Genomic DNA, 43,720 nt, shown 5'->3' with positions numbered 1-43,720 from the left:
CGGCTGCTGTCGCAGCTGCGCGGGACTGCGTCCCGATCTCGCCCAAGTGGGCCCACCACTTGGGCTCGTCGCGCCTTGCACTCGACGCAAAGTCCTCGGTGATCATCCGCGCCCCCTCATGAAGTATCCGGGCTAGCAAGCAACTGAACACGCCGTCCGCAAAATCAGGCTGCTGACATGCTGATTTCAGCAGCCTGATAGGGAATCTCTGAACAAGCTCAGAGATTGCAGCGCAATCTGCCAGAATCGCGCCATGAACTCTGTATCGTCTGCGCCCCCCGCGGGCCGCCGCAAACATGTGCCGCCCACCTCTCCGGCGGCATTGCTCAATGCCTTCGGCTATGCCTTCGGTGGCGCTGCCGTCGCCGCCATCCTGACCATCACCTTGATGCGTCTGTTCGGCTACATCATTCCCCTGGTCGGCGTGATCATCGAATTCGTAGCCTGGGCAGCGATCATCAAGTACGCCCTGGAGGTGCTGCACGCCAGCGGGCTTGGCAAGGACCATGCCCCCGATGTGCTGTCGCATGTCGATGCCGGCGTCCATACCCGACACGTGCTGGTGCAGATCCTGGTGCTGCTGGCCATCGTGGTAGCGATCATCCTATTTCCCTCTGCGGTGCACGGGGTCATTATCGGCGCAGCGCTGATTCTGCCCGGCCTGGTCTTCTCGTTGACCGTGGCGCAGAATCTGATCGCGGCCCTCAATCCGCTCAACTGGGGCGTGATCGTGGCCCGCCTTGGGCTCGGTTATCCGATGTTGGCCATCGGCTGGGGCGCCCTGCTCTATTACCAACTGCTGGGCTTTGACCTGTTCGAGGCCCTGCCGCGCTGGCTGGCACTGAGCGGCTTCTATCTGCTCAACCACTACCTGCTTATCGTGCTGTTCCGCTGGCAGGGAATGTTCCTCGCCTACCACGCCGACCAGTTGGGTTTCGATCAAACGCAGGCAGAACGGCCGGTACTGCAGCGCCAGCGTGAACAGAGCGCTATCGCCAGCGAAATTCGCGAGGCCAATGAGCTGGGCGATCCGCGTCTGCGCGCCGATCGCCTGCACGAAGCGATCCGCCGCGGTGCATCAATCGAAGTCAATCTGGCCTATCGCAAGGCACTTCGGGAGTGCGGCGACCGAGAGGCCCTGCTGAAGCACGCCCAGGTTCACGCCAGTGAACTGATTGAACTCGAACACGTTCGTCCCGCCATCGCCCTGGTGCAAGAGGCAATGCAGGACGACGCTCGATTCTGCCTGCCCGATGCACGGCAACTTAACCGGTTGCTCGATGTGCTGGAACGACAGGCTCAATGGCGCAGCGCCGCCAGCCTGGCTCTCAACTATCGCCACACCTATCCGAAACGCATCGATGGCCTGGCCCTGGCTGAACGTGCGGCCGGCATTCTGGCCGAGCGGCTCGGTGACCCCGAGACCGCGCGCGAGTTGATCGCCGCAGCCTTGCCGCAGGCAGCCGGCTTTCCGATTGAAGAGGCTCTGCGCAAGCGCTGGAATGACCTGGGCGGCAGGTGATGGACTGAGTCTCCCAAGCAACGCGAGTGTTGACGGCGGGCGACTAGACTATCTGTTAACTGGTTCGGCAATCTTTGTAGGCAGCAGATTCTTCAATCCGATCAACAGGTAGATCAAGGCCTTGTGCCAGCGCGAGCGGGCCAGCACGATGTGAACATGGGGTTTCGCCACCCGGGCCAGCATGCGGCCGTTGTAGATCAGGGTAAAGCCATCTGCCCGGCCGTTGACCTGCAAGGCCAATCGCTCGGCCTGCTGTCGCGCGGCTTTCAGCAGCCCACGATCGCTCGCTCGACCCGACTCATCGAACAACACATAATGCACCACCGGAAATCGACGTCGACAGACCAACTGCATGCTCAGTCCCCCCTTTCGAGTTGTCGCAGTTCCATCGCCAGGTTGGCTCTTGCCTTGGCTTCGTAGCGCAGGCGAAATCCCCTGCTGCGAAAGATCGACTGGCGAGCCAGCATTCCTCGCAAGAATGCCTTGCGTCCGTGGCGATAGATGCTCACTGGCAAGCACCGGTATTCCTCAGCCAGTTGTGTTCTGTAGGTAGCATAGGCATCGGTCGTCGAACCGAGCACGGAGAGATCGGCGTCGAGCAACAGATCGGCATCGACGCCGGCTGAGCAATGGCCTGTGGTGGACAACACTGCCGCAGCGATGCGCTCGATGCCAGACTCGGGGAGGCCGGCGCCGCTCAAACGGCGGCGCGCCAAGGCTGCGCTGCGACGCTCGTTCCACGGCTGTCCGGGTCGATAGACCGCGTCGTGAAACCAAGCAGCCAGCTGAAGCCAGTCGGGCCCCTGCGCCCAGCGCAGCCCCCGTAGCACCTGCTGCAAGTGCGTCAGGCGATGAAAGACGCGCTGCGGCTCCTGATAGCGACGCAGCAGCTCATCCAGCAACTCCTCCGAGTGCCGCAGAGCAAGGCGGCCGGCCATTCCACGCCACTGTTCAACCAACTCGCGCATATGACCTCCATAGTTTGGTCGTACGACCAGTTTAAAATCTACGCCACCGACCTGATAGATTCAATATACTTTGGTCATACACCCAACTAACCCGGCTACTTCAGGAGGGGGCGCGGATGATCACCGAGGACTTTGCGCCGAGTTCAAGGCCCACTTCGACGAGATCGGGACGCAGTCCGGCGTAGCTGTGACAGCAGCCGAACAACGCCGCAATCAGTGCAAAGGACCTCGGGGCGAATGCCCCGCGTAGCCGCGCAGCAGCCGTTGCCGCGCAGCGGCCGACCGAGCGTAGCGCACGCGGGAAGGGCCATGGATGGCCCTGCTCTGGGAGCGAGGAAGGCGCAGGCTGCGCAGCAGCCGTTGCCGCGCAGCGGCCGACCGAGCGTAGGGCACGCGGAAAGGGCCATGGATGGCCCTGGCTCTGGGAGCGAGGAAGGCGCAGGCTGCGCAGCAGCCGTTGCCGCGCAGCGGCCGACCGAGCGTAGGGAAGGCGCAGGCTGCGCAGCAGCCGTTGCCGCGCAGCGGCCGACCGAGCGTAGGGAAGGCGCAGGCTGCGCAGCAGCCGTTGCCGCGCAGCGGCCGAATGAGGGCCGTGCCCGTGACGAAAGACCGCGAACACGTCGTCATCCAGTGAGAACTGCCCGAGAACTTTGCTGTGCCAGGGCTGGCGGTGTGTTTCGCCGCGACCTCATGGAATATCCGGGCTAACATTCAGGCATGGGACGTCGACCCAATACCGAACACCGTCGCGAACAGATCATTCAGGCCTTGGCCGGAGAGCTGGCGAGCGTTGGCTACGAGCGCTGCAGCATCAAGTCAATCGCTGAGCGTGCCGCACTGGCACCGGGTCTGGTGCACTACCATTTCAAGAGCAAGGCCGAAATCCTCGAGTCCTTGGTGGCCCAGCTGATCGAGCGCGCCGAGCAACGCGCAGGCCCCATCTGGACGTCCGATCAACCGGCCAGACAGCGGCTCGCCGAGTTCATCGGCGCCCGGGTCGGCCTCTCTGGCCATCAGGCACAGACCGAAGTGCGCCTTTGGACCAGCCTGATGGGAGAAGCTGTCGGCTTACCCAAGGTGCGAACGCAGATCAACCGTTGGCTGACACTGGAACAGCGCCGCCTGAGCATGCTGTTTGAGCAGGCCGGCGCGGACAACCCAGACCAGCACGCCGCCACCTTACTGGCCAGCATACTTGGCGCATTTCAGCTTTCGGCGCTGAAAGTGGCTGGCGTTCCGAGGGGATATGCCGAACCTCAGCTGTTGCGCTGGCTGGACTCGGTGTTGGGGAATCTCTGAACAAGAGCTGATTCCTGCGGTGCCCGGATGCACCGCAGGAATCAGCAAAGCTAAGGAGTTGATCGGTTTACGGAGAGCGACCTTATTCAACCCTTACTCTATCCGCAATCCCCGTGCTCGATGCTCGATCGTGGCCAGTCGACTCTGATCATTCAGTTCCAGCGCACGGACTTCAAATGGCGCATGTACACCCGCTTCACTTAGCATAGACTTTGCAATATCGAGCGCAAGCTGACCTTCACCTGCTTCGAGCCAGGCAGCACTGTGGGCCTGAGCGAACGGAACCAGCTTGCCGTCACGGGTGCCATATAGAGTGCCACGCAACTCGTAGCGACCGGCGCTGGCGGCCTGCAGGTCAAAGCGCAGTTGAATGCCCTCGCCTTTGGCATGGCTCACGGTACCGGCGAAACGAGCCGAAGCGGCAGCGACCGCGAAACTGGTCTTGGCATCGCGCAAATACACAGCATCGACATCTTGACCGTGCAGGGCCACAAAGCCATGCAATTCCCATTGCTCGGGCCCGGCCTGCGCAGCCTTCGGCAGCTGTACCGAAGCGAGATAGCCATCGGCATCCGGCTTGAAGCTCACCTCGAAGGATTCGCCGCTGGGCGCGGTCAACAGGCCACCGATTCGCGTCGCCGACAGCGACTGTTGTCCTTCGAGCAGCTTGGCCCGCACATTGAGACGTCCACCGGCCGAAGCGGTACCGGCCTCGGCCTGCAATTGCAGGTGCAAATCGCTCTGCGGTTCGTTGACGTGTACCAGCACGCCGCCTTGGGCTTTGGGCGCTCTCAGCACAAAGCGGCCGGCTGGCAGCTGATCATCCAGCTTGAACACGCGGGTGTCACTGGCAAACTCAACTCCGGCAGCCTTCAGCGCCTGGCGATCGGCCACTGCGCTGAAACCATCACCGTCGCTGAGTAAACGGCCGCCGTGTTCAATCTCCAGTGCTGGCAACGTTGCCGACTTGCTGGTCGTGCCGCTCACACTGACCCGGATCAAGGCACCGGGAGCGCTGGTGTAGAACGCGTAGCCACCGGCCAGCGCCTTGGCATCGAGTTCCGCCCAGAACTCGCGACTGTCCGCTTGGTAGGGGCTTGGTTGCTGCAACTCGATGTCATGCTCAAGTGCCCAGACGAACTGCGCAGCATCACGCTCCAGCGAACCGACGGCCGCGGCTTTGCTGGCTACCAGACGATGCACCTGCAGGTCACCTTGAGCAGGCGGCAACAGGCTGAGGGTTTCGGCATTGAGCGATGCTGAGAGCAACATGCTTCCGATCAGAACATAGGATTTCATCGTGGCCTCCTCAGACGTCGTTGCGCAGGATGACGTCGAGATTGAAGCACTGACGTCGACTCTGGTTGTGGCTCAGCGGCTCGCGCCCGGCGGTGTGCGAGGTGTCGTAGAACCACACACGACCGGCCGCAGCCTGGCTGCTGCATTCGAGGAAGCCGTCGGAACAGCTTGCTAACCAGGCCTGGGTAATCTCCAGGCCCAGATTGAGGTGATATCCGCCGCAGTAGCTGTCGCCATCCCAGAACGCGGTCTCAACGTCGGAGCCGACCACGGACCAGAAGCCTTTGGGCAAGGCCGGTCGACCGCTGGTGCCGTACAGGTTATTGGCGTTGTAATGCGCCATCCAGCTGGTCTGCTGCATGCGCACAGCGTCGGATTTGTAGCCGAGCAGCCAACCCAACGACTGCTCGAACACATTGCCAGCCATTACCGCGTTGGCCAGTGGGGTGCCTGCAGACGAAGGCGCCAGGGCGTTGACCCAGCGAATCCTGTTGATGATGTTCGGATAGCGCGAATCGTAAGTGGGGTTGGACAGAATCCAACGCATGACGTTGCCGCCATTGGAATGGGTGATCACCACCAGATCGGTGATGCCCTTGGCATTGATGAAGCTGCTGAGTTGACCGGCCAGACACCCCGCAGCCTGGCTGTCCCACATGTACTGACCGAAATCACAGTTGATCACGGTGTAGTTGGCTTGATTGGGCAGCCCCTGCCGCACCGAATTGACGAAGCCCGATTGCCAGTAATCGTTCAGGGCATCGGTCTGTTTGCCAGTGCCATGAACAAACGCGACACCGGTGTTGGCTGACACAAGACTTGCCGCACTCAGCAGTACAGCACCTAGCACAGTTCTAAACACGGTTACCTCCCCAGGCTCACCGTTGGACGCCGCGTACGAGATCCCTCCCATCGGGCTTCCGGACATTGGCTGGCGTCCTCCCTACGCCAGCGTATGTACGGGGTGAATACTAACTGAACAAAACTCGATGTCAAACACTCGTTTCATGCGATTGTTTGATTTAGCACCGATTGGCAGCAAACGCGTGGACATGCCGCGTTTCCACGCGTAAGTCGGGCCCCGGCTCGACATTCAGGCGCTTCAATCGCGTAGGTCGGGCCCTGGCCCGACATTGAGGCGCGCGGCCCCGGCCCCGACATTCAGGCACTTCAACCCACCACAGCGTCCCGCCGGAAACCACAACGTCAACCCGACAACGCGGCGCTTCACCACCCCAGCGTTGCCCGGCCCAGGCCAGGGCCCGACCTACGTCGACACAAGGCCCGACCCGCACCGCTCTGCTGTAGGGTGGGCGTGATTCTCGTCACTCAGTCCAGCCATGAATCAGCCACATCAGAACCCCATCGTCGGCGTCATCGGCAGTGCCGGCGGGTACGGCCGTTGGCTGTGCCAGTTCTTTGCCGAACGGATGGGCCTTCAGGTGATCGGCCATGACCCGTCCGACTCCAGCAGTGTCGCCCCCGAAGCCCTGGCCGCACGCGCTGACGTGCTGCTGTTCAGCGTGCCAATCTCGGTCACTCAGCAGGCCATTGAACACTTCGCTCAACTGAACCCGGCGCGCGCCGAGCAGCAGCTATGGCTCGATATCACCTCGGTCAAACAGATGCCGGTCGAAGCCATGCTGCGCTCGCCGGCTGAAGTTGTCGGTCTGCATCCGATGGCCGCACCACCCAAGACACCCACCTTGAGCGGGCGACCTTTGGTGGTGTGCGAGGGCCGACTGCAACAATGGCGGCCTTGGCTCGACGCCTTTCTGACCGCCAGCGAAGCGGCCTGTGTGCACTGCACACCGGAGGAACACGACCAGCGCATGGCGGCCATTCAGAATGTGGTGCACGGCCTGCATCTGGCGCAGTTCCTTTCCCTGGCACGCAGCTCGGGAAGCCTTTCTTCGCCAGCTGACTATCTGCCCTTTCGCACCACGGGATTCGAAGCTGACCTGGCGACCACGGCCCGCATGCTGCAGGCCGACCATCGTCTGTACACCGACATTCTGCTGCACAATCCGAATGCTCTGACCGCCCTGCAAGGCGTGCAGGCCACGCTGAGCGAGATCATCGATGCCCTGGCGCGACGCGATCGCCAGGCCCTGTTGGCAGGACCGTTCGCCGAGGTCAGCGCATGGTTCGGCGAAACCATGCGCGGTGAAGGCCACCGTACGTTTGAACGCATTGGCTACCTGTTGGCCGATCTCGCGGTGGAACCTCATGTGTTCATTCACCTCGAGCGCGATCAACCGGGCAGTCTGCGCCAGCTGCTGGAAGCCTTCGAAAGCGCGGCAATCAATATCGATTCCCTGCACTCTTCCCGCTCAGCGCAGGGTGAGGTGCATTTCCGCATTGGCGTGGCGCGAGATACCTCGGCCGCCGCCTTGCGCACGGTCGTGCAGCAAATTGAGCGCAGCGGTCTGGGGCGACAGGTCAACGGATAGCGCCGTGCGCCTGGGCGCACCGAGGCGCCTCAACCACCGGTCAAGCTCATGCGGCCACCTTGGCATTCAAGGCCTCTTTAACTACCAGCTCCGCCAGGTCCTTGAGCAGGGCGGTCTGCTTGTCATCAAGCAATCGCGGTCGCACATCCACCACGCATAGCGTTCCCACGCAGTGGCCACTGGGCAGCACCAGTGGTTGCCCGGCGTAAAAGCGCACCCTGGGCTCACCGCACACCACCGGGTTGTCGGCAAAACGCGAGTCGAGCAGTGTGTCGGGCACGACGAACAGTTCGCGCTGCAGGATGGCATGGGCACAGAAGCTGATCTCGCGTGAGGTCTCCTCGATATCGAAACCGAAGCATGACTTGAACCACTGGCGATCATCGTCGACCAGACTGATCAGGGCCACCGGGGTATCGGTCACCCCCGCGGCCAGGCGCGTGTAACGATCAAATCGCTCCTCGCGCGGCGTATCGAGCAGGCGCAGCGCGTGCAGAGCAGCCAATCGATCGCTCTCGTCATCAGCGCGACGCGGCAGACTCCAGTCACAGCTCGATCTTAGCAACCAGGCGCGCACGCGACTGCGCAGATACTCGTCGGAGAATGGATCCTCCAAGCGGCCATCAAGACCGTGCGAGGGCGTCTTGCTACGTGTTCGCGCCGCCCAGCCGACCCGGCGAAAAGCCAGCTCATTGGGCTCGAGCTGGCGTGCCAGATTTTCGATCACCGCGCTGGCCGGATCGCCTTGAAACGGGTCATCGCAGATCAGCAGGCCTACCGCGGTCTGCTGCAGGTGCTTCAATGCCTGTTCGCGGCTGCTGGCCACCCGCACTTCGAGCTGATCGGCCTGTGCGGCCTGGCGCAGCCGCTTGCCACGCTCTTCCTCCGCAGTCAGGGCGAGCAATACCCGGCTTTCCAGCACCTCGGCATCCTCGCGGATCGCCGCGTGCCGATCGTCGTCCGCTCGCGGCTGGCGCCGGCGCTCGGTGCGCAACTGCAGCTCCATGCCCTCGGCGGCGGCGAAGATCTCCAGCCCATTGCGCGCCTGTTCCGGATAGCGCAGCAACAGCTTGCTAAGCATGCTGTCCACCGCATCGTCGACGCGCAGCGGATCGTGATGCGTCAGGGCCAGACGCTTGACGCCGACGTGACGACAGGCCTCCACCGCATATTCCACCGTGCTGTGTCCCCAGCCTGCCTTGCTGGCGTATTCCTCGGCCGTGTACTGGGCGTCGTGGATCACCAGGTCGGCATCGCGCAGGAATTCAGCGTGCACCTGATCTTCGCCGGTCAACGGGGCGTCGCCGTGCGCGCATTCGCGATGATGCGGCTCGTGGTCACAGGCATACACCACAGCGGCACCGTCGGCTTCGATGCGAAAGCCGAGGGTCAGCGCCGGATGATTCAGATAGTGGGTGTAGACCGAGATGTCATCGATCTCGATCCGGCCTTCACGCAGGTGGTGATATTTCAGCTCGGCCTGGAAGGCATCCAGGGTGACCGGAAAATAGGTGTATTCCATCTGACCGGCCAGCACTTCACGCAAGGATTCGCCGAAGCCCTTGGCAGCGTAGAAGTCCCAGCGCGCACCGGCAGTGAACAGCGGAGCGAAGAACGGAATGCCTTGAATGTGATCCCAGTGGGTGTGGCTGATCAGGATATGTCCGCGTTGATGCTGCTGTTCGCGGACCAGTTTCTGACCCAGGGCATGTGCGCCGGTGCCGCAATCGAGCAACAGACGCGTGCCCCTGTCGCTCACCACCTCGACGCAGGAGGTATTGCCGCCGTAGCGCACCGTATCGGGTCCCGGCTTGGCAATGGAGCCTCGCGTGCCCCAGAAGCGAATCTTCATGACAGGACGTCTCCTCAACTCGGATGGCTGATGGCGGCAAGCCCGGCCGACCATTTGCCCCACCTCGACAGGGTATTGCCGCAGGGCGAAAAAGTCTCGCTGGAACACCTGTTTGTCCAACGACAGCGGTACACCGCAGCCGTTCAGAAGCCTCCTGGAGGTGATTTCGGTCGAGCGCGTCTGATCTCACCCTTGCGGGCCCTTGGTGCCGGCCTCATGATTACCCCATACGCATACGTATGGTTTCATGCAATGACCGCCAAAGGGTTGAAGCGCCTGTTGAATTTCTGGCCTCCGTTCCTGTTCTCCGGCATTCGGGTCGAACACATCAGCGATGACTGGCGCCACGCGCGGGTGCGACTGAAGCTGCGCTGGTACAACCGCAACTACGTCGGTACGCAGTACGGCGGCAACCTGTTTTCCATGACCGACCCATTCTGGATGATCCTGGTTTTGGAGCGTCTGGGTCGCGACTACATTGTCTGGGATCGGGCCGCTGAGATCCGCTTTGTCGCCCCGGGTCGCGGCGATGTGATCGCCGAGTTCGACATCAGTGATGCCCTGCTCAACACGCTGCGAACCGGCGTCGCGGAGCACGGCAAGGTACTGCACTGGTGCGAAACGCCAATCGTCGATGCCCGCAGCGGCGACACCATCGCCGTGGTGCGCAAGCAGCTCTACGTCAAGCTGAAGCCCTCGCGCAGCGTCCGCTCAGATCTGGCTACCGCTGAGCTCGCCGAACACCAGTAGGTCTCGAATCGCGCGCACGGCGTAGTCGGTCATTTCGCCCAACGAACGCCGGCCATCCACCACCACACAGCCCACGCCCGGCGGCTCGAAGCGGCTGGCCACCGCATCCACCAGCTCCGGCGTTCGGTCCTTGGCCGGGTGACTGGGCTGATCATTGATGCGCTGCTTGGCGACCTCAACCGGGCAGTCGAGGTAGACCGCGTGAACCACCGCGCCCCAGCCACGCACCTTTTGTTCGACTTCGATACGCTCGGCCAGACGAGAAAAGGTTCGGCCGTCGAGCACGCTGTTGCGGCCCATGGCGCAATTCACTTCCAGGGCACGCATGGCTGCGTTATTGGCGGCCCGCTTTTCCGCTGGACAGTTCTCGCAGCGCGGAAACATCGCATGGCGAATGCTGTCGCGACAGATGCGATGCATGTCGAGCTCGCGCTCCAGCGCTTCAGCAATCTGGCTCTTGCCCGCACCGGGTAGCCCGATCAACACGATCACTGCCGGCGGGCGCGCGGCACCGTTTCGACCGCCTATGCCGAGACTGGCTTGTTCGGCACTCATCGCACCCCCTTTCGATCATCTGCCAGCGAACTGTAACCGCTCAGGCCAGCAATGCAATGCCTTTCACCACACAGCGTTCAGCGCCTGCCACTACAATGGCCGGATGAATCGAGAACTGCACTTTCAGCGCTACCTGATCACCGGTCTTCTGACCGTATTCCCGCTTTGGCTTACCTACATCGTGTTCGAGTTCGTACTCACCCAGCTTTCCAAGCTCGGTGCGCCGGTGGTCGATGGCATCGGCAACCTGCTGCACGCGCTCAGCCCCTCTGCCGGCGATCTCCTGAGTGCCGATTGGCTACGCTTTCTGCTGGCCGTCGTGCTGACCGTCACCTCGCTGTACGGACTTGGCTGGACCGCCAACCGGGTGCTGGGCAAGCGCTTTCTCGGCGCCATCGACACCTTGATCGAGCGCATCCCCCTGGTCCAGACGATTTATGGCGGCACCAAGAAGCTGCTTTCCGTGTTGCAAACCAAGCCCGAAGGCTCGCAACGTGTGGTGCTGATCGAATTTCCGCAGCCGGGCATGAAGACCATCGGACTGGTCACCCGAGTGATGCGTGAAGCCACGACCGGACAGGAGCTCGCGGCGGTCTACGTACCGACCACGCCCAACCCGACCTCGGGCTACCTGGAAATCGTTCCGGTGGAACGGCTGGTTCCAACCGAATGGACGGTGGATCAGGCCATGGCCTTCATCATTTCCGGCGGCGCCGTGGCGCCGGAGAAGATTCCCTATCAGCGGGTGCCGGGCGGCCTGCACGGCGAGCCGGCGACGACCGAAAGCGACGCAGTCGCGCAGCCTGCTGCAGTGGAAAAGCCACCGACGTCCTGATCGACCGAGCGTTTGACTGGCTGGCCGCCACGCCGCTCTTAACAGGCTGCTGAGACCTCCATCATGGAGGTTTTCAGCGCAAGCGTTCGACAGGCGCGATATCAGACTGCTGAAACAAGTCTCAGCAGCCTGCTAACGCCTGGATGCGGCGTTCGACAGGCGTGCCTGGGGCAGCTTGATGCCCGACTTGTGCTCGTAGTCGTCGATGAAGTCGAGAATCACCCGCTCAGTGAGCTCATGAATGAACACCTCTTCGATCGCCGCCACTTTTCTCAGTTGCTCGCGCAGGCGACGACGTACTTTCAGATTGACATAGCCATCGTCGGTCGGATCGGGCGCGGTCTGCGGGATGAAGTCGCGCGATTTCTTGGCGGCGCTGCGCTTGCTGGGCGCTTTGGCGGTGGCTGTTTTTTTCATCGGGGAGTCACTGTGTTTCAGGTGAGCTGTCAGGCAACGGCAGCAAGGGATCCTGCACTGTAGTGCCGAAGCATGAGCTGTCCAGTCGAGGCGATGCAAAGCGTGAACCGCTCAACAGTTCCTCATAGCCTGCGGTTCAGCCTGGCGACACATTCATACGGATTCACGAAAGTCTCACCCTGTGACCGCCCGCCCGGCCAAGCGCCAGTTTTCCTTCCCATGCCTTTTGGCCCATGCCGCAGACAGGCCGGCAACACTAACGTGGGCGATTAGCCTTTGAGATGCCAGCCATGCGCAAGATCCTGCTTTCCCTCGCCATCGCCGCCGCCCTCAGCGCCTGCGGCGCCAACACCGGCACAGCGCCGCAGTCCGAATCGCCCCCGGCTACGAGCCAGCCGACCAAGCAAGTGGCCACGGCGACCCAGCTCGATGCCCTGTATGCCGAGTTCTGGGAGGCGTCGCTGAAATTGAACCCGGTGCAGGCCACCTTTACCGGTGACAATCGTTACAACGATCAGCTGCCCAATTTCTTTAGCGCCGAGTTCCGCCAGCAAACCAAGGCCTTCGCCGAGCAGTGGTTGGCCAAGGTGGAAGCCCTCGACCCGTCGGGCCTCGATAGCAGTGCCCGCATTTCCTACGACATCTTTGTCAACGACCTGAAGCAGCAGCTGGAAGGCGAGCGCTACCCGCGCTGGATGCTGCCGATCAATCAGTTCGGCAGTGTGTTCAGCTTTCTTCCGCAGCTCGGATCGGGCGCCGGAGCCCAGCCCTTCGCCACCGTGGAGGATTACGACAACTGGCTCAAGCGCGCCCATCTGGCCGTCGCCCTGTTCGACAGCGCCATCGACAACATGCGCCAGGGCATCAAGGCGGGCGTGGTGCAACCGCGTGTGTTGATGGAAAAGGTACTTCCGCAATTGCAGGCGGTGGTCTCCGAATCGGCCGACACGAGCATGTTCTGGGGGCCGATCAGCCGCATGCCGGAATCCTTCCCGGCTGCAGACAAGCAGCGTCTGACCGAGGAGTTCAGCAAGCTGATCAATGATGGCCTCAATCCGGGCTATCAGCGCCTGCACGACTTCATTCGCGACGAGTACCTGCCGGCCACTCGCGATACCGTGGCGTTCTCCGCCCTGCCAGACGGCCAGGCCTGGTACGCCTTCAATGTGCGCAACCAAACCACCACGGACCTGACGCCGGCCGAGATCCACGACATCGGCCTGGCCGAAGTGGCGCGCATCCAGGGCGAAATGCGTCGTGTCATGGAGCAGGTCGAGTTCAAAGGAGAGCTGTCCGATTTCTTCAAGTTCGTCACCGAGGACGCACAGTTCACCTTTGCCAGCGAACAGGCCTTGCTGGATGGCTACAACGGCCTGCGCGAGAAAATCGACGCCAAGGTACCCGAGCTGTTCTCGCTGATTCCGAAATCGCCGTTCGAGATTCGTCCGGTCGAGGCTTTCCGTGCCAAGTCAGCTGCCGGCGGCCAGTACTTCCCGCCCAGCGCCGACGGCAGCCGCCCGGGCATCTTCTATGTCAACACGTACGACCTGCCCTCGCGCAAAGTCTGGGATATGGAAAGCCTGTACCTGCACGAAGCGATTCCGGGACATCACTTCCAGATCGCACTGCAGCAGGAACTCACAGACCTGCCGGCCTTCCGCCGCTTCGGTGGTGAAACCGCGTTCGCCGAAGGCTGGGGCCTGTACGCTGAATCGCTGGGCAAGGATCTTGGTGTGTATACCGATCCCTACCAGTACTTTGGCCGACTGCAGGCCGAACTGTGGCGCTCGATTCGTCTGGTGGTCGACACCGGCCTGCACTCCAAGAACTGGAGCCGCGAACAGGTCATCCAATACATGCTGGAAAATTCGGCGACTACCGAGACCGAGGCGGTCGCCGAAGCCGAGCGTTATATCGCCATTCCCGGCCAGGCCCTGGCTTACAAGATCGGCGAGCTGAAGATTCTCGAACTGCGCAAGAAAGCCGAGCAGGCCTTGGGCGACAAGTTCGACATCCGCGACTTCCATGCCGAAGTGCTGCGCGATGGCGCGGTGCCGCTGTCAGTGCTGTCAGCGAAGATCGATCGCTGGATTGCCAGCAGGCAGGGCAGCTGATCGAAGCCCCCCCTCCGCTCTGCACGGGGCGGAGGGGGTCGACCAAGGCCCGCTGGCCGAGATATGGGTTTGGCCACGGATGACGCTTGAAATCAAAGCGTTCAAACTCCAAGTTGCAGAGGCAACCGCGCTCAACAGCGATGACCCATGCGACTTGACCATATCACTCTGCTTGTCTCATCGATCGAACACAGCATGCCCTACTACCAGGCTTTGCTGCCTTTACTCGGCTTTGAGCAACGTCGACCACACATATGGACCGACAATCAGGGATTCTTCTTTCAGTTTCTTGAGGCGCGTCCCGACACTCGACCCTACGAGCGCTACGGCTCCGGCATGAATCATCTGGGCTTTGCCGCCACGTCGGTGGAACAGGTGGAGAGGATTCGTGACAGCATGCGCGCCGCCGGATTCGAGGCGCCCGACATTCAGCAACTGAAGGGCGCAACGGCATTGTTCATGAAGGACCCGGACGGTATCCGCTTTGAAATCACCGCCTACCCGCCGGGCACTGATCCAGTCGATTGAGGCCCGTCTCCGGTCCCGGCCCGTTGTCACTGCGCCTGCGGCGCAGATGGCGCCTCCCTCGCGGCCAATTCCGGATCATCGAAGTACTCAAGATACAAAGACAGCGTGTGATCGATCATGCGCAAGCCCGTGTCGTCGTTGTGATCGCGCGCCAGCTTGGCCGAGGCCTGACCCAGCCGACCAATCAACACGTGCAGACTGGCATCAGCCTTGGGCACCAGTCGACAATCGCGAATGATCTGGCCGATCACGGCATCGATGCTGGCAGGTAGGGCCTTGCGCGCTTCGCTGCCTGAAGCGCTGCTGGCCGCCGCGGCGTAGGCCTCACTGATCCGCATCATCCCGCTTCGCAGCGGCGCATCGGTGGCCCAGCGTTGACCGTGGTTGAGACTCAGCCCCGCGTCGCTACCATGGTGGTGGTGATCGGCAGTTGCAGCATGGCCCTGCTGATGCCCGTCGCCGGCGTGCAGAGCCTGCGCAGACGGGAGCAGTATCGCGCTGATCAGAAAGACGAAGGCAAATCTGGTCATCGGTGGCGCCCATGCATTGATAGAACCTGGAGTTTAGTGCTAGCGCAGCACGCGCACAAAACTCCAGATTCCACCGAGCAGCAACACAGCGCTGAGCACCACCAGCAAGCCGCCCCACACCCAATAGGGCAGCCACCAGGCGGCCGCGATCTGGCCCACATCCGACAGCATCACGCCCTGCCCGGTTCGAGCGCTCTCGACGAACAGGTAATCGGCACGGCTGAAACTGGCCAGCCCCAACTGCACGGCCATGAACACGGTGATGACCTGACACAGCCGCGCATTGCTGAAAAAGGCCGCCAACAACAGCAAGGCAGCCAGCACCGCGCAGAACACCACGGTCAGCAGGTTCCCGGCCCAGAGCACGGCCACCAGGGCGAGCAGCACCCCCAGCACTCCAAGGCCGATATGACTGCTGCGCGAATTGCGCCCGCTGAGGAACAGAAAGAAGCTGGCCAAGGGTGGGCCGAGCAACCCAGCCGCCGCTACCAGAGCGATTTCGGAGCGACCGAAGGCCGCGCGATAGGCCGCGACGCCGGAGCCATCGGCGTAGAGATCCAACGACTCAAAGCGCCCGCCCAGCAGCAGGGCGCTAAGCCCATGACCCAGCTCGTGAGCCAGGGTTGAACCCAGAAGCAGCGGCCAGCCGAGCAGTGCCAATTGCGGAATCCATTGCAGGGCCACGGTGACTGCCAGAGCGACCAGCACCGCCTGCCAGGCCTGGCGTCTAGCCAGCAGGCGACTCATGGGGCCGCTCCGTCACAGCCGGCCATCCGCTGCGTCGGGACGGTCGTGCAAGGCAGATTCTGGGCCTGCCTGGCAACAGCCGCCCAGGTCGACGGCGCACAAGGCATGGCACCTCGCGGCCGCACTGCGTAAAGTGTCGTCGGCTGCCGAGGTTTCGGTTCGGTGGGCGCGGTAAACGAGCAGCTTCGCTCGCCCGCGACCGGCTGATCTGGGCCCGGCCTGTCGCCGATAACTGCGCCCGCCATGGATTGTGCCGGGCCATTGTTTACATTGATTGCAAGGGGAGGCTTCATGTTCAGTCGCATCGCAAACCTGTTCCGCGGATTCCTGTCTCTGTTCATCAAGGGACTGGAGAAGCGTAACCCGGAAGCGCTCCTCGAATTGGAGCAGGAAAACCTGCGCAAGCAGATTGCCAGCTACAACCAGGGTCTGGCCAATCATGCCGGACTGGCGGAGCGTTTGATCGGCCAGGTGCGCAAGCTGGAAACCGAAGAAAAGGAACTGCGTGCCCGCACCACGGCCCATCTGCGCGCCGGCAACAAGCAGGCGGCCGCTCAATACGCCTTGCGCCTGCAGACCATCACCCGCGAGCTGGCGGAGAACCGCAGCCAGATGGAATCTGCCGAGGAAACCTACAAGGATCTGGTGCGCGCACGCGACGTCGCTGTCAATGCCGCCCGGGCCAAGATCGAGAGCCTGAAGGGCGCGATCAACGATATGCGCATGAAGACCGCCATGGCTGAGATGAACGAGATGGCGGCCGGCATGGTGGGCAGCATCGGTGGCTCGGGTGACACCCTTAGTCGGCTTCATGAAATGGTCGAGGAAGAGCGCTCCAAGGCCTCGGGCCGCGCCCGTGTCGCTCGCGACTCGATCGACATGAACGACATCAATGTTAAGGAGGCCGAGATGACTGCGCTGGCCGACCAGGCGCTGGCCGATTTCGCCGCTGCCGAGGGGCTGACCCTCGACGGCGACGCTGCTCCAGCGCCAGCTCAGCGCAGCATGGGCAGCAGCCAACCGGGCAGCGAAAGCGAATCGGCCTGAGCCATGCCGCTCGCCGCCGACGCCCCCGGCTGGGCCAAGGAACTGGCGCTGGGCTTTGAGTCCGGCGCTCATGGTCAGTTCGTGCTGCATGGCAATGTGGCCGACCGCTTCCTGTTGCAGGGGCGCCGGGTCAGCCTGGTTCGCTGCCTCGATGCCCTGCTGCTCGGCGGCTTCCAGCTGGTGTTCTCCTACGATCTTGGCAACGGGCTTGCCATCGTGCGCGGCGGCGAACGCCTGACCGAATGGCCGCCGATGAAAGAGGTGCCCAATCTGCCACGCGACCCGCGCGGCGCGATCGAACTGATCACCCGTTACATGCGGTTCCGCGCCAACCTCTCGGCCATGGGCCGCGGTGAAGTGGAACAGGTGGCAGTGATCGTGCGCGGCGCCGATCAGGTGCTGCCTGCCTCGCGCAGCGGCGACATCGAGATCGCCAGCCTGGCCAGTCTGGTGCGCGACTGGGCCAGCGAACCGCCGTTTGCCGAACTGCCCTTTGCCAGCTTTCTGATTGCCGACAACCTGGCCGACCTGCACCCTCTGGTGGCCAATCACCCGCGTGTCGACAAGGTGCGCATCCCGCTGCCCGATGCCGCCGAGCTCGCTCAGGCCCTGGCGCAACTGCGTGTTGAGCATGCCGCTGCCTTCGATCCGGCCTCCGGTGACGAGCAGGCAGCCGCCGCCCTGACCGGCGTCACCTTGTCCAGCCTGCAAAGCCTGGTGCGGATTCGGGCGCACCAGCAAAAGCGCCTTGGGCCGTCCGATTGGGCCGAGGTCAAGAAACAGCTAATCGAAGACGAGGCCGAAGGCTTGATCGAGTTCATCGAGTCCAAACGCAGTCTCGATGACTACCACGCGCAGGACGCGCTGAAGACCTGGCTAAGACAGGATATCGCCCTGTGGCACGGCGGTGACCTGCTGGCCCTGCCAATGGGCTACATCTTCTGTGGCCCAGTCGGCACCGGCAAGACCTACCTGGTTGAGTGCCTGGCCGGCGAGGCGCATGTACCGGTGGTTAAGCTGAAGAACTTCCGCGATCGCTGGGTCGGCTCGTCGGAGGGCAATCTGGAGAAGATCTTCCGCCTGATCCGCGCCCTGGGCCGCTGCATGGTGTTCATCGACGAGGCCGACCAGACCCTGGGCAAGCGCGATGCCGGCAGCGGCGACAGCGGCCTGTCCGGCCGCCTCTATTCGATGATCGCGCAAGAGATGTCGAACAGCGCCAACCGCGGCCGCGTGATGTGGGTGTTGGCCTCATCCCGCCCCGATCTGATCGAGGTCGATCTGAAACGCCCCGGCCGGGTCGACGTCAAGGTGCCCTTGTTGCCCACCACCACGGTGGAAGAGAGCGCCGGACTGCTGCGCGCGCTGTTGAAGCGTTTTGATATCAAGCTGGAAGTGGCTGAGCTGGCCGCCCTGCCCCTGCCCACCTTGCTGACCCCAGGCGCAGCGGAGGCGCTGGCGGTGAAGGTCTATCGCCACAGTCGCACACAACAATCCGATCCACTGAAGGCACTGAGCGCCGCCCTTGAGGGCTATCAGGCCCCGGTGCCACGTGACGTATTGGAATATCAAATGCGTATCGCCATTCGCGAGGCCACCGACATGGCCTTCGTGCCTCCGTCTTTGCGTGCCCTGGGTGACAAAGCGCTGCCATGAAATACCTGTGGAAAGCCTTTGTCGCACGACCATTCGGCATGCCCATCCCGCCCAACTTCTTTGCCCTGGCGGCGTTTGGCCTGCTCGGCGTCTTTCTGAGCCCGGGCTTCTGGCTGCTCGGAGCGGGCGCTGAAGTGGCTTATCTTGCTGCGCTCAGCACCAACAAGCGCTTTCGCAACACCGTCGATGCCGAGGAAGATCGCGCCGACCCGGTGGACCAGCGCTACCACCAGAGCCTGATGAAGCTGACGCCCGATCAGCAGCAACGCCAGCGTGAGGTCGAGCAGCGCGCGCGAGAAATCTTCGCCCAGCTCGGCGATTCACCGATGTTCCGCACCCATATGGAGTCGCTGGAACAGCTGGTCTGGATCAATATGAAACTGCTGTTGGCGCGGCAGGCCATCCTCGGCGTTGTGCATACGGCGCGCAGCGAAGCCGACCGGCTCGACGCTCAGGAAGCCGATATCGAACAGCGTCTTCTGCGCGACGACCTTAGCCCCGAGTTGCGCCGTTCGCTGGAGCAGCAGAAGGCGGTGATCGACCAGCGCCAGGAGGCCCATCAGTCGGCCGGCCGTCGGCTTGAACATGTCGAAGCCGAGTTGGCCCGGATCGAACAACAGATCGCGCTGATTCGCGAGCAAGCCCTGCTCTCGACCAATGAAGAACAGGTGGGCGCCTCGCTCGATTCGCTGACCGCCAGCTTCAATGAAGCCAATCGCTGGCTATCCGGCCAGCGCGATCTACTTGACTCGTTTGACGCGCTGGGCAACACGCCGTTACCGAAGTCAGTGCTGCGCCAGCGCACGTCACCTGGCGGCCGCCAGCGCGTCAGTCAGTGACATGAACCGCCAAGTTTCGATCTGGCCCGATCAAATCGCCCCGATATCGGCGGGTGATGCGTCTGACTTACCAGCGGGCGAGGCGCCTGCAGTGTGGGCTTGCGGCCGGGTGCGACTTTCACCGCAGCGCTCCGTAGATGCTCGCTTCGAGGAGCTCAGCGAGCGCTCGATGTTCACCCAAGCGGCGCTGAACCATGACCTCGCACTTGAACAGCGCACCCTGAGCCCGTCGAAGGGCGGTGCCCTGAGCCCGTCGAAGGGTGCCAAGCCGGGCCAAGACATCAACACGCACCGGGCACCTGCAACCGGCTTCGTCGATGCTCGCTTTGACAGCTCAGCGAGCGCGAGCCCTTGTCCGCCCACTTCCCTAACTCATCAATTCGCCGAAGGAGCACAGGCATGAATCAGGTTCACTCGCGCCATCGCCAAGCCGGCAGCGGCGCCGGCAAATTCCTTACCTTCCTGCTGGTTCTCGGCCTGCTGGTGCTGGGCGGCTGGCTGGTGATGAAGGACATGCAGCAGGACAGCCAGCCGGCCGGTGAAACCGCCAGTTCGGAGGGCGATTCCGGCGGCGGTGCAGTCAGTGCCGAAGGCGACAAACCCGACCCAATCGAGCCGGTCAGCGGCATGCCGACCCTGGATGCTGCCGCGGCCTACCAGCCTCAGGGCAATGTCATCGATGTCGACATCAGCGAGTACGCAGGCTACGCCGGCCTGATCGTCGCCAATGGTGGCCTCGATCCCAATCCAAACTCGCTATTCGCCAAGCAGTACGGCTTTCAGGTGCGGCTCAAGCTGAGCGAAGAAGAGGGCTGGTCGAAGCTCAACAACGGACGCATCGCCGCTTCTGTGACCACGGCCGACTCGCTGGCGATCATCGGTCGCCAGTTCGAAACCGTGGTGCCGGCGCAGATCGGCTTTTCGCGCGGCGCCGACATGGTGGTGGTCGATAGCGGCATCGCCAACGTCAATCAGCTCAAGGGCAAGGTGCTGGCCAGCTCGCAGTTCAACGAAGCTGAGTTCTTTATCCGCTACCTCACCTCCGAGGCCGGCGTACCGGTGAAGGTGCTGCGCGACCTCGATGGCCGTCCGGGCCCGAATGAACTGGGCCTGGTGTTCTATGAAGATGCCTTCGTTGCCTGCGATGCCTACCAGCACGAACTGGCCAGCGGCAAGCCCAAGCTCAACGGCTGTGTCGGTTGGTCACCGCGTACCGATGAAGTGGTGGAAGCCAGCAATGGTCGAGCCAAGATTCTGGTCTCCAACCGCAATCTGCTGATCGTGGCCGACATCCTGCTGCTGAACAAGGGCTTTGCAGAAAACAAACCCGAGTGGGCCACCGGCCTGGTGCATGGCCTGATGGAAGGCAACCGCATGGTGCGCGAAAACGCCGAGCCGCACCTCGACACCCTCGCCCAGGCGTTCAAGTGGGAAGTGTCGGAAGTGCGCGAGGAGCTGAAGAAGGTACATCTCAGCAATGTGCCGGAGAACATCGCCTTCTTCGAGGGCACCATCGATGCCGCCGGCTCGTTCCAGGGCATCTTCCAGTCCTCGGTACTGGCCTATGGCGATGTGATCAAGAATCCGGCCGATCCGGCGCGCTTTGTCGATCTGACCTTCCTGCGCACGATCGCCAAGCGCTCGGAGTTTGCTGCCCAGACCATCGCTATCGCACCGATCAAGACCGGCGGTGCGGTCTCGCTGGAAGGCGATGCCCTGCTTAGCAAGGACATTCGCTTCTTCTTCAAGCCCAATTCTTCTGAGCTGGAACAGAACGAGCAGAACGAGAAGTACCTCGATACCATCAAGAGCTATCTGCAGGTCAGCCCAGGCTCGGTGGTGCTGTTGCGCGGCCATGTCGACGACGCCCGCCGGGCTGAATTCGAACAGCAAGGCGGCCAGAGCCTGGTGCGCAGCATGGCCCTGAAGGCGATGGAGCTATCGCGTCAACGCGCCCAGGCGGTACGCGATGCCCTGCTCGTACGCCACCCGAAGATCGACAAGGCACGGCTGGAACTGGTCGGCCGCGGCTGGGAAGAGCCGGTCGGCGCCGACAGCGAGCAGAATCGCCGCGTCGAAGTGCAGTGGTTCACCTTGGAGTAACGTTGCAAGCGGCGGGCCGAAACGGTGGGCGACACGCCCACCAATCGGTCGGCGCAGCCCTCAGAACCACAGCTGCCAATAGCCGACGTCGATCCAGCGCTCCTGCTTGAAGCCGATCTCACGCAGCTGACCGACTTTCTGGAAGCCGAGTTTCTCGTGCAGGGCGATGCTGGCCGCATTGGGCAAGGCAATACCCCCGAGTGCGCTGTGAATCGGCAAGACCCTCAAGGCTTCGATCAAGGCGCTGTAGAGCGGCTTGCCAAGGCCCCGGCCGCACCACTGGGCAGCCAGATAAACACTGGATTCCACTGAAAATCGATAGGCCTGCCGCGGTTTCCAGGGTGTGGCATAGGCATATCCGATGAGCTGCTGATCGCATTCCGCCACCAGCCAAGGCAGCCCTCTCGACTGCACTTCGGCAATGCGACCTTGCATGGTGTCGAGATCCACCGTCACGGTCTCGAAGCTGACCGTGGTGTGCTCGACATAGTAGTTGTAGATCGCCGCGATGGCCGCGGCATCGGCCGGAACTGCCGATCGAATCGACATCTCCGGCCGTTCGCTCACAGCATCAATCGTCGCAACTCGCCGGTTCACTCGGTGCCGGGCTGATGTACACCACCGAACCGCGGCAGACGGCGTAGGCGCCGGACAAATTCATCGGCGAGGCCCCTGGCATGCTGCGCTCATGCAGCGGCTTGGATTTCTTGTCCAGCAAGGACACCTTGGCCTCGCCGCTGCTGCCGCCATTCGGTGCAGACTCAAATTGCAAGCTGTAGCCGCTGCCAAGGCTGAGCGCAGCCCTCTCGCCCGGCGGCACGGTCAGGTAGTAGCTGACGATGTGCTGATCATCGACCACCACCGACCCCCAGAACTTGGTTCCGTCCGGCTCTGCTGCCAGAGCATTTGCACTCAGCACGCTGGCCGCCAACATCATCCAATAACGCATCTCCCGTCTCCCTCCACCAAAGGCTGACATCCTCGACCCAACATGCCGCTTCGTGCAAGAGATCAGGCTGGGTCGAATAGACAGCAGTTCAGCCGCGGGGCCAGATGTCGGCGGCGCACATCGAACCCACCGCCCGAATCTTGCCCAATCTGTGACGCAAAGCACATTTTGTACACTTGACCTTCACGCCCCAAGGCGCTAACTGCCCTGGCCCGGAGGGGACTCGCGAGCCTGCCATTGGATGGCTCCGACACCGGCCCACCTCGTCCTTGTGAACCTTAGCTCGCCCGCTCGGGCCACGCTCCTGACCCAGGAGTCGCTCATTCATGCACGTCCACGCAGAAAGGAGAACACCATGCGTCAGTTCCTACTCGCACTCGGCCTTGTACTGCTGCTCACACAGCCAGCTCAGGCGCAACTCGAGCCATTCAAGGACTACAACGTCAGCGATGCCGTTTGGCATGTCACGGCCGTCAAGGTGGATGCCAATATGACCGACCACTATCTGGAAGGGATTCGCGCCACCTGGGTGGCCTCCAGCAAGGTGGCCAAGGAGCTCGGCCACATCGAGGATTACAAGATCCTCTCCAGTGAGTTGCCCAACTCGGGCGAGTGGAACTTGCTGCTGATGACCAAGTTCAAGTCCACGGCCGATTTCGGCCCGAACAAGGCGCGCTACGACGCCTTCATGAAGGCCTGGGGCGAAGCCAATCGCGACATGGTGCGGGAAAAGGTCAAGGCCTATCCCAATGTTCGCGAGATCACCGGCGAATACCTGGCGCGAGAGCTCACCGTCAACTAGCCGGCGCAAACTGGAACCGCTCCTGGCCGCGCCAGCCGGGAGCGGTTACGTCTCCTATTGATCCAACGACTTGAAGTTTGAACATCCTGTTGACCTTCAAGTCCGGCGAGTCAAAACATTCACTCGCCGAACCAACAAGCAGGCTGCTCTGAACAGCGCTCAGCAGCATGTCAGGCAATGAATTCGTTTGCATTGCCTCCCGATGTCGACACACCGAGCAGCCACTGCGCGATGATCGAAGGCTGAGGCTTTCGTTGAAAAGGACATCGCATGCGACTTGGCGCGTTTCTCTGCTGCTTGCTGTTGAGCACGGCTACTCAGGCCAAGCCTGATGTAGTGGCCAGCGTTGAATCACCTTCGGGCGTGCTGCGGCTGGATGTCATCATCGACGAAGGCCGGGCCAGCTACGCGGTGTATCGCTTTGGCGAACCGGTGATCGAATCATCGCGGCTCGGCTTTCTGCTGCGCGGCGAGGAAAAGCTTGAGCGCAATCTCAGCCTGCAGGCACAGCGGACACGCGCTCACGACGACACCTGGGAGCAGCCCTGGGGCGAGCGTCGATTTGTACGCGATCATCACCAGGAACTGCGCGTCACTCTGCACGAATCGATCAATCTCAAGCGCCAATTCGATGTCGTGTTTCGACTGTTCGACGACGGCCTGGGCTTTCGCTACGAGTTCCCCCAACGCAAGGGCTCATCTGAGCTGATCATTGACGATGAACTGACCGAGTTTGTGATCGCCGCACCGGCCACCGCCTGGTGGATTCCCGCCGGCGAGTGGAACCGCTACGAGTACCTGTACAACAAGACACCGGTCGAACAGGTGGGTCAGGCGCATACGCCGATGACGCTGAAGACTGACGATGGTCTGTACCTGGCGTTTCACGAGGCCGCCCTGGTCGACTATGCCGGCATGTGGTTGCGCCGAGTGGAAGGCCGCCGCTTCCGTGCCCAGCTGTCGCCGGCATCGGAAGGATGGAAGGTGCGCCGCGCCCTGCCCTTTCACACGCCCTGGCGCACCATCCAGATCGCCGACAGTGCGGCCGCCCTGTACAACAGCGCCGACATCAGCCTGAACCTCAACGAGCCGAACAAACTCGGTGATGTGAGCTGGTTCCGGCCGCACAAATACATCGGCATCTGGTGGGAGCTACACCTCGACACCCACAGCTGGGCCACTGGCGCACGCCACGGCGCTACCACCGAGCGCGCCAAGAAGGCAATCGACTTTGCCGCCGAACATGGCTTTCGCGGCGTACTGATCGAAGGCTGGAATGTCGGCTGGGATGGAAACTGGTTCGGCAACGGCAATGATTTCAACTTCACCCGCGCCACGCCCGATTTCGACTTCAAGGCAGTCACCGACTACGCCAGCGGCAAGGGCGTGCATATCATCGGTCACCACGAAACCGGTGGCTCAGTGAGCCACTACGAATCGCAGCTCAGCGCTGGCTTGAAGCTGTACGCAGCACACGGCGTCGATGCGGTAAAAACCGGCTATGTCACCGACGCGGGGCAGATCGAACGTCGTGATGCCGACGGCGTGCTGCGCCGCGAGTGGCACGACGGCCAGTGGATGTCGCGCCATCATTTGAAGGTGGTGACCGAGGCGGCCAGGCACAAGATCGCCATCAATGCCCACGAGCCGATCAAGGACACTGGCCTCCGTCGCACCTATCCCAACTGGGTGGCCCGCGAAGGCGCGCGCGGCATGGAATTCGCTGCCTGGGGCAATCCAACCAATCCTCCGGAGCACGAGGTGAACCTGGTGTTTACCCGCATGCTATCCGGCCCGATGGATTTCACTCCCGGCATTCTCAGTCTGCAGGGCCGAGGGCAGGCGGTGCAGACCACCCAGGCCAAGCAGCTGGCCCTGTATGTGGTGTTGTACAGCCCAATCCAGATGGCCGCCGACCTGCCGGAAAACTACGCCAAGTACCCCGCCGCGTTCCGATTCATCAAGGATGTGCCCGCCGACTGGTCGGAAACCCGCGTACTTAACGGCGAGATTGGCGACTACGTCACCTTCGCCCGCAAGGATCGCCACAGCGAGGACTGGTACCTTGGCAGCATCACCGACGAGAACGGTCGCCTGCTCGAGGTATCGCTGGATTTTCTTGACCCGGACAGGCGCTACCGTGCCGAGATCTATCGCGACGGCCCCGACGCGCATTGGCGAGACAACGGGTTCGACATCGTCATTGAGCAACGCGAAATCAACCACCGCGACCGCCTGACCCTGCGCCTTGCCGCCGGCGGGGGTACGGCGATTCGGTTTGCTGCGCTCGAATGAGTTCAACCTCAAGTCCCGCGCGTCCGGTGCCGTTCGACAGGCTTACGGCAGGCATGCCCGTACGCGCGGGCGCTTCACAGCGACTACGTCGCTGCGCGCGTGCAGTCCATCCGTGGACTGCTTTATTGAACCGGCCAGTTGAAACATCAATTGCCCTGCTAAATAAGCTCAACTGCCGAACACGAAATACACCCCCGATTCCTCGACTTATCCACGCGCCCCCTGGATAGCCCTGTGGACAATCCGTCGATAGAACGCCACGGCCCGCACCACACAAGGCGTGTCAAGCGAATTGCTTAGATTTTGACCAGCAAGAATTCACGCCCCCCGTTTCAGCCTGAACATCGAATTTCAGCAGAAAAGTCAAGCCCGACTGCTCACCGCGACTTATCCACGAATCGCCGGGGATAGCCCTGTGGACAAGTCGTCGATAGACGTCCACGACCCGCTTGGCAGCATGCGTGTCAAGCGAATCGGTCAAAAAATCGCCAGCACGGCATTGTTCGAACAGTTGCACAACGGGCAGCCCGATGCCAAGGTCGCTTACCTCTCGCTACGAGACTTCGCATGAGCCACGACTTCCAACCCCAGCCGCTGCCCGGCACCGAGCGCATCGACAGCCTTGATCTGCTGCGTGGCTTTGCCTTGCTTGGCATCCTGCTGATGAATATCCAGGTATTCGCCATGCCCGGCTCGGCCTACATGAATCCGAGCTCCTATGGCGATCTCAGTGGCGTGAATTTCTGGGTGTGGTCGCTGACCCATGTGCTGGCCGATCAGAAGTTCATCTCCCTGTTCTCGATATTGTTCGGCGCTGGCGTATGTGTGTTCACCGAGCGCGCCGAGGGCAAGAGTGGCGGTGCCTTGGGCCTGCACTATCGGCGCATGTTCTGGCTGCTGTTGTTCGGCCTGATCCATGCGCATTTCATCTGGTACGGCGACATTCTGGTCAGCTACGCTCTGTGCGGATTCCTGGTGTTCTGGTTTCGCCGCCTGTCACCGCGCGCCCTGATCATCTGGAGCGCTGTGTTCTTTCTGATGCCGGTGCTCTACAACGGATTGACCCAGCTGGCCATGGGCGAGATCCCCGCACAGGCCAAGGCCGCGATGCTGAAATCCTGGGCGCCGTCGGTGGACAAGATTCAGGAAGAACTCAATGCCTACACCGGCAGCTGGCTCGAACAGCAGGCGCAGCGTCACAAGTCGGCACTGATGCTGGAAACCCTGGTGTTCGCCGTCTTCTTCTTCTGGCGCGGCATGAGCATGATGCTGCTGGGGATGGCGCTGTACAAACTCGGTGTATTGAGCGCATCGCGCAGCGCCAGCTTCTACAACCGACTGATCGTGATCGGCACGCTGTTCGGCATCGGTCTTTCCAGCTGGGGCGTGCAGTGGAACTTCAGCCACGGCTGGTCCCTGGAGCAGTCCATGTTCGGTGGCGCGCAGTTCAATTACATCGGCAGCCTGGGTCTCGCCCTGGCCTATCTCGGCTTGATCATGCGAATTCATCAACTGGGTGTGCTAAGCCGTCTGCGCACACGTCTAATGGCGGTGGGACGCATGGCCTTCAGCAACTACATCGCGCAATCTCTGCTCTGCACCTTCGTGTTCTACGGCTTCGGGCTGGGCTACTTCGGCAGCTTTGAACGCTGGCAGCAGCTGCTGGTGGTGCTGGGCGTGTGGTTGATCCTGCTGATCTGGTCGCCGATCTGGATGCAACGCTATCGCTTTGGCCCACTGGAATGGCTATGGCGAGCCTTGAGCTATTGGAAACGCCCGCGCATGCGCCGCTAGCCCTGCGATCGCGCAAACCATACTTCCGCCGACGCAACGCGGGGCGGTGAAGCGGCCGGCCTAGCGAATTCTTCACGCACGCGTGGCTCGATGCCACTAAAGTTCAGGCTGGTCGAAATCTCAGGAGCCAAGATGACCTCCACTCACTCGTGGCTGGGCCGCCTAAGCCTCTGCATTGCACTGGCGTTTTCCTTCAGCCAACCGACCCTGGCCTCCGACAGCGACGTCGATAAGGCGCTGAAGAAGCTTGAGAAGAAGCTGAAAGGCGACAAGGACAAGAACAAGGACAAACCCAAGACCGAGGAAGGCAAGGTCAGCGATGCCGCTACTTCGGCCTCCGCCAGCGCGACCAGCATCAGCCAATCCGATGCGGGCAAAGGCATCCGTGAGGCGCTGGGCAAGGGCGTGGAGAAGGCGATTTCCCAACTCGGGCAGGAAGACGGATTTCTCACCGATCAGGCAGTCAAGATCCTGGTGCCGAAGAAGCTGCGCAAGCTCACCGACATGGCCAAATCCCTGGGTGCCGGCAAGTATGTTGATCGCTTCGAGACCTCGATGAACCGGGCAGCTGAGAAGGCCGTGCCACAGGCGGCCAGCATACTCGGCGACTCGATCAAGAACATGAGCCTGGAAGATGCCATCGGCCTGGTGCGCGGCGGCGAGACCTCGGCTACGGATTATTTCCGCAAGACTTCAAGCGACAAGCTGCGTGAAGCCTTCATGCCGATCGTCAAGCAGTCGACCGAGGCCTCGGGCGTGACCAAGAGCTACAAACGCTTGATCGACAAGACTGGCGAGATGGGCGGACTGCTGGTCAGCGATGATCTCGACCTCGACACCTATGTCACCGACAAAGCGCTGGAGGGGCTGTTCTTCTATATCGGCGAGCAGGAAAAAGCCATTCGCAAGGACCCGGTGGGCCAGGCCTCGGACCTGCTGCGCCGGGTTTTCTCGCGCTGACGTCACGTCCTGGCGAGCGGCCTCTCAATCCGTGGTGCGTCGGCTGGGTAAGCCCTAACAGGCTGCTGAAATACCTCCATCCTGGAGATTTTCAGCGCAACCCTTCGACAAGCTCAGGGACCGCCGTGCGGCAGGCTCACGGCAAGCCGGTCGCGGCAAAGCCGCGCCACACCTGCCGGGAATCAAACACGTGCGGGTTTGCTTTCCGAGCGCGCCGCCCTTGGCGCGCGATATCAGGCTGCTGAAATGAGTTTCAGCAGCCTGATAACGCCTCGCTCCGATCAAGCTGGCTTCGACGCGCTCAGCCAGCGCGGAGGCGCACCCTGAGCTGGCCGAAGGGTATCTGGTCGAAGCGCCCCTGGGTCTGCAAAGAACGACGCCCCCACTTCGGAAGTGCCATCCGCATGCTGCGAGCAGCTCAGGCCTGTTGGTGGAGCCCGGCCTGACAACCCTGCGCTGCGCTGGCAGAATCCGTCCAGAAGAATCAGACCGAGGGCATCCATGAGCAAGGGAATCCGCTTCGAGCTTTACAACGAAGCTCAGCTGGCCGACGTCATCGACGATATGGCGCGGCAATGCGCCAACCTGCTGGATGCCACCCCGACCGTGATCCTCGGCATGCTGCGTCGCGGCGCCCCGCTGGCCGACCGACTGCACGATGCGCTAAGACGCCGCGGACTGAACACCGCGTTCCAGCGCATCGATGTCAAGGTGAAGCGCTACGCCGACACCCTGGAGCTGCTGCACCCCAATACTGCACTTGAAGCCCCCAGCGGCGCCGAACTTGCCGGCAAGCGGGTGATCGTGGTTGACGATGTGCTGTATCAGGGCTATTCCCTGTTCCGCGTGCTGGAATGGCTGAACACCCAAGGCGTCGCCAGCGCCCACGCTGCCGTCCTGGTCGACCGCCAACGCTACAAGATGCCGGTACGCGCCGATATCGTCGGCTTAACACTCAAGATCGCCCCCAGCGACGTGATCGAATGCAATGTGCCGCCGTATGAGGAGAAGTTTGCGGTGGACCTGTGGCGGCCCGAGGCCTAACCCGGATATTTCATGCCCCACAGGAGCCACCTTCCGGCCCTCCTGTATAGTTCAGCCTTGTCCGCACTCGTTCGCACGCATTGAACACCGCGCCCCCACTCACCCTGATCCGCAACGCCGAGGTCTATGCCCCCGAACCGCTGGGGCCGCAACAACTGCTGCTGGCCGGCGGCAAGATCGTCTGGATGGCTGGCATGTCGGCCCCCACACCGAGCGGAGTCGCGGCCGAAGCCGTTGATTTACAAGGATTGCGCCTGATTCCCGGCCTGGTCGACGGGCATGTGCACACCACCGGCGGAGGCGGCGAAGGCGGCTTTGCCACCCGCGTGCCGGCCCTGCCCTTGTCGCGCTATACCCACGGTGGCGTCACCACGGTGATCGGCCTGCTCGGCACCGACGACTGCGCGCGCAGCGTGCGCGAGCTGGTCGCCACCCTGTATGGCCTGCGCGAAGAGGGCCTCAGTGCCTGGGGCTATTGCGGCGGCTATCACCTGCCCTGCGCCACCCTCACTGGCAGCGTGCGCGCCGATATCGCCTTTATCGACCCGCTCATCGGTGTTGGCGAACTGGCGATCAGCGATCATCGTTCCAGCCAGCCGACCCTCGAAGAATTGCTGCGGGTAGCGTCCGAAGCGCATGTCGCCGGATTGATGAGCGGCAAGGCCGGCCTTCTGCATTTGCATCTCGGCAACGGATCACGCGGCCTGCAACTGATTCGCGCCGCCCTCGATCAAGCCGAACTGCCGGCCCGGGTCTACAACCCTACCCACGTCAACCGCCGCACCGCCCTGTTCGAGGAAGCCCTGGAGCTGGCTGAGCGCGGCTGCCATATCGACCTGACGGCCTTTCCGGTCGACGAGGACGAAGACGCCTACACCGCCGCCCAAGGCCTGCAACGCTACTTAGCCTCGGGTTTGCCCGCCGACCGAATCAGCATCAGCTCCGACGCTGGCGGCTGCCTGCCCTGCTTTGACGACAAGGGCCAGCTGTGCTCCATGGACATCGGCTCCCCCGGCGCCCTGCTCGGCACCCTGCGCGACTGCCTCACCGCTGGCCTGCCGCTTGAACAGATACTTCCCTCGATGACCCGAAACCCCGCTTTGCTGCTGCGACTGCACAGCAAGGGGCGGATTGCGGTCGGCGCCGATGCTGATCTTGTGGCCTTATCGGCATCCGGTACTGCCAGTGACGTGTGGGCGCTGGGTGTTCGGCACGTGGCGGACGGGCAGTTGGTTCGGCGAGGACGATTTGAATGACTGATAGTTTCCCCCTCTCCCCCAACCCCTCCCCCGCCAGGGGGAGGGGAGCTGGGCTGCTAGGAATAGCAGGCCTCGCCAGAGATCAGGTAAGCGTCAACCCCTTGTTCCAAGATCCGACTTAACCCCCTTCCTCCTGGCGGAGGAGCCTGCCCTAGCCCCCCGGCTGAGGAGCTTGCCGTAGGCCTCCCCGGCTGAGGAGCTTGCTCTAGCCCATCTGATGGCGGAGCTTGCTCTAATCTGCCCAGTGGCGGCGTTCGCTTGAAGCCCCTCCCCCCTGGCGGGGGAGGGGTTGGGGAGAGGGGGGCAAAACCAATAGTTTCACTGTAGAGGATTCACAACAGGATGTGCCCAAGCAAGATCCCAGATGGAGAACAACGCGGCTGGATCATTCCGATCGGCGGCGCCGAAGACAAAGAAAACGATCCGCGCATCCTGCGCCGCTTCGTTGAGTTATGCGGCGGTGATCAGGCCGATATCGTGGTCATCCCCACCGCCAGCCGGCTGGCCGACACCGGTAGCCGCTACGAAAAGATTTTCGGCGAACTCGGCGCCGGCAAGGTGACCTCGATCGATTTCGACACCCGCCGCGACACCGAGGAAAAATCCCGCCTCAAGCGAATCGAGCAGGCCAGCGGGGTGTTCTTCACCGGCGGCAATCAGCTGCGCATCACCACCCTGCTCGGCGGCACCCCGGTGGCCAAGCTGATCCGGGTGCGCAACGCCCATGGCGTGCATGTGGCCGGCACCAGCGCCGGTGCCGCTATCCTCTCTGAACATATGATCGCGTTCGGCGAGGAAGGTGGCTCACCGATGGCCGGCAGCGTGCGCCTGGCACCGGGCCTGGGCCTGACCAACCGCTTCATCATCGACCAACACTTCCGCCAGCGCGACCGCCTTGGCCGCCTCGCCACCGCCTTGGCATTCAACCCATTCGCGGTCGGCATTGGCCTGGACGAAGACACCGCCGCCTTTATCGGCCCGGACAACACCCTGGAAGTGGAAGGCAGCGGCGCAGTTACCGTGATCGACGCCGCCGGCCTGCAATTCAGCTCGATGGATCGGGTCGACGAAGGTGAGCCAGTCTGTCTACTCGGCCTCAGTGTTCACGTACTGGTCCACGGTGCTACCTTCAACCTGCATACCCGCCAAGCCTCGGCGGGCGCCTTGGTGTCGCCGAAAGAGGCGGGATAATCACAACGCGTAGAGTTTCGCTCCTCGCTCTGAAGCCCCTCTCCCCTGGAGGAAGAGGGGTTGGGGTGAGGGGGAGGGGTTGAGGTGAGGGAGAGGGGCAACGGGGTGAGGGGGATGGACGACGAAGGCAACGCACCCAAACAACACTTCGCTTCTCACAACACGGAATCGTCAACAGCAGCAAACCGCCAGGAGTAACGCAATGCGCATCCTCGATCGCTCGGTGTACGTCGGCCCCTCGCTCTATGCCCACTTCCCGGTCATCAAGCTGGAGCTTGATCTTGGCGAGCTGGAAAACTGGCCGACCGCCAAGCTCGGGGAAATGTTTGTCGATGCCCTGGTCGAAGCCCTGCCCGGCCTGGCCGAGCACGGCTGCTCCTACCGCGAACCCGGCGGCTTGATCCGGCGGATGAAGGAAGACGAAGGCACCTGGCTCGGCCATGTGATGGAACACGTCGCCATCGAACTGCAGAACGTGGCCGGCTCCGACGTCACCTTCGGCAAAACACGCAGTATCGACGGCCGACCCGGCGTCTACACCGTGGTCTACGAATACACCCAGCGTGAAGAAGGCATCGCCGCCGGCGAACTGGCCCTCACCCTGCTGTGCTCACTGCTGCCGCCTGACATCCGCCCCGCCGATAGCGTCGAAGCCGACTGGAACTGGCCCGAAGCCCGCGATGAATTCATTCGCTATGCGCAGCGCCGCGCGCTCGGCCCCTCCACCGCCTCGCTGGTAAAAGCCGCTGAAGATCGCGGTATCCCCTGGTTAAGATTGAACGAGCAAAGCCTGGTCCAACTTGGTCATGGCCGCTTCCAGCAACGCATCCAGGCCACCGTCACCGGCAAAACCTCACACATCGCGGTGGAGCTGGCCAGCGACAAGGAAGAAACCAACAAGATTCTCGGCACGCTGGGCCTTCCTGTACCGCGACAGGAGCTGGTGCAGAGCGAGAGCAGCGCAGTGCGGGCGGCGCGACGCATCGGCTATCCGGTGGTCACTAAACCCTACAACGGCAATCACGGTCGCGGCATTTCGATTCGCCTCACCAGCGAAGAGGAAGTGATCGAAGGCTTCAAGAAGGCGCGCGAACACTCGCGCTCGGTCATCGTCGAAACCTTCCTCGAAGGCGACGACCACCGTCTGCTGGTGGTGAACGGCGAACTGGTGGCCGCTACCCGCCGCACCCCAGGCCACGTGGTGGGTGATGGCATGCATACCATTCGCCAGCTGGTCGATATCGTCAATCAGGATCCGCGCCGCGGCGTTGGCCACGAGAAAGTGCTCACCCGGATTGAACTCGATGCTCAAGCCGAGATGATGATGGCGCGGCAGGAGGTGAACGCCGACAGCGTGCCCGAGCGCGATCGGGTAATCCATCTGCGCTCCACCGCCAATCTCTCCACCGGCGGCACCGCCACCGATGTCACCGACATCATCCATCCGGATAACCGCGATATGGCGATGCGCGCCGTGCGCGCGATCGGCCTCGATGTCGGCGGCGTGGATTTCCTCAGCACCAATATCGCCGAAAGCTACAAGACCATTGGCGGCGGCATCTGCGAAGTAAACGCCGCCCCCGGCTTCCGCATGCACGTGGCGCCCAGCGAAGGCCGGCCGCGCGACGCCGCCGGCCCGGTGATCGACATGCTGTTCCCGCCCGGCACGCCCTCGCGGGTACCGATCTGCGCCATTACCGGTACCAATGGCAAGACCACCACCGCGCGCATGATGGCCCACATCGCCAAGATGGCCGGCTACACACCCGGTTTGACCACCACCGATGGCGTATACATCGACGGCCAACGCACCGTCGAGGGCGATATGACCGGCCCGGTGTCGGCACGCATGGTGCTGGCCGACCCGCAGATCGACTTTGCCGTACTGGAAACCGCCCGCGGCGGCCTGATCCGCGCTGGCATGGGCGTACCCGCGGTGAATGTCGGCGCCGTGCTTAACGTGCAGTCCGATCATCTCGGCATGAAGGGCATCGACACCCTGGAGCAGCTGGCCGAGATCAAGCGCATCGTGGTGGAAGTAGCCGAAGACTGCGCGGTGCTGAACGCCGACGACCCCAATGTGCTGAAGATGTCGGCCTACACCGATGCCAAGGTGATCTGCTACGTCACCATGAACCCGCAACACGCCCTGGTGCGCGAGCACATCCGCGCCGGCGGCCGCGCCTGTGCGCTGGAAGCCGGTGTGAATGGACAGATGATTACGTTCTACGACAAGGGCAGCCACATCCCCCTGCTGTGGACCCATCTGATTCCCGCCACCCTGGAAGGCCGCGCCACCCACAATGTGCAGAACGCCATGATCGCCGCCTCGATCGCCTTCTCGATGGGCATCAAGCTCGATGCCATACGCCAGGGCCTGCGCACCTTCGACACCACCTTCTTCCAGGCCCCCGGCCGGATGAACGTATTCGACGAGCATCCGTTCAAGGTGCTGTTCGACTACGGCCACAATGCCCATGCCGTCGGCGTGATGGCCGACCTCGCCCAACGCCTGGATGTGCGCGGCCGCCGCATCATCGTGGTCGCCGGCCCCGGCGACCGCCGCAACGAAGACCTGCGCGAAATCGCCCTGGCCGTCGCCGGCCGCTTCGATCACTACATCTGCCGCCGCGACGACGCCCTACGCGGCCGCGCCCCCGACGAAGTGCCGCAACTCATCGCCTCGGTACTGCGCGAACAAGGCGTTAAGGACGAACAGATCAGCATCATTCCCGACGAAAAGGAAGCCATCGACCACGCCCTGCACATGGGCCGCCCCGGCGACCTGCTACTGATCTTCGCCGACGCCCTCACCCGCTCGTGGAAACAGGTGATCAAATTCAAACCCGAAGGCAGCGCCCCCACCAAACCCACCCCGGCGCCCGCACCCGCCGTGCAACCCGCCGAACCCGAAGCCCCCGCCTTCAACGAAAAAGACTGGGAAGGCATGATCCGCGATGAACGCGGCATCCGCTTTGCCAAGGAGCAGGACGACTGAACACCGAGATCCCCCTCCCCTTCGAGGACTCCCGCCGACTCACCGGCCCTAACCTGTTCTTCCACCAACCCGGCGCGGTACTGGAAGCCGCCCTCCCCTGGGCCGCCGAACCCGCACGCCTAAAAGCCTGGGCCGATCTGGTAACCCAAGCCTGCGCCTGGCTAAGACTACCCGCTGTTGAGCCCCGCTCCGTCAACAGCGACACCCCTGCTCTTGAGCCCCTCCCCCCTGACGGGGTGAGGCGGGCTTTCGAGCAGCACAGCTGCGAGCCGCCGAACGCCATCGCGCATGCCAGCGCGATGGCCGGGGTGCGGGTTGGGGAGAGGGGGAAAGCCCCTGAACCCCAAAGCGCCCAGACCACACACGCCGCTGCGCATGCCAGCGCGATAACCGGAGTCCAGGTTGGACAGGAGACCGACCTGGAACACAACACCACCGCTCTAAAGCCCCTCCCCCCCCGCGGGGGAGGGGTTGGGGAGAGGGGGACCGCAGGCACCACAGAGGAAAGCCAAACCCACCTCAAGGTCCGCGCCCACCAAACCGGCGCCTCCCTCTTCCTCACCGCCCCCACCGACCAACTCTTCCTCGCCACCGAAATCAACGAATGGGCCTGGCTCAGCGCCTGCGGCATGCACATGCAGCACGCCCCCGGCCACCCCGCCACCTGGGATCCGCAAGCCGCCCGCATCTGCCTGCACAAACTCTCTGTTCAAGAGCGCCACCCAGCCCTCACAGCCCTACTCAAGGAAGCCAAACAACAGCGCGTCCCTGCCCTGCTCGATGACGACCAACTCAGCCTCGGCCACGGTCGCCACCACCAGGCGTTTGCGCTCAACTCCCTGCCCGATCCCCATCACATCGAATGGGACAACCTGCAGCGTATCCCCACCGCCCTGATCACCGGCTCCAACGGCAAAACCACCAGCGTGCGCCTTCTCGCCGCCATGCTGCGCGCCAGCGGCAAAGCCACTCCGCATAACTGCACCGACGGCCTGTACTTCAACAGCAAGCTGGCAGAAGCCGGCGACTACAGCGGCCCCGCCGGCGCCCGCTGGGTGCTGCGCCACCCACAAGCCGACGCCGCCGTCATCGAAGCCGCCCGTGGCGGCATGCTGCGCCGCGGCCTCGCCGTCGACCACGTCGACGCCGCCCTGGTCACCAATATCAGCCCCGATCACTTCGGCGAATACGGCATCCACACCTTGGATGACCTCTGCGACGTCAAACTGATCGTCGCCCGCGCCGTACGCGAACGCGGCTACCTGGTGCTCAATGCCGACGACAAGCTGCTACACCAACGCGGCCCCACCACCGGCAAACCCATCGCCTGGTTCTCGCTCGACCCGCAACACCCCGCCATCACCCAAGCCCAACAGCAAGGCAGCCCCTACACCACCCTGCACAACGGCGAGTTGCACCTGTTCGACGGTGCAACCACGTGTTCACTCGGCCCAGTCAACGACATGCCCCTCAGCATGGCCGGCGCCGCCCGCTACAACATTCAGAACCTGCTAGGCGCCGCCCTGCTCGCCCACTGCCTAGGCGTGCCCAGCACCACCATCCGCAGCACCCTGGCCAAATTCGGCGCCCGCCGCGAAGACAACCCCGGCCGCCTGCAACACTGGCAGTTCGGCGGCATCACCGTGTTTATGGACTACGCCCATAACCCCGAAGGCCTGGAAGGCCTACTGCAAGTCGGCCAAGCCTCACGCATACAAGGCGGAAGACTAGGCCTCGTGCTCGGCCAAGCCGGCAACCGCCAGGATGAAGACATCGCCCAACTCGCCAAAGTCGCCGCCGCCCACAAGCCTGAGCGGATTGCGTTGAAGGATCTGGATGGGTATTTGCGCGGCCGCAAGCAAGGCGATGTGCCGGAGCTGCTGAAGAAAGCCCTACTCGCACAAGGACAGTCAGACGACTCGTTAAGCCTGCACGCGCGGGAAATCGAAGCCGTGAAAGCGCTGCTTGAATGGGCACGGCTGGGGGATGTGCTGGTGTTGCCGGTGCATGCATTGACGGCGCAGGCGGAGGTAGGCTCCCTGCTGGATCAGCTTCGTCGAAATAACTGGATTTGCGGCAACGAGGTTCGATAGCCCGCGCCCACCATCCAACTCAGTGAGCTCTTAAGCCCCTCTCCCCTTGAGGGAGAGGGGTTGGGGTGAGGGGTAAGCCCCCCGATTCACTCCCCCACCGACTTCAACTTAATCGGCTTGCGATCCGGAAACCGCACCACAAGATCCAACTCACCATTTGTGCACTCTTCGGCGGGCCAGGGCGCCAGGGCCCGCTCTACGCCCTATTGCATTCGCTCTCGCCATTCAGCGTGATCTACAAACTGGAGAGGACCTCCTTAGAGATCTTGACATGAGTCAACGCATCGAGGCGCTATTCCTCGAATAGAGGTTCAAGCGCAACCAGCCTTTCGGAGGCGTCTGCAACCTTGACTAGAGTTTTCGACAAACGACTGGTCACTCGCCTCATGTCTCTTGACGCGGAACCAACTTTGTCGATGATTTCAATGAATCTTCTTGCATTGAGTGCAGCAGTATTCGCGCCAGATGCCATACTTCGAACGCTTTGTATAAAGCCTGGATTACTTCGAATCGCATCTCGGTCTTCCGAAAGCCGAGCAGCTAAGAATCGAAGTCCGGGCTCCAAACGATCGACGCATTGACTCAACGCGCCTGCAGTTACTTCGAATCGGCTGGTCGGATCATTTAGCAACGAGGCAACCCGGTTAACAGAGGCCAGCCGCGCAGAGGCGCTACCGCCACTTTTGTCGACTCCCTGCAGATGGACAGTACCCTGAGACAGGACTTGAGTGATTTCGCCGGTGATATCCGTAGTTTCTTGAAATGCTTGAGCAAGAGACTGCAAAGACTCTTCCGAATCAGCTATCAACTCCAAGAAGCCTGGCTCGTCGGATTCCTCTCCGCTTGAGTCCAAACTTTTTGGTGATAAATCTTCAAATGATTCGAACCATATTCTCGTCGCGGCGACGTGTTCACCTCCAGATTCAAGGCAATCAGCGAGCGACTTGGCAAGCAACTTTCTTGCCTCGACCATCCCGCCCGGCGACCGGTTAAACATGATCGTCCGAATCGAAGCAATGTCGAAAGGCAGCCTTCCTCGCTCTCCTATCTGGATTGTTACTTTGCCGGTTGTATGACGCAAACCCAGTTCGTACATAACGTTTGGATTCGCCCCGGACAGATCGGCGATGACGAAAGGCGCATCACGCAAGTGTCGGAATACCTGATCAGGAATCTCTCCTGTTGTATGGATCTGGTCTGCGCGGAAGGCTTCGATTCCGAAGGCTTCACAAGCCGGAACAATTACTTGTTCTAGAACTTCAATCGCTTGTTCGTAGACAATCCTGCGTGGGTCTTCCGAGGGGGCGTCACGATCACCAATTGGGCCGATTACGAAAGCTCTCTGAACTGAAAGCGGAATGCTCGACATAAATTCCCTCAAAGACCACAGGTCAGTTTCTTTGACAAATGCCAATACTCAACAATATCGCCAGTCGTTCACACAAAGAACCACGCTTACGGCGGGTAACTGCAGGGCGAGTATCAACCCGCCGGCATCCGGTCGATTCGGTCACGCGTAGGGCTCGAACACAACGCCTTGCGACTCATGACACCTCCCCCAACGCTTTCGCGCCCCTTTCGGCGGGTCAAGACCCACTCTACCCTTCCTCCACCACCTCACAAACCGGTTTCAACAGCGTCAACTGAACACCCGGCTTCCCCAGAATCGCCACGCTATCGGCACCGCCTTGTGCGCCGTAGCCTTGGATGGAGTTGCTGCCGCCGAAGGTGTAGGTAAGGAGTTTGGGTTCCCTGCCGCTCGTGTCGCACAGCGAGATCTTCACCATCTCCGGCGCGTATTTGAACATGCCGCTTGACTTCTCGTGCTTGTAGATGCTCTGCGGTTCGATCTGCACGCCGAGTTGCACGCCATTGGGCAGGGCGACGGTGTGGATCGCGGGCGACTTGGCGGCCCAGGTGTCGATCTGTTGGTGGTTCCAATCCAGCACCACCCGCTGCATCCGCTCGCCGGTCTCTGAATCGCAGGCCTGTGCCTGCTGCGCCATGGAGCTGAATGCGAATACGCTGGCGGCGACGAGAACGATCTTCATGCTGGAATCCCCCTGCTTGTCAGCTGAAATTACCAGCTTGCAGGGCTGGGGGATGAGGTAAATAGTTCACTCGGCCGCCGTTCGATTGGAATTCTCATCAAACACTGCTCGAACAGGCTTCAGTGCACCCGATCCGCCGGCTAAACCAAGGCCCGTGTACCGCGACAAGCGGGAAAGGTGGAGCAACCCCAAAACTTCGAGCCACTCGATCGCGCGGTGCGTTCCACCATTGCGCTGCCGCAGCGTGGGCATACCTGCACGGCCGGCTCGGGCGCAGGTGGCGATTCGCTGGGCAATGAGAGCGCCGGCTCCACTGGTGCAGGCGCGGGCACATTCGTCTGCACCGACTGAATAAGCGCAACGAGGTCGGCGCCGCTGATCAGATCAATGGGCTTGCCTTCCACAAATCGGCGCGCTTCCGGCGTGAACTCGCCGACACTGACGATGATCGCGCGCTCAGCTGCGTGGTGAGTGAGCAAGCCAAACTGCTCGCGCACGATGTTCACGCCGACCTTCTGCTGCTTCCACTGCTTGCACTGCACAATGCGCTTCTTGCCATCGCGCTGCAGCAGCAGATCCACCCCGCCGTCGGCGCCGCCCTGCCCGGTTTCGGTCACCATGAAACCCTGACGACGAAACGCCTCACCGACCAACTGCTCAAATTCCCGCCAGCTCAGCGCTTTAATATCGGCCAGCGATTTCTGCGCTTCCAGCGTGCGGCGGCGCTTGCCTTGGCCCAGGAACGAAATTAGTGCGGCGATCCAACACGCGCCAGCAAAGGCCCAGACGACCAAGCTTATAGTGCCCGTCTGCAGCTGCGTTGCCAGAGCACTGAAAACCGGCGACTTCGAACCGGCCAGCACCGCAGGGGCAATCACCAAACCGCCCAGCCAGATCAGCCCGCCAAACGCGACACCGATGGGCCAGGGCAGCTTGGCCAGGACTTCCAGAAAGTGAGTTTGTCGGCGTGGCATGATCGGGGAACCCAAAGGTAGATAGGTCGATCTTGGCTGCAGTGAAGCGGCATGTGCAAGCGTGGCGGTGCATTTTGAAGCAGTGCTGCGATAGCAGGCAGGGCTTGGACGGATTCCGCCGCGAGCAGACCCGATGCGTTGGTGCGGCGAGCCGCACCCTAAGTTGGTCACGCGGTGAAGCCGTTGGTAACGACTTGCCTCGGGCCCAACTTCCGCCCGGGACGACGCGGGAACGGCGGGTGACTGTGGGGCGGTTTCAACCCACCGGCTCCGGCGTGGACGGTATGCAGCGTGCCGCTTGCACACAGTTTGACTGGCGTCCGCTACTCTTCGTCTACCTGCAGGCCCGACGCATCGTGAGAACAACTGCCTGCGTCTACTCGCTCGGACGATACCGACACAATGAACGACTCGAGATCCGACACCATCACAGACAGCGCGCGAATTCAGGCGCTGGAAGCCACCGTTGAAGAGCTGCAGACAAGCTCGATCGGGCAGGAACACCGCTTGGTTCAGGTCGCAAGAAATGCCTACCTTGCTTTGTTGAGCCGACCGGGCTGGACTGGAACCCGGCGGCTCGAGGCAGGCGGCGCACTGGTGCGATACATGTTCTTGGGCCGAACCACACTCGTTCTCGGCCTAAGCCTAGGTGGGCTGCTGGCTCTACATGCGAGTTTCATGCTCGCCGACCAGAACAAGAAGCTCGATCTGCAGAATTACTTGTCCATCGTCAGCGGAGAACTGGCAGAGGCCCAGCGCAACAGTCAGTTCGTGCAACTGATCGCACCATTGATTGCCGACTTGCAGACCCATTCAGCAACGGCGGAGAGATCGGCAAATGGGGCGTGGACCTTACCCCCTGAATTGGCCATTCGCATCGCTGTCCTTACCCAAACATTTCAACCCTATCGATGGATACACCGCGACATGCTCGGTGACGACGTCATGGAATCAACAGGTAGCGGATGGATCTATCGGGTCATGACAGGGGTTCGATCACTCTATGACGATGCTTTCGGGCAACCCAGGCTTCGAGAAAGGCTGGGCAGCCTGAAGATACCTGCGCTAACAGACCAACGCATGAGCCCCGAGCGTGGCTTTCTTCTCGTGAACTTGCACGCACTGCGCATCAGTTTTCCAGAGCTGACACGATGGAACGTCACCTTCGAGAGTGCGCACGCGCCAGGCGCGCGACTTGGCGGCATCGACCTCAGGCGGTTGGAGGGGCCCGACGCCGCGGGAACCATTGACTTGAGCGGTTCCAATCTCAACGCCGCGTCGTTCGAGCGCGCATGGCTCGACGGCGTAAGCCTGATCATGAGCAATCTGACACTGGCTCAATTCGACGGCGCTCAATGTGCAGGAACCCTTTTCGAAGGCGCCACCCTCGATCAGGCGTCGTTTATTGCGGCTCGACTCGAGCGCGCCAAGTTCAATCACGCTTATATCGGCGACAGCAATTTCAGGCTCGCCAACCTCGCGGGTGCAGATCTCATGAATGTTCGAGGCCTAACCGACGCCAAACTGAGTGAAGCATGCATGAGTCGACAGTCGACGCAAATGCCGAGCGACTTTGTTTGGAGTGCCTATACCGTCCCCGACGAATGCTGCGAACTTTGGTCTGGCCAACACGAAGCGTTTGCAAGACGCGGAGATGGGACGTGCGCGGCGATTGACGCCCCTATCCCCAATCTTAGCCAATAGATCGGTACAGGTCACACCGCAGTTCTCGCCAACATGCAAACGATACATGGGATGTTGCACCTCGCGTGCGGCAGGTAACTGTAGGGCGAGCTTCAACCCGCCGGCTGGCAAGACGCTGGACCTCCCACTCTGAACATGCAGTTGTGCAATTCATTCCCCTCCGCCCCTTCGCGCGTCCCTTCGGCGGGTCCAAGACCCGCCCTACTCCACTGCGAGAACGGCTCGTGTGGCTGCGCGGCGGGCTGGCGGTCAGTTGGGCGACCTGTAGCCGCACTCTCGGGCCCCAGAACTCAATCGGTAGGATGCGATGCCGAGGCCATCCACCGGCAGTAGGTGCAAGGCGCTTCCTGGTGTAGCGACTCCTGTTGCAAGTCTGGGCCCAGCCCACCGTTTGAGCACGATAACGGCCAAACGTATCGATCAGAGGTGAAGCCAGCCCAATCACGCTTGCGGTCTGTGAGTGAGAATGTCCTTTCATCGCCGGAAAGCAGCCTTCTAGGGCTATTGCTTTGCAGCGTTCGCGTCTGCGCTGTCGCAGGGCCACGTAGTCTCCAAGGCAGCGCGGACTGCAGCGCTTGGAACAGTCGGTTCCACCTGCACCAGCCTGCCCGTGCCGGTTTGTTCAACCCAACGTGAGGCCTGCAATCATGTTCAAGCTCAGTCAATCGAAGTCAGGTAGCAAGCTCGCATTCACTGCTGGATGCCTTCTGGTCTTGTCGCAGCCAAGCGTGGCCACTTCGTTTCAAGGCCTGGGCGATCTTCCAGGAGGCGCGTTCAAGAGCGCAGCCATCAATGTGTCGGCCCAAGGGTCCACGGTGGTGGGTTGGAGCCAATCTGCCAATGGCAAGGAAGCCTTCGTCTGGACACAAGCGGGAGGCATGCAAGGCATCGGCGACTTGCCGGGAGGCGGCTTCTCCAGCGTCGCAAACGCCGTTTCCAACAACGGATTGATCGTGGTGGGTTGTGGTCAATCGTCAGAGCGCCAGCAGACCATCACCGAGGCGTTTCGTTGGACCGCCGTCGGTGGAATGGTAGGTTTAGGCGATCTTCCTGGTGGCGATACGTTCAGCTGCGCCAACGATTTTTCATCCACCTCATCCACCGTGGTTGGAGTGAGCTCGAGTCTGCCTGGCAACACGGAAGGGTTCACCATGGGTGGGGGCGGCCTGATGTTCGGCACGGCGAACGTGCATGCCAGCATCGAAACGTTCACCGCTGTCTCCGAAGAAGGCACCCATGTCGGTCATGGTGGATTCGAGTACTACACGCAAGCGTTTCGACACAAGAATTTGCTAACGCTGGGACTGGGTCACTTGGGCGGCTATGCTGGAATCCGCTTTAGCCAAGCGTTTGATGTATCGGCAGATGGCCGCACGATTGTCGGAATGAGCTATGGTCCGCTTGGCGCCGAGGCATTTCGATGGACGGCGAGTCTCGATGAAATGGTGTCATTGGGAGCCGGAACCGCAACAGGTGTATCAGGCGATGGCAGCATCATCGTGGGGCAAACCAGTTCGCCGTTTCATGGTGCCTTCATCTGGCGAGCGGAGACCGATCAGATCGAGTCGCTGCATAACTATTTGATCAATCGCCATGGACTCGGCCCGGCCCTGGCTGGCTGGACACTGCTTGCCGCCACCAAGATTTCGGTCGATGGCCATACCATCGTCGGGAACGGACTGAACCCGGCCGGGCAATTCGAGGGCTGGCGCGCGCACATTGGCCCGGAGCTCATTCCCCCGCCCGGCCGTGATGATTGATCCGGCGAGCCAAGATTGAAATGGGCGGCTCATTGGCGCCGGCTTCCGTTCGCCTACCCTCAGACCGCCCCCTCTCCCGCCAGGGGAGAGGGGCGATCAGCAGCTTTGCTTCAAGGTGCGAGCGCGTGCCCAGGTTGCGAGCATTGCCCCCACCCTACATGCGCTTCGAGATCTCGGGATCGGCGGCTCCATCGAAATCAGCGCTCAGGTCTAGCCCGGATATTTCATGAGGGGGCGCGGATGATCACCGAGGACTTTGCGTCGAGTGCAAGGCGCGACGAGCCCAAGTGGTGGGCCCACTTGGGCGAGATCGGGACGCAGTCCCGCGTAGC

The 43,720-nt window shown here is 62.0% G+C and carries 38 protein-coding genes; 24 read left to right on the top strand and 14 right to left on the bottom strand.

What is annotated here, in order from left to right:
- Positions 1 to 253 precede the first annotated feature (253 nt).
- Positions 254 to 1,522 carry a hypothetical protein gene (locus IFO71_RS15335; RefSeq protein ID WP_192030535.1) on the top strand — a complete coding sequence of 423 codons (1,269 nt, stop codon included), beginning with the start codon at positions 254 to 256 and terminating at the stop codon, positions 1,520 to 1,522.
- Positions 1,523 to 1,570: 48 nt separating this feature from the next.
- Here IFO71_RS15335 and IFO71_RS15330 read toward each other — a convergent pair whose 3' ends face one another.
- Positions 1,571 to 1,876: a hypothetical protein gene (locus IFO71_RS15330; RefSeq protein ID WP_192030534.1), complete on the bottom strand. Its 306-nt coding sequence runs from the start codon at positions 1,874 to 1,876 to the stop codon at positions 1,571 to 1,573.
- 2 nt (positions 1,877 to 1,878) lie between these two features.
- The gene (locus IFO71_RS15325) at positions 1,879 to 2,490 is read right to left on the bottom strand and encodes an HD domain-containing protein (protein WP_192030533.1); all 612 of its coding nucleotides are present in this window, start codon (positions 2,488 to 2,490) and stop codon (positions 1,879 to 1,881) included.
- Between the two features lie 717 nt (positions 2,491 to 3,207).
- Here IFO71_RS15325 and IFO71_RS15320 point away from each other — a divergent pair.
- Positions 3,208 to 3,789, top strand: a complete 582-nt coding sequence (locus IFO71_RS15320; RefSeq protein ID WP_192030532.1) for a TetR/AcrR family transcriptional regulator — start codon at positions 3,208 to 3,210, stop codon at positions 3,787 to 3,789.
- A gap of 93 nt (positions 3,790 to 3,882) precedes the next feature.
- Here the strand turns inward: IFO71_RS15320 and IFO71_RS15315 are convergent, their stop codons facing one another.
- Both IFO71_RS15315 and IFO71_RS15310 read right to left on the bottom strand, forming a co-directional pair.
- On the bottom strand, positions 3,883 to 5,088 hold the full coding sequence (locus IFO71_RS15315) for a DUF4785 domain-containing protein (RefSeq protein ID WP_192030531.1): 1,206 nt from the start codon (positions 5,086 to 5,088) through the stop codon (positions 3,883 to 3,885).
- Between the two features lie 10 nt (positions 5,089 to 5,098).
- Positions 5,099 to 6,001: a hypothetical protein gene (locus IFO71_RS15310; RefSeq protein WP_192030530.1), complete on the bottom strand. Its 903-nt coding sequence runs from the start codon at positions 5,999 to 6,001 to the stop codon at positions 5,099 to 5,101.
- A 427-nt stretch (positions 6,002 to 6,428) separates the two neighbouring features.
- On the opposite strand from IFO71_RS15310, the gene IFO71_RS15305 reads away from it, so the two are divergent.
- On the top strand, positions 6,429 to 7,541 hold the full coding sequence (locus IFO71_RS15305; RefSeq protein ID WP_192030529.1) for a prephenate dehydrogenase/arogenate dehydrogenase family protein: 1,113 nt from the start codon (positions 6,429 to 6,431) through the stop codon (positions 7,539 to 7,541).
- Between the two features lie 46 nt (positions 7,542 to 7,587).
- On the opposite strand, the gene IFO71_RS15300 is transcribed toward IFO71_RS15305, so the two are convergent.
- Positions 7,588 to 9,393 (bottom strand): MBL fold metallo-hydrolase, encoded by a 1,806-nt coding sequence (locus IFO71_RS15300; RefSeq protein WP_192030528.1) that lies wholly within the window; start codon positions 9,391 to 9,393, stop codon positions 7,588 to 7,590.
- Between the two features lie 252 nt (positions 9,394 to 9,645).
- Here IFO71_RS15300 and IFO71_RS15295 point away from each other — a divergent pair, with 252 nt between their 5' ends.
- Positions 9,646 to 10,143, top strand: coding sequence for a DUF4442 domain-containing protein (locus tag IFO71_RS15295; RefSeq protein ID WP_192030527.1), 498 nt, complete (start codon positions 9,646 to 9,648; stop codon positions 10,141 to 10,143).
- On the opposite strand, the gene IFO71_RS15290 is transcribed toward IFO71_RS15295, so the two are convergent.
- Positions 10,105 to 10,698, bottom strand: coding sequence for a P-loop nucleotide/nucleoside kinase family protein (locus IFO71_RS15290; protein WP_192030526.1), 594 nt, complete (start codon positions 10,696 to 10,698; stop codon positions 10,105 to 10,107). The two genes, IFO71_RS15295 and IFO71_RS15290, sit on opposite strands and share 39 nt — an antisense overlap.
- A gap of 103 nt (positions 10,699 to 10,801) precedes the next feature.
- On the opposite strand from IFO71_RS15290, the gene IFO71_RS15285 reads away from it, so the two are divergent.
- On the top strand, positions 10,802 to 11,533 hold the full coding sequence (locus tag IFO71_RS15285; protein WP_192030525.1) for a DUF502 domain-containing protein: 732 nt from the start codon (positions 10,802 to 10,804) through the stop codon (positions 11,531 to 11,533).
- Positions 11,534 to 11,665: 132 nt separating this feature from the next.
- Here IFO71_RS15285 and IFO71_RS15280 read toward each other — a convergent pair whose 3' ends face one another.
- On the bottom strand, positions 11,666 to 11,950 hold the full coding sequence (locus IFO71_RS15280; RefSeq protein ID WP_192030524.1) for a hypothetical protein: 285 nt from the start codon (positions 11,948 to 11,950) through the stop codon (positions 11,666 to 11,668).
- Positions 11,951 to 12,231: 281 nt separating this feature from the next.
- Between IFO71_RS15280 and IFO71_RS15275 the strand changes: the two genes are divergently transcribed.
- Both IFO71_RS15275 and IFO71_RS15270 read left to right on the top strand, forming a co-directional pair.
- Positions 12,232 to 14,064, top strand: a complete 1,833-nt coding sequence (locus IFO71_RS15275) for a DUF885 domain-containing protein (protein WP_425502902.1) — start codon at positions 12,232 to 12,234, stop codon at positions 14,062 to 14,064.
- A gap of 147 nt (positions 14,065 to 14,211) precedes the next feature.
- Positions 14,212 to 14,592 carry a VOC family protein gene (locus IFO71_RS15270; protein WP_192030522.1) on the top strand — a complete coding sequence of 127 codons (381 nt, stop codon included), beginning with the start codon at positions 14,212 to 14,214 and terminating at the stop codon, positions 14,590 to 14,592.
- Between the two features lie 26 nt (positions 14,593 to 14,618).
- Here IFO71_RS15270 and IFO71_RS15265 read toward each other — a convergent pair whose 3' ends face one another.
- Both IFO71_RS15265 and IFO71_RS15260 read right to left on the bottom strand, forming a co-directional pair.
- A complete protein-coding gene (locus IFO71_RS15265) occupies positions 14,619 to 15,122 on the bottom strand; it encodes a hypothetical protein (RefSeq protein ID WP_192030521.1) in 504 nt (167 codons plus the stop codon).
- A 39-nt stretch (positions 15,123 to 15,161) separates the two neighbouring features.
- On the bottom strand, positions 15,162 to 15,869 hold the full coding sequence (locus IFO71_RS15260; RefSeq protein WP_192030520.1) for a M50 family metallopeptidase: 708 nt from the start codon (positions 15,867 to 15,869) through the stop codon (positions 15,162 to 15,164).
- Positions 15,870 to 16,160: 291 nt separating this feature from the next.
- On the opposite strand from IFO71_RS15260, the gene IFO71_RS15255 reads away from it, so the two are divergent.
- The 5 genes from IFO71_RS15255 (at position 16,161) to IFO71_RS15235 (ending at position 21,514) form a co-directional block, all read left to right on the top strand.
- The gene (locus IFO71_RS15255; protein WP_192030519.1) at positions 16,161 to 16,916 is read left to right on the top strand and encodes a PspA/IM30 family protein; all 756 of its coding nucleotides are present in this window, start codon (positions 16,161 to 16,163) and stop codon (positions 16,914 to 16,916) included.
- A gap of 3 nt (positions 16,917 to 16,919) precedes the next feature.
- The gene (locus IFO71_RS15250) at positions 16,920 to 18,572 is read left to right on the top strand and encodes an AAA family ATPase (protein WP_192030518.1); all 1,653 of its coding nucleotides are present in this window, start codon (positions 16,920 to 16,922) and stop codon (positions 18,570 to 18,572) included.
- Complete coding sequence (locus IFO71_RS15245; protein WP_192030517.1) at positions 18,569 to 19,411, top strand: hypothetical protein; 843 nt, start codon at positions 18,569 to 18,571, stop codon at positions 19,409 to 19,411. Before IFO71_RS15250 ends, IFO71_RS15245 begins: the two co-directional genes overlap by 4 nt.
- Before the next feature lie 169 nt (positions 19,412 to 19,580).
- The gene (locus IFO71_RS15240) at positions 19,581 to 19,814 is read left to right on the top strand and encodes a hypothetical protein (protein ID WP_192030516.1); all 234 of its coding nucleotides are present in this window, start codon (positions 19,581 to 19,583) and stop codon (positions 19,812 to 19,814) included.
- A complete protein-coding gene (locus IFO71_RS15235) occupies positions 19,811 to 21,514 on the top strand; it encodes a phosphate ABC transporter substrate-binding/OmpA family protein (protein WP_192030515.1) in 1,704 nt (567 codons plus the stop codon). Before IFO71_RS15240 ends, IFO71_RS15235 begins: the two co-directional genes overlap by 4 nt.
- A gap of 60 nt (positions 21,515 to 21,574) precedes the next feature.
- On the opposite strand, the gene IFO71_RS15230 is transcribed toward IFO71_RS15235, so the two are convergent.
- Together IFO71_RS15230 and IFO71_RS15225 are read right to left on the bottom strand one after the other, a co-directional pair.
- Positions 21,575 to 22,063, bottom strand: a complete 489-nt coding sequence (locus tag IFO71_RS15230) for an arsinothricin resistance N-acetyltransferase ArsN1 family B (RefSeq protein WP_192030514.1) — start codon at positions 22,061 to 22,063, stop codon at positions 21,575 to 21,577.
- Between the two features lie 22 nt (positions 22,064 to 22,085).
- Positions 22,086 to 22,463, bottom strand: a complete 378-nt coding sequence (locus tag IFO71_RS15225; RefSeq protein ID WP_192030513.1) for a hypothetical protein — start codon at positions 22,461 to 22,463, stop codon at positions 22,086 to 22,088.
- A gap of 355 nt (positions 22,464 to 22,818) precedes the next feature.
- Between IFO71_RS15225 and IFO71_RS15220 the strand changes: the two genes are divergently transcribed.
- The 10 genes from IFO71_RS15220 to IFO71_RS15175 all read left to right on the top strand — a co-directional run bounded on the left by IFO71_RS15220 (position 22,819) and on the right by IFO71_RS15175 (position 36,899).
- On the top strand, positions 22,819 to 23,265 hold the full coding sequence (locus IFO71_RS15220) for a hypothetical protein (protein WP_192030512.1): 447 nt from the start codon (positions 22,819 to 22,821) through the stop codon (positions 23,263 to 23,265).
- A gap of 270 nt (positions 23,266 to 23,535) precedes the next feature.
- Positions 23,536 to 25,560: a glycoside hydrolase family 97 protein gene (locus tag IFO71_RS15215; protein ID WP_192030511.1), complete on the top strand. Its 2,025-nt coding sequence runs from the start codon at positions 23,536 to 23,538 to the stop codon at positions 25,558 to 25,560.
- 415 nt (positions 25,561 to 25,975) lie between these two features.
- Entirely contained in the window at positions 25,976 to 26,131 is a 156-nt protein-coding gene (locus tag IFO71_RS15210; protein WP_192030510.1) for a hypothetical protein, read from the top strand.
- On the top strand, positions 26,128 to 27,354 hold the full coding sequence (locus IFO71_RS15205) for a DUF418 domain-containing protein (RefSeq protein ID WP_192030509.1): 1,227 nt from the start codon (positions 26,128 to 26,130) through the stop codon (positions 27,352 to 27,354). The genes IFO71_RS15210 and IFO71_RS15205 overlap by 4 nt, the downstream gene beginning before the upstream one ends.
- A 132-nt stretch (positions 27,355 to 27,486) precedes the next feature.
- Positions 27,487 to 28,314, top strand: a complete 828-nt coding sequence (locus IFO71_RS15200; RefSeq protein WP_192030508.1) for a DUF4197 domain-containing protein — start codon at positions 27,487 to 27,489, stop codon at positions 28,312 to 28,314.
- Between the two features lie 501 nt (positions 28,315 to 28,815).
- A complete protein-coding gene (locus tag IFO71_RS15195; protein ID WP_192030507.1) occupies positions 28,816 to 29,358 on the top strand; it encodes a phosphoribosyltransferase family protein in 543 nt (180 codons plus the stop codon).
- A gap of 80 nt (positions 29,359 to 29,438) precedes the next feature.
- Positions 29,439 to 30,614, top strand: coding sequence for a beta-aspartyl-peptidase (iadA, locus tag IFO71_RS15190; protein ID WP_192030506.1), 1,176 nt, complete (start codon positions 29,439 to 29,441; stop codon positions 30,612 to 30,614).
- A 345-nt stretch (positions 30,615 to 30,959) separates the two neighbouring features.
- Positions 30,960 to 31,808: a cyanophycinase gene (locus tag IFO71_RS15185; RefSeq protein WP_192030505.1), complete on the top strand. Its 849-nt coding sequence runs from the start codon at positions 30,960 to 30,962 to the stop codon at positions 31,806 to 31,808.
- Between the two features lie 202 nt (positions 31,809 to 32,010).
- A complete protein-coding gene (gene cphA / locus IFO71_RS15180) occupies positions 32,011 to 34,806 on the top strand; it encodes a cyanophycin synthetase (RefSeq protein WP_192030504.1) in 2,796 nt (931 codons plus the stop codon).
- 299 nt (positions 34,807 to 35,105) lie between these two features.
- Positions 35,106 to 36,899 carry a Mur ligase family protein gene (locus IFO71_RS15175; protein WP_192030503.1) on the top strand — a complete coding sequence of 598 codons (1,794 nt, stop codon included), beginning with the start codon at positions 35,106 to 35,108 and terminating at the stop codon, positions 36,897 to 36,899.
- Between the two features lie 292 nt (positions 36,900 to 37,191).
- Here the strand turns inward: IFO71_RS15175 and IFO71_RS15170 are convergent, their stop codons facing one another.
- The 3 genes from IFO71_RS15170 to IFO71_RS15160 all read right to left on the bottom strand — a co-directional run bounded on the left by IFO71_RS15170 (position 37,192) and on the right by IFO71_RS15160 (position 39,924).
- Complete coding sequence (locus IFO71_RS15170) at positions 37,192 to 38,268, bottom strand: hypothetical protein (protein ID WP_192030502.1); 1,077 nt, start codon at positions 38,266 to 38,268, stop codon at positions 37,192 to 37,194.
- A gap of 229 nt (positions 38,269 to 38,497) precedes the next feature.
- Positions 38,498 to 38,950 carry a hypothetical protein gene (locus tag IFO71_RS15165; RefSeq protein WP_192030501.1) on the bottom strand — a complete coding sequence of 151 codons (453 nt, stop codon included), beginning with the start codon at positions 38,948 to 38,950 and terminating at the stop codon, positions 38,498 to 38,500.
- Between the two features lie 140 nt (positions 38,951 to 39,090).
- Positions 39,091 to 39,924 (bottom strand): restriction endonuclease, encoded by an 834-nt coding sequence (locus tag IFO71_RS15160; RefSeq protein WP_192030500.1) that lies wholly within the window; start codon positions 39,922 to 39,924, stop codon positions 39,091 to 39,093.
- 402 nt (positions 39,925 to 40,326) lie between these two features.
- On the opposite strand from IFO71_RS15160, the gene IFO71_RS15155 reads away from it, so the two are divergent.
- Complete coding sequence (locus tag IFO71_RS15155; protein WP_192030499.1) at positions 40,327 to 41,628, top strand: pentapeptide repeat-containing protein; 1,302 nt, start codon at positions 40,327 to 40,329, stop codon at positions 41,626 to 41,628.
- 728 nt (positions 41,629 to 42,356) lie between these two features.
- Positions 42,357 to 43,388 (top strand): PEP-CTERM sorting domain-containing protein, encoded by a 1,032-nt coding sequence (locus IFO71_RS15150; protein ID WP_192030498.1) that lies wholly within the window; start codon positions 42,357 to 42,359, stop codon positions 43,386 to 43,388.
- Positions 43,389 to 43,720 lie beyond the last annotated feature (332 nt).

This window comes from Pseudomarimonas arenosa (genome assembly GCF_014841215.1).
Taxonomy (GTDB): domain Bacteria; phylum Pseudomonadota; class Gammaproteobacteria; order Xanthomonadales; family Xanthomonadaceae; genus Pseudomarimonas; species Pseudomarimonas arenosa.
The sequence above is the reverse complement of the archived record's forward strand: the minus strand, read 5'-3'. Positions and strand labels throughout refer to the sequence as shown.

Bases quoted from the DNA above. Each gene is read 5' to 3' on its own strand.
- IFO71_RS15335 (WP_192030535.1), top strand. From the start codon at position 254: ATGAACTCTGTATCGTCTGCGCCCCCCGCGGGCCGCCGCAAACATGTG.
- IFO71_RS15330 (WP_192030534.1), bottom strand. From the start codon at position 1,876: ATGCAGTTGGTCTGTCGACGTCGATTTCCGGTGGTGCATTATGTGTTG.
- IFO71_RS15325 (WP_192030533.1), bottom strand. From the start codon at position 2,490: ATGCGCGAGTTGGTTGAACAGTGGCGTGGAATGGCCGGCCGCCTTGCT.
- IFO71_RS15320 (WP_192030532.1), top strand. From the start codon at position 3,208: ATGGGACGTCGACCCAATACCGAACACCGTCGCGAACAGATCATTCAG.
- IFO71_RS15315 (WP_192030531.1), bottom strand. From the start codon at position 5,088: ATGAAATCCTATGTTCTGATCGGAAGCATGTTGCTCTCAGCATCGCTC.
- IFO71_RS15310 (WP_192030530.1), bottom strand. From the start codon at position 6,001: ATGGGAGGGATCTCGTACGCGGCGTCCAACGGTGAGCCTGGGGAGGTA.
- IFO71_RS15305 (WP_192030529.1), top strand. From the start codon at position 6,429: ATGAATCAGCCACATCAGAACCCCATCGTCGGCGTCATCGGCAGTGCC.
- IFO71_RS15300 (WP_192030528.1), bottom strand. From the start codon at position 9,393: ATGAAGATTCGCTTCTGGGGCACGCGAGGCTCCATTGCCAAGCCGGGA.
- IFO71_RS15295 (WP_192030527.1), top strand. From the start codon at position 9,646: ATGACCGCCAAAGGGTTGAAGCGCCTGTTGAATTTCTGGCCTCCGTTC.
- IFO71_RS15290 (WP_192030526.1), bottom strand. From the start codon at position 10,698: ATGAGTGCCGAACAAGCCAGTCTCGGCATAGGCGGTCGAAACGGTGCC.
- IFO71_RS15285 (WP_192030525.1), top strand. From the start codon at position 10,802: ATGAATCGAGAACTGCACTTTCAGCGCTACCTGATCACCGGTCTTCTG.
- IFO71_RS15280 (WP_192030524.1), bottom strand. From the start codon at position 11,950: ATGAAAAAAACAGCCACCGCCAAAGCGCCCAGCAAGCGCAGCGCCGCC.
- IFO71_RS15275 (WP_425502902.1), top strand. From the start codon at position 12,232: ATGCCAGCCATGCGCAAGATCCTGCTTTCCCTCGCCATCGCCGCCGCC.
- IFO71_RS15270 (WP_192030522.1), top strand. From the start codon at position 14,212: ATGCGACTTGACCATATCACTCTGCTTGTCTCATCGATCGAACACAGC.
- IFO71_RS15265 (WP_192030521.1), bottom strand. From the start codon at position 15,122: ATGACCAGATTTGCCTTCGTCTTTCTGATCAGCGCGATACTGCTCCCG.
- IFO71_RS15260 (WP_192030520.1), bottom strand. From the start codon at position 15,869: ATGAGTCGCCTGCTGGCTAGACGCCAGGCCTGGCAGGCGGTGCTGGTC.
- IFO71_RS15255 (WP_192030519.1), top strand. From the start codon at position 16,161: ATGTTCAGTCGCATCGCAAACCTGTTCCGCGGATTCCTGTCTCTGTTC.
- IFO71_RS15250 (WP_192030518.1), top strand. From the start codon at position 16,920: ATGCCGCTCGCCGCCGACGCCCCCGGCTGGGCCAAGGAACTGGCGCTG.
- IFO71_RS15245 (WP_192030517.1), top strand. From the start codon at position 18,569: ATGAAATACCTGTGGAAAGCCTTTGTCGCACGACCATTCGGCATGCCC.
- IFO71_RS15240 (WP_192030516.1), top strand. From the start codon at position 19,581: ATGTTCACCCAAGCGGCGCTGAACCATGACCTCGCACTTGAACAGCGC.
- IFO71_RS15235 (WP_192030515.1), top strand. From the start codon at position 19,811: ATGAATCAGGTTCACTCGCGCCATCGCCAAGCCGGCAGCGGCGCCGGC.
- IFO71_RS15230 (WP_192030514.1), bottom strand. From the start codon at position 22,063: ATGTCGATTCGATCGGCAGTTCCGGCCGATGCCGCGGCCATCGCGGCG.
- IFO71_RS15225 (WP_192030513.1), bottom strand. From the start codon at position 22,463: ATGCGTTATTGGATGATGTTGGCGGCCAGCGTGCTGAGTGCAAATGCT.
- IFO71_RS15220 (WP_192030512.1), top strand. From the start codon at position 22,819: ATGCGTCAGTTCCTACTCGCACTCGGCCTTGTACTGCTGCTCACACAG.
- IFO71_RS15215 (WP_192030511.1), top strand. From the start codon at position 23,536: ATGCGACTTGGCGCGTTTCTCTGCTGCTTGCTGTTGAGCACGGCTACT.
- IFO71_RS15205 (WP_192030509.1), top strand. From the start codon at position 26,128: ATGAGCCACGACTTCCAACCCCAGCCGCTGCCCGGCACCGAGCGCATC.
- IFO71_RS15200 (WP_192030508.1), top strand. From the start codon at position 27,487: ATGACCTCCACTCACTCGTGGCTGGGCCGCCTAAGCCTCTGCATTGCA.
- IFO71_RS15195 (WP_192030507.1), top strand. From the start codon at position 28,816: ATGAGCAAGGGAATCCGCTTCGAGCTTTACAACGAAGCTCAGCTGGCC.
- IFO71_RS15185 (WP_192030505.1), top strand. From the start codon at position 30,960: ATGTGCCCAAGCAAGATCCCAGATGGAGAACAACGCGGCTGGATCATT.
- cphA (WP_192030504.1), top strand. From the start codon at position 32,011: ATGCGCATCCTCGATCGCTCGGTGTACGTCGGCCCCTCGCTCTATGCC.
- IFO71_RS15175 (WP_192030503.1), top strand. From the start codon at position 35,106: ATGGCCGGGGTGCGGGTTGGGGAGAGGGGGAAAGCCCCTGAACCCCAA.
- IFO71_RS15170 (WP_192030502.1), bottom strand. From the start codon at position 38,268: ATGTCGAGCATTCCGCTTTCAGTTCAGAGAGCTTTCGTAATCGGCCCA.
- IFO71_RS15165 (WP_192030501.1), bottom strand. From the start codon at position 38,950: ATGAAGATCGTTCTCGTCGCCGCCAGCGTATTCGCATTCAGCTCCATG.
- IFO71_RS15160 (WP_192030500.1), bottom strand. From the start codon at position 39,924: ATGCCACGCCGACAAACTCACTTTCTGGAAGTCCTGGCCAAGCTGCCC.
- IFO71_RS15155 (WP_192030499.1), top strand. From the start codon at position 40,327: ATGAACGACTCGAGATCCGACACCATCACAGACAGCGCGCGAATTCAG.